This is a genomic window from Xanthobacter variabilis, assembly GCF_043831965.2.
Taxonomy (GTDB): Bacteria; Pseudomonadota; Alphaproteobacteria; order Rhizobiales; family Xanthobacteraceae; genus Xanthobacter.
Map to the genome: position 1 here is coordinate 57672 of NZ_CM195533.1, position 56447 is coordinate 114118.

At 67.2% G+C, this 56447-nt stretch carries 53 protein-coding genes and 1 pseudogene (2 of these 54 cut by a window edge); 33 read left to right on the plus strand and 21 right to left on the minus strand.

Going from position 1 to position 56447, the window contains the following annotated elements:
- From V5F26_RS00240 to V5F26_RS00260, 5 genes are all read right to left on the minus strand, one after another.
- Positions 1–101: the beginning of a J domain-containing protein gene (locus V5F26_RS00240; RefSeq protein WP_394946638.1), read on the minus strand. It extends 373 nt beyond the left edge of the window; 101 of the gene's 474 nt are visible here — the first part of the coding sequence; the start codon lies at positions 99–101; its stop codon lies off the left edge, out of view.
- Between the two features lie 257 nt (positions 102–358).
- Complete coding sequence (gene serA, locus V5F26_RS00245) at positions 359–1627, minus strand: phosphoglycerate dehydrogenase (RefSeq protein ID WP_234054506.1); 1269 nt, start codon at positions 1625–1627, stop codon at positions 359–361.
- A gap of 353 nt (positions 1628–1980) precedes the next feature.
- Entirely contained in the window at positions 1981–3369 is a 1389-nt protein-coding gene (locus V5F26_RS00250) for an ATP-binding protein (protein WP_370640663.1), read from the minus strand.
- On the minus strand, positions 3366–4100 hold the full coding sequence (locus V5F26_RS00255; RefSeq protein ID WP_234050875.1) for a response regulator: 735 nt from the start codon (positions 4098–4100) through the stop codon (positions 3366–3368). The genes V5F26_RS00250 and V5F26_RS00255 overlap by 4 nt, the downstream gene beginning before the upstream one ends.
- Before the next feature lie 134 nt (positions 4101–4234).
- Complete coding sequence (locus tag V5F26_RS00260; RefSeq protein ID WP_234050876.1) at positions 4235–4786, minus strand: MarR family winged helix-turn-helix transcriptional regulator; 552 nt, start codon at positions 4784–4786, stop codon at positions 4235–4237.
- 242 nt (positions 4787–5028) lie between these two features.
- Here V5F26_RS00260 and V5F26_RS00265 point away from each other — a divergent pair, with 242 nt between their 5' ends.
- On the plus strand, positions 5029–5922 hold the full coding sequence (locus V5F26_RS00265; protein WP_234050877.1) for a branched-chain amino acid aminotransferase: 894 nt from the start codon (positions 5029–5031) through the stop codon (positions 5920–5922).
- A gap of 353 nt (positions 5923–6275) precedes the next feature.
- Here the strand turns inward: V5F26_RS00265 and V5F26_RS00270 are convergent, their stop codons facing one another.
- From V5F26_RS00270 to V5F26_RS00280, 3 genes are all read right to left on the minus strand, one after another.
- A complete protein-coding gene (locus tag V5F26_RS00270) occupies positions 6276–6992 on the minus strand; it encodes an SDR family NAD(P)-dependent oxidoreductase (protein WP_234051287.1) in 717 nt (238 codons plus the stop codon).
- A gap of 406 nt (positions 6993–7398) precedes the next feature.
- Positions 7399–7863 (minus strand): hypothetical protein, encoded by a 465-nt coding sequence (locus V5F26_RS00275; RefSeq protein ID WP_234050878.1) that lies wholly within the window; start codon positions 7861–7863, stop codon positions 7399–7401.
- Positions 7860–8114 (minus strand): hypothetical protein, encoded by a 255-nt coding sequence (locus V5F26_RS00280; protein WP_394946639.1) that lies wholly within the window; start codon positions 8112–8114, stop codon positions 7860–7862. The genes V5F26_RS00275 and V5F26_RS00280 overlap by 4 nt, the downstream gene beginning before the upstream one ends.
- 163 nt (positions 8115–8277) lie before the next feature.
- Here V5F26_RS00280 and V5F26_RS00285 point away from each other — a divergent pair, with 163 nt between their 5' ends.
- Both V5F26_RS00285 and V5F26_RS00290 read left to right on the plus strand, forming a co-directional pair.
- On the plus strand, positions 8278–8904 hold the full coding sequence (locus V5F26_RS00285; protein WP_394946640.1) for a 2-hydroxychromene-2-carboxylate isomerase: 627 nt from the start codon (positions 8278–8280) through the stop codon (positions 8902–8904).
- Positions 8905–9115: 211 nt separating this feature from the next.
- The gene (locus V5F26_RS00290) at positions 9116–9568 is read left to right on the plus strand and encodes a hypothetical protein (RefSeq protein ID WP_394946641.1); all 453 of its coding nucleotides are present in this window, start codon (positions 9116–9118) and stop codon (positions 9566–9568) included.
- Between the two features lie 30 nt (positions 9569–9598).
- Here the strand turns inward: V5F26_RS00290 and V5F26_RS00295 are convergent, their stop codons facing one another.
- Entirely contained in the window at positions 9599–10555 is a 957-nt protein-coding gene (locus V5F26_RS00295) for an alpha/beta hydrolase (protein ID WP_234050882.1), read from the minus strand.
- A gap of 131 nt (positions 10556–10686) precedes the next feature.
- On the opposite strand from V5F26_RS00295, the gene V5F26_RS00300 reads away from it, so the two are divergent.
- From V5F26_RS00300 to V5F26_RS00345, 10 genes are all read left to right on the plus strand, one after another.
- Positions 10687–11160, plus strand: coding sequence for a secondary thiamine-phosphate synthase enzyme YjbQ (locus V5F26_RS00300; protein WP_394056289.1), 474 nt, complete (start codon positions 10687–10689; stop codon positions 11158–11160).
- Positions 11161–11284: 124 nt separating this feature from the next.
- Entirely contained in the window at positions 11285–11959 is a 675-nt protein-coding gene (locus tag V5F26_RS00305; RefSeq protein ID WP_394946642.1) for a response regulator, read from the plus strand.
- A gap of 358 nt (positions 11960–12317) precedes the next feature.
- Positions 12318–13664 carry an AmpG family muropeptide MFS transporter gene (locus V5F26_RS00310; protein WP_394056287.1) on the plus strand — a complete coding sequence of 449 codons (1347 nt, stop codon included), beginning with the start codon at positions 12318–12320 and terminating at the stop codon, positions 13662–13664.
- Between the two features lie 217 nt (positions 13665–13881).
- Complete coding sequence (locus tag V5F26_RS00315) at positions 13882–14880, plus strand: sulfate ABC transporter substrate-binding protein (RefSeq protein WP_234051288.1); 999 nt, start codon at positions 13882–13884, stop codon at positions 14878–14880.
- 251 nt (positions 14881–15131) lie between these two features.
- Positions 15132–15488, plus strand: coding sequence for a (2Fe-2S) ferredoxin domain-containing protein (locus V5F26_RS00320; protein ID WP_234050886.1), 357 nt, complete (start codon positions 15132–15134; stop codon positions 15486–15488).
- A 386-nt stretch (positions 15489–15874) separates the two neighbouring features.
- Entirely contained in the window at positions 15875–17116 is a 1242-nt protein-coding gene (argJ, locus tag V5F26_RS00325) for a bifunctional glutamate N-acetyltransferase/amino-acid acetyltransferase ArgJ (RefSeq protein WP_234050887.1), read from the plus strand.
- Positions 17113–17517 (plus strand): 8-oxo-dGTP diphosphatase MutT, encoded by a 405-nt coding sequence (gene mutT, locus V5F26_RS00330; RefSeq protein ID WP_234050888.1) that lies wholly within the window; start codon positions 17113–17115, stop codon positions 17515–17517. The genes argJ and mutT overlap by 4 nt, the downstream gene beginning before the upstream one ends.
- 453 nt (positions 17518–17970) lie before the next feature.
- Entirely contained in the window at positions 17971–18846 is an 876-nt protein-coding gene (gene yddG, locus V5F26_RS00335) for an aromatic amino acid exporter YddG (protein ID WP_394946643.1), read from the plus strand.
- A gap of 177 nt (positions 18847–19023) precedes the next feature.
- Positions 19024–20136 (plus strand): 3-isopropylmalate dehydrogenase, encoded by a 1113-nt coding sequence (leuB, locus tag V5F26_RS00340; protein ID WP_234050890.1) that lies wholly within the window; start codon positions 19024–19026, stop codon positions 20134–20136.
- Between the two features lie 132 nt (positions 20137–20268).
- Positions 20269–20688: a hypothetical protein gene (locus V5F26_RS00345; protein WP_394946644.1), complete on the plus strand. Its 420-nt coding sequence runs from the start codon at positions 20269–20271 to the stop codon at positions 20686–20688.
- A gap of 130 nt (positions 20689–20818) precedes the next feature.
- Here the strand turns inward: V5F26_RS00345 and V5F26_RS00350 are convergent, their stop codons facing one another.
- A complete protein-coding gene (locus V5F26_RS00350) occupies positions 20819–21739 on the minus strand; it encodes a peptidylprolyl isomerase (protein WP_234050892.1) in 921 nt (306 codons plus the stop codon).
- A gap of 264 nt (positions 21740–22003) precedes the next feature.
- Between V5F26_RS00350 and rpmF the strand changes: the two genes are divergently transcribed.
- Entirely contained in the window at positions 22004–22189 is a 186-nt protein-coding gene (rpmF, locus tag V5F26_RS00355) for a 50S ribosomal protein L32 (protein WP_234050893.1), read from the plus strand.
- Between the two features lie 673 nt (positions 22190–22862).
- Positions 22863–23267, plus strand: a complete 405-nt coding sequence (locus V5F26_RS00360) for a hypothetical protein (protein WP_394056277.1) — start codon at positions 22863–22865, stop codon at positions 23265–23267.
- Positions 23268–23651: 384 nt separating this feature from the next.
- Here V5F26_RS00360 and phaR read toward each other — a convergent pair.
- A pseudogene (gene phaR, locus V5F26_RS00365) lies at positions 23652–24263 on the minus strand (polyhydroxyalkanoate synthesis repressor PhaR); the annotation flags it as partial.
- Positions 24264–24576: 313 nt separating this feature from the next.
- On the opposite strand from phaR, the gene V5F26_RS00370 reads away from it, so the two are divergent.
- Positions 24577–25755 (plus strand): acetyl-CoA C-acetyltransferase, encoded by a 1179-nt coding sequence (locus V5F26_RS00370; protein ID WP_234050895.1) that lies wholly within the window; start codon positions 24577–24579, stop codon positions 25753–25755.
- Between the two features lie 160 nt (positions 25756–25915).
- A complete protein-coding gene (phbB, locus tag V5F26_RS00375; protein WP_394056275.1) occupies positions 25916–26638 on the plus strand; it encodes an acetoacetyl-CoA reductase in 723 nt (240 codons plus the stop codon).
- Positions 26639–26718: 80 nt separating this feature from the next.
- Here phbB and V5F26_RS00380 read toward each other — a convergent pair whose 3' ends face one another.
- The 3 genes from V5F26_RS00380 to V5F26_RS00390 all read right to left on the minus strand — a co-directional run bounded on the left by V5F26_RS00380 (position 26719) and on the right by V5F26_RS00390 (position 29482).
- Positions 26719–27180, minus strand: coding sequence for an acyl-CoA thioesterase (locus tag V5F26_RS00380; RefSeq protein ID WP_394056273.1), 462 nt, complete (start codon positions 27178–27180; stop codon positions 26719–26721).
- 125 nt (positions 27181–27305) lie between these two features.
- A complete protein-coding gene (locus tag V5F26_RS00385) occupies positions 27306–28466 on the minus strand; it encodes an iron-containing alcohol dehydrogenase (RefSeq protein WP_394946645.1) in 1161 nt (386 codons plus the stop codon).
- Between the two features lie 107 nt (positions 28467–28573).
- The gene (locus tag V5F26_RS00390) at positions 28574–29482 is read right to left on the minus strand and encodes a methyltransferase domain-containing protein (protein WP_394946646.1); all 909 of its coding nucleotides are present in this window, start codon (positions 29480–29482) and stop codon (positions 28574–28576) included.
- A 96-nt stretch (positions 29483–29578) separates the two neighbouring features.
- Here V5F26_RS00390 and V5F26_RS00395 point away from each other — a divergent pair, with 96 nt between their 5' ends.
- Positions 29579–30058, plus strand: coding sequence for a MarR family winged helix-turn-helix transcriptional regulator (locus tag V5F26_RS00395; protein WP_394056268.1), 480 nt, complete (start codon positions 29579–29581; stop codon positions 30056–30058).
- On the plus strand, positions 30055–30498 hold the full coding sequence (locus V5F26_RS00400) for a hypothetical protein (protein ID WP_394056267.1): 444 nt from the start codon (positions 30055–30057) through the stop codon (positions 30496–30498). Before V5F26_RS00395 ends, V5F26_RS00400 begins: the two co-directional genes overlap by 4 nt.
- Positions 30499–30982: 484 nt before the next feature.
- Here V5F26_RS00400 and V5F26_RS00405 read toward each other — a convergent pair whose 3' ends face one another.
- From V5F26_RS00405 to V5F26_RS00415, 3 genes are all read right to left on the minus strand, one after another.
- Entirely contained in the window at positions 30983–32737 is a 1755-nt protein-coding gene (locus V5F26_RS00405; protein ID WP_394056265.1) for an ABC transporter ATP-binding protein/permease, read from the minus strand.
- 273 nt (positions 32738–33010) lie between these two features.
- On the minus strand, positions 33011–33223 hold the full coding sequence (locus V5F26_RS00410) for an alkylphosphonate utilization protein (protein ID WP_394056409.1): 213 nt from the start codon (positions 33221–33223) through the stop codon (positions 33011–33013).
- A 14-nt stretch (positions 33224–33237) separates the two neighbouring features.
- A complete protein-coding gene (locus V5F26_RS00415; protein ID WP_394056263.1) occupies positions 33238–34866 on the minus strand; it encodes an acyl-CoA synthetase in 1629 nt (542 codons plus the stop codon).
- A 257-nt stretch (positions 34867–35123) separates the two neighbouring features.
- Between V5F26_RS00415 and V5F26_RS00420 the strand changes: the two genes are divergently transcribed.
- Positions 35124–37040, plus strand: a complete 1917-nt coding sequence (locus V5F26_RS00420) for a propionyl-CoA synthetase (RefSeq protein WP_394946647.1) — start codon at positions 35124–35126, stop codon at positions 37038–37040.
- 48 nt (positions 37041–37088) lie between these two features.
- On the opposite strand, the gene V5F26_RS00425 is transcribed toward V5F26_RS00420, so the two are convergent.
- Together V5F26_RS00425 and V5F26_RS00430 are read right to left on the minus strand one after the other, a co-directional pair.
- Positions 37089–37307: a hypothetical protein gene (locus V5F26_RS00425; RefSeq protein ID WP_394056259.1), complete on the minus strand. Its 219-nt coding sequence runs from the start codon at positions 37305–37307 to the stop codon at positions 37089–37091.
- 281 nt (positions 37308–37588) lie between these two features.
- On the minus strand, positions 37589–37885 hold the full coding sequence (locus V5F26_RS00430; RefSeq protein WP_394056257.1) for a hypothetical protein: 297 nt from the start codon (positions 37883–37885) through the stop codon (positions 37589–37591).
- Between the two features lie 892 nt (positions 37886–38777).
- Here V5F26_RS00430 and V5F26_RS00435 point away from each other — a divergent pair.
- The 4 genes from V5F26_RS00435 (at position 38778) to V5F26_RS00450 (ending at position 43187) form a co-directional block, all read left to right on the plus strand.
- The gene (locus V5F26_RS00435; protein WP_394056255.1) at positions 38778–39488 is read left to right on the plus strand and encodes an outer membrane protein; all 711 of its coding nucleotides are present in this window, start codon (positions 38778–38780) and stop codon (positions 39486–39488) included.
- 1102 nt (positions 39489–40590) lie between these two features.
- Positions 40591–41277, plus strand: a complete 687-nt coding sequence (locus V5F26_RS00440; protein WP_234050909.1) for an outer membrane protein — start codon at positions 40591–40593, stop codon at positions 41275–41277.
- Between the two features lie 292 nt (positions 41278–41569).
- Complete coding sequence (locus V5F26_RS00445; RefSeq protein WP_394056253.1) at positions 41570–42484, plus strand: MBL fold metallo-hydrolase; 915 nt, start codon at positions 41570–41572, stop codon at positions 42482–42484.
- 19 nt (positions 42485–42503) lie between these two features.
- A complete protein-coding gene (locus V5F26_RS00450; protein ID WP_394946648.1) occupies positions 42504–43187 on the plus strand; it encodes an SOS response-associated peptidase in 684 nt (227 codons plus the stop codon).
- Between the two features lie 39 nt (positions 43188–43226).
- Here V5F26_RS00450 and V5F26_RS00455 read toward each other — a convergent pair whose 3' ends face one another.
- Positions 43227–44435, minus strand: coding sequence for a ubiquinone biosynthesis hydroxylase (locus V5F26_RS00455; RefSeq protein ID WP_394056407.1), 1209 nt, complete (start codon positions 44433–44435; stop codon positions 43227–43229).
- Between the two features lie 318 nt (positions 44436–44753).
- Between V5F26_RS00455 and tesB the strand changes: the two genes are divergently transcribed.
- Positions 44754–45629, plus strand: coding sequence for an acyl-CoA thioesterase II (gene tesB / locus V5F26_RS00460; protein ID WP_394056249.1), 876 nt, complete (start codon positions 44754–44756; stop codon positions 45627–45629).
- A gap of 65 nt (positions 45630–45694) precedes the next feature.
- On the opposite strand, the gene V5F26_RS00465 is transcribed toward tesB, so the two are convergent.
- Entirely contained in the window at positions 45695–45889 is a 195-nt protein-coding gene (locus tag V5F26_RS00465) for a hypothetical protein (RefSeq protein WP_394056247.1), read from the minus strand.
- Positions 45890–45960: 71 nt separating this feature from the next.
- On the opposite strand from V5F26_RS00465, the gene V5F26_RS00470 reads away from it, so the two are divergent.
- The 8 genes from V5F26_RS00470 to V5F26_RS00505 all read left to right on the plus strand — a co-directional run.
- Positions 45961–46299: a P-II family nitrogen regulator gene (locus V5F26_RS00470; RefSeq protein WP_234050913.1), complete on the plus strand. Its 339-nt coding sequence runs from the start codon at positions 45961–45963 to the stop codon at positions 46297–46299.
- A gap of 29 nt (positions 46300–46328) precedes the next feature.
- Positions 46329–47690: an ammonium transporter gene (locus tag V5F26_RS00475; RefSeq protein ID WP_394946649.1), complete on the plus strand. Its 1362-nt coding sequence runs from the start codon at positions 46329–46331 to the stop codon at positions 47688–47690.
- A 466-nt stretch (positions 47691–48156) separates the two neighbouring features.
- Entirely contained in the window at positions 48157–51162 is a 3006-nt protein-coding gene (ileS, locus tag V5F26_RS00480) for an isoleucine--tRNA ligase (RefSeq protein WP_394946650.1), read from the plus strand.
- 16 nt (positions 51163–51178) lie between these two features.
- Positions 51179–51703 (plus strand): signal peptidase II, encoded by a 525-nt coding sequence (gene lspA / locus V5F26_RS00485; RefSeq protein ID WP_234050916.1) that lies wholly within the window; start codon positions 51179–51181, stop codon positions 51701–51703.
- A 61-nt stretch (positions 51704–51764) separates the two neighbouring features.
- A complete protein-coding gene (locus tag V5F26_RS00490) occupies positions 51765–52433 on the plus strand; it encodes a hypothetical protein (protein ID WP_234050917.1) in 669 nt (222 codons plus the stop codon).
- Between the two features lie 341 nt (positions 52434–52774).
- A complete protein-coding gene (locus tag V5F26_RS00495) occupies positions 52775–54136 on the plus strand; it encodes a M16 family metallopeptidase (RefSeq protein WP_234051290.1) in 1362 nt (453 codons plus the stop codon).
- 71 nt (positions 54137–54207) lie between these two features.
- Positions 54208–55506: a M16 family metallopeptidase gene (locus V5F26_RS00500; RefSeq protein WP_394056240.1), complete on the plus strand. Its 1299-nt coding sequence runs from the start codon at positions 54208–54210 to the stop codon at positions 55504–55506.
- A gap of 169 nt (positions 55507–55675) precedes the next feature.
- Positions 55676–56447: the 5' portion of a hypothetical protein gene (locus V5F26_RS00505; protein WP_394946651.1), read on the plus strand. The gene runs 110 nt beyond the window's last position; the window shows 772 of its 882 coding nt (coding positions 1–772); the start codon lies at positions 55676–55678; its stop codon lies off the right edge, out of view.

The window sequence follows — 56447 nt, forward strand, 5'->3', positions numbered from 1 at the left end:
GCCGAGCGGCCGGTTTCCCCCGCTTCGACGCGGCCGATGGCCACCATGTCGAGGATGCCCAGCGAGCCGTTCCAGATGACCCATTGCTCGTTGTCCGCCATGGCCGCACGCTTCCGTACATGAATCGGAGCCGCGCGCCCTCGCTTTGTCGCAAAGGGGCCGCGGCGGCAGGATCGCCGGTGCCCCCATGCAGGTTCGGCGCCAAGCCAGCGCCTCGCGCGCACAAAGCCGGCGCTTCGCCGCCCCCTCCCCCGCTTCACGGGATGCCGCGCGGCGAGGGCGCAAACGAAAACGGCCGGGCACCGCTTTCGCTGCCCGGCCGTCCAAAACCACTTCAGCGCCGCGCGGCGCCTTGGCATCAGACCTTGTATTCGTAGAGCAGGCGGGCGCGGATGGTGCCTTCCAGGGCGCGGATGTCTTCCAGCACGCGCTGGCTATCGGCCGCCGAGGCATCGGCGTCGAGCACCACATAGCCAACGTCGGCATAGGTCTCGTAATACTGGGCGGCGATATTCACCGCGTGCTTGGCCAGCACCTCGTTCAGCCGGCCGAGCATGCCCGGCAGGTTGCGCTGCACCTGGATGAAGCGGGTGCCCAGAGGGCGCGCCGGTAACTGCACCTGCGGGAAGTTCACCGCGCCGACGGTGGAGCCGGTGTCGCTGTAGTCCAGCAGCTTGCGCGCCACCTCGGAGCCGATGCGCTCCTGTGCCTCCAGGGTGGAGCCGCCGATATGCGGGGTGAGGATGACGTTGTCGAGCCCCTGGAGCGGCGAGTTGAAGCGCTCTCCATTGGCCCGCGGCTCCACCGGGAACACGTCCACGGCGGCACCCAGCAGGCGGCCTTCGCGCAGCGCCTCGGCGAGGGCGTCGAGGTCCACCACGGTGCCACGGCTGTTGTTGATGAAGTAGGAGCCCTGCTTCATCATCGCGAACTCGGCGCGGCCGATCATGTTGTGAGTGGCCGGCGTCTCGGGCACGTGCAGGCTCACCACATCGCTCTGGCCCAAAAGCTCGGCCAGCGTGGCGGTGGGCTCGGTGTTGCCCAGGCGCAGCTTGTCCATGATGTCGTAGAAGATGACCCGCATGCCCATGGCCTCGGCCAGGTTGGACAGCTGCGAGCCGATATTACCATAGCCGATGATGCCGAGGGTCTTGCCGCGCACCTCGTAGCTGTTGGTGGCCGACTTGTCCCAATCGCCCTGGTGGGCGGCCGCCGAGCGCGAGGGAATGCGGCGCAGCAGCATGACGATTTCGCCGATCACCAGCTCCGCCACCGAACGGGTGTTGGAGAAGGGCGCGTTGAACACCGGGACACCCTGCATGCGACAGGCGTCGAGATCCACCTGGTTGGTACCGACGCTGAAGCAGCCCACCGCGATCAGGCGATCCGCGGCATCCAGCACCTTCTGGGTGATGTGGGTGCGCGAGCGGATGCCCAGCAGGTGCACGCCCTTCACCGCCTCCAGCAGCGCGTCGCCCTCCAGCGCCTTGGTGAGGCGGGTCAGGTTGGTGTAGCCGGCGGCGGTCATCATCTCCACAGCGCTGTCGTTCACGCCTTCGAGCAGCAGCACCTTGATCTTGTCCTTGGACAGCGACAGGTGCGGCGAATGGGTATGGCTGTCGTTCACGATCTCAGCGTCCTTCAGCGATGAATGAGCGAATGGCGGAAAACCGGGTGGGAAGCTCGGCTGGGCTCGACACGGCGGATTCGTCGCCCGCGGCGCGCTGATCCGCGGGCGGGCGAGAACTTAGCGTTTTTGCCGCCCGCGTCTAGGCTCCGGGTGGCCTTCACCCCCTCCGAAAGTCGCGCAAGCGTGCTTTTGTGGCGTCCCGCGGCGCCCGCGACAAAATGCGCGCGCCGCGCGAGCCCCAACCTGCCGCTACGCAACATCCCGAATGGGCGGCGCAAAGCGGCGCGGCGACGCATTAGCCCCTTTTGGCGGACCCTGGCCACCTTTGGCCGCCCCTCGGCCGCCGCGCCTCAAACCGGGATCCGCACCGTGGCGCGCAGGCCCCCAAGCGGGCTGTCGGCCAGGGTGATGTCGCCGCCATGGACGCGCGCCACGTCACGGGCGATGGCAAGACCGAGGCCGGAGCCGCCCTCGTCCTGGTTGCGCGCATCATCGAGCCGCAGGAAGGGACGGAACACGTCCTCGCGCTTTTCCTCCGGAATGCCGGGGCCGTCATCGTCCACGTTCACGATGAGCCAACGGGCGTCGCGGGCGCCGGAAATCTCCACCGTATCGGCGTGGCGCACGGCATTGTTCACGAGATTGCCGATGCAGCGCTTGAGCTGCTCGCCCTTCACCTCCACCAGAGGCGGGCCCATGAAGCTGGCGCGGGCGGTGGCGCCGTCGCGCTCGGCATTCTGCCGCAGCTCCTCGATGACGGCGCCCATGTCGGTGAGGCTGGAAGCCTCGCCCGTGTCCCCGCGCGCGAAGGCCAGGTAAGCCTCCAGCATGCCCTGCAGCTCGTCCACATCCTTCTTCAGCGCGGCCGTATCGGCATTGTCCGGCAGGAAGGCCAATTCCAGCTTGAAGCGGGTGAGGATGGTGCGCATGTCGTGGGAGACGCCGGCCAGCATGGCCGTGCGCTGCTCGATCTGCCGCTCGATACGCCGCTTCATCTCCAGGAACGCCACCGAGGCGCGCCGCACCTCCCGCGCGCCGCGGGGGCGGAAATTCTCCACATCGCGCCCCTTGCCGAAGGCCTCGGCCGCGTCCGCCAGGTTTTCGATGGGCCGGATCTGGTTGCGCAGGAACAGGATGGCGACGGCGAGCAGAACCAGCGAGGTGCCCACCATCCACAAGAGGAAGATGTGGGAATTGGAGGCATAGGCCGTATTGCGCGAAGCAAAGATGCGCAGCACCGCATCCTTCATCTTCACCCGCACCTCGATGAGGTTGGAGCGCCCCACGGTGTCGATCCAGAACGGCAGTGTCAGCCGCCGGCCGATCTCCCGCGAGAGCGCGCTGTCGAGCACCGAGAAGAAGGGCTTCGGCCCCGGCGGCGGCAGCGGGTCCGGCGGCAGCACGGAAACGTTGAGCTGAAGATCCCGCCATGCGATGCGCCGCAGGGCCGCGTGGTCGTCCATGGGCGGCAACTCCCCATAGAGATCCACCACCGCCGCGATGTCCTGGCTGACGGCGGCGGAGAGCCGCCGCGTCACCGTATTGTAGTGCCGCTCCATGAACACGAACGCCACCACGGACTGCAGCAGCACCATGGGCGTGACGATGATGAGCAGCGAGCGCGGATAAAGCCCCTTCGGCGTCACCCGGTTGAACCAGTGACCGAAACGGTGGTTCGCTTCCCGCAGCAGGCCGATGACGCGGCCGAGGCCCGACAGGCCGCTTTCCACGAGGCTCAAGGCGTAACCACCAGCCGATAGCCGATGCCGCGCACCGTCTGAAGATAGACCGGATTGGCCGGGTCCCGCTCCAGCTTGCGGCGCAGGCGGTTCACCTGCACGTCCACGGCCCGTTCGCTGGTCGCACCGCCGCCGGCCAGCGCCAGGCGCGGCACCGTCTCGCCGGGCTCTTCCGCGAGGGTGCGGAGCATGTCGCGCTCACGCTCGGTGAGGCGCACGATCTCGCCGTCACGCGTCAGCTCGCCGCGCTCCAGATGGAAGGTGAAATCCCCGAAGCGCACGCTCTCGATAGCCTTTTGCGCCGGCGGCAGGGCCCGCTTGAGGATGGAGCCGATGCGCAGCAGCAGCTCGCGCGGCTCGAACGGCTTGGCCAGATAGTCGTCCACCCCTGCCTCGAGGCCGGTGATGCGGTCCTCGGTCTCAGCGCGGGCGGTGAGCATGAGGATGGGCACGGCGGACGTCTTCCGCAGCGAGCGGGCGAGATCCACCCCGCTCTCGCCCGGCATCATCACGTCCAGCACCAGCAGGTCGAAGGTGAGGCCCTCCAGCCGGCTGCGGGCCTCGGCGGCGGACGCGGCGGTGGTGACGCGGTAGCCGTTCTCCACCAGCAGGCGCGACAAAAGGGTGCGGATGCGGTTGTCGTCGTCCACCACCAGGAGATGGGGCACGTCATCCGGCAATTGCGGGACCGAACGGGTCTCGGGGCTCGCCTCGGCGGTCGGGTCGGACATCACGGAGCTCCCTCGTGCACCGGCCCCTGCGAGCCGGCGGTTCGGCGCGGCACGGCGCCGGCCACGCGCTGCCTCGGCTGTGCACGGCGCGCGCGCCCCGCGTCAAGCCCGCAGCACCGCCCGTGGCCTGGCCCTCACCCCCCGCGCGCGCGGCGCATGCGGTCGGCGCGCTGAATCAGCCGCTCCACGGAGGCCCGATCCTCCGGATCAATCATGGCGAGAAGGAAGCGGTGCACGACCTCTTCCGAGCCAGGGCCGGCGGCATCGAGCGCGCGGGCGATGCGGCGACTCTGGATGCCGACGAAATCCCGCGCCAGCTGCTGCGCCTTCTCGGTTGGATAAAGAAGGCGCTGGCGCCGGTCGGCGGCTCCCGCCCGGCTCTCCACGAAGCCCTCGTCCACCAGCTCCCGCAGCACGCGGCCCAGGCTCTGCTTGGTGATCTGGAGAATGTCCAACAGGTCCGTGACGCGCATACCGGGGTTGCGATTCACGAAATGGATCACGCGATGGTGAGCGCGGCCAAACCCGATGGGCGCCAGGATCTCGTCCGGATCACCAACGAAGTCCCTGTAGGCGAAGAATAAAAGCTCGATCAGATCAACCAGCGGCACGCCATCCCGGATCTCCTCGGGACCGGTGCGCGCGCGGGGATCGGCCGGCGCGAGTGCGATGTTTATGTCAGCCATATTGACTTTTTCGATGCGATCGTTACGTAGGAAACCAGTTTCGCGAAACGATCGGTCGCCAGTGAGCATTGGAGTGATCGAACATTACGCGATCGATCCGCCGGTTGCCACCCTCGGAAGCCGGCGTAATGATATTTCCACGGATGACCGCCGCCAAGCCTCCGCAAGGAGCGGCAGGCTCTTCGGCGATCAATGTGGGAGGAAGCCGCGCGGACGACGCGGCCTGAACAGGAGCAAGGACAATGAGCGCACCCGGTATCCCCATGGATCAGCACGAAGGCTGGATCTGGTTCGACGGCGCGATGGTGCCCTGGGCGGATGCCAAGATTCACGTGCTCACCCATGGCCTGCACTATGCCAGCACGGTGTTTGAGGGCGAACGCGCCTATGGCGGCGAGATCTTCAAATCCATCGAGCATGCCGAGCGCCTGCGCCATTCCGCCGAGCTCCTGGACTTCACCATTCCCTATTCCATGACCGAGATCGTCGCCGCCAAGAAGGAGACGCTCGACAAGAACGGCCTGGTCAACGCCTATGTGCGCCCGGTGGCTTGGCGCGGTAGCGAGACGCTGGGCGTCGCCGCGCAGCACAACAAGGTGCACATGGCCATCGCCGTGTGGGAGTGGCCGAGCTATTTCGACCCCGAGCAGCGCATCAAGGGCCTGCATATCGACCTTGCGGAGTTCCGCCGCCCCGATCCGGCGACCATTCCGTGCAAGGCCAAGGCGGCCGGCCTGTACATGATCTGCACCATCTCCAAGCACCGCGCCGAGCGCCGCGGCTTCGCCGACGCCATGATGCTGGACTATCGCGGCTATGTGGCCGAATGCACCGGCGCCAACATCTTCTTCGTGAAGGATGGCGTGCTGCACACCCCCATCGCCGACTGCTTCCTGGACGGCATCACCCGCAAGACGGTGATCGAGCTGGCCCGTCGCCACGGCATCGAGGTGGTCGAGCGCCACATCAAGCCGGAAGAGCTTGCCACCTTCACCGAGTGCTTCGTCACCGGCACGGCGGCCGAGGTGACCCCGGTGGGCGGCATCGCCGACTGGCGCTTCACCCCGTCGGGCATCACCCACCAGCTCATGGACGCCTACACGGCCGAAGTGCAGCCCAAGAAGCAGGCCGCCTGAGCAGGCGACCTCCGGAAGGGGCCCTGGCGGGCCTCTCCTGCCTCGTTCCTGTCGTTCCGGACGGCGCCTTCGGGCGCCGGACGGTGCGTATTTGCCCCCGCCCGCCCGGGCCGGGGGCTTTTCGCGATCCGGATAGCGCTTCCGAGCGAAGTGGGAATCGGTTCGCGTAAAGGAAGCGCGTAAGACCACGAAGACAGGCCACGAAGACAGGCCAGCCGGCGGAGGCTCATGCCGGCAGCCCGGCGCTCGGATCCGCCAATATGCTCGTGCCCCTGGGCCAAGGGCTCACGGCCGGGGCCCGGAGGCAGCCGTACCCCTCGCGTGGCGCGGAGGGGCGATCACACCGGCCGGCGTCAGACGTGCTGGCCGCCATTGATGTGGATCTCGGCCCCGTTCAGGTAGGACGAGATGTCCGTGCACAGCACATAGATGATCTTCGCCACTTCCTCCGGCGTACCGAGCCGCTGCATGGGGATCTGCGCCACGATCTTTTCGGTGCCCGGAGAGAGGATGGAGGTGTCGATTTCGCCAGGGGCGATGGCGTTCACCCGGATGCCCCGCCGGCCGAAGTCGGAGGCCATCTCGCGCGTCAGCGCCGCCAGGGCCGCCTTGGAAGTGGCATAGGCCGCCCCCGCGAAGGGGTGCACCCGCGAGCCGGCGATGGAGGTGACGTTCACCACCGAGCCCTTCGCCTTCTCCAGCTGCGCCGCCAGCCCCCGCGCCAGGATGATGGGCGCGAAGAAGTTCACCTGGAACACGTCCACCCAGGTTTCCAGGTCCGTGTCGAGGGTGCCGAGGCGCGATCCGCCCTCCCCTTTGGGCGAGATGGCGGCATTGTTCACCAGCGCGTGGAGCATGCCGTCGGGCAGGCGGCGCTTCACCTCATCTATGGCGGCGAGGGTGCTGGCCGGGCTCGACAGGTCCACCTGGAGATGGTCCTCCGGCCCCGCGCCCCAGGGACATTTCTCCGGAAACGCCTGGCGCGAGCAGGTGATGACGCGCCAGCCGGCGGCCGAGAACAGCTTCACCGTCGCATGGCCGATCCCGCGTGAGGCGCCCGTCAACAGCATCACCGGCTGCTTGCCGTCGGCGGCCGTGAGCGGCGGCATCGCGGCGCCCGGAGTCATGCTCGAGCCCGGAGTCATGGCCGCGCCCGGATGGATGGCCGCGCCCGGATTCATCGCCGCGCCATGGTCCACGGGGCAGCGCAGCGCCGGCCCATCAGCGGACGCGGGCGCCGATGCGTGCTCAACCGGGCGAGCCGGCTCGGCGCCGGGCCCGGCTTCCGACGGCCGCTGCGCATGGGGGCATTGGGGCGCATCACTCATGTCCGCATCCTCGCGAATTGGTCGGGCCTCGCGCAGGCGCCGCCTTCGACGCCCGCAGCCATGCCTGGAAAGCCGCGCTCTCAGGCCGAAAAGAAGGAGCCGGCGCGCTGAACGCCCGGCACCGCGCGGCGCTGGGAGCTTGCCGCCCTCAGTCTTTCTTGCGCAGACCCTTGAGCACGGTGTTGAGCACGGTCAGGGCCACCGCCGGCAAGGCTGTGTCGAGCGGGTTGCGCACGAAGGCCGCGAGCCGCGACACCCCCGCCCCGGCCACCTGAAGATCGTTGTTCACCGCCGCCAGCGCCGCGGCATGCACCTCATTGGCAAGCTGGAGCTCGCGGCCCGGCTTCACCTGCGCCGCCAACAACGCCAGCAGAGCCGCCAGCACCAGCGCTCCACCGCCCATGATGGCGGCTGCGATGATGGCGCCGTAGAGCGTTTCGAGGGCGAGAAAGCCGGCAATCCCCAGCATCACGAGCCCGAACCCCGCGACCACGCCCGCCACCGCGTAAAAGCCGGACTTCGCCGCCACGCGACGCAGATGAATTTCCGCGATGATGAGATCCGCGCGCAGCAGCACGCGCACATTCCGCACCAGGCTGTCCAGATCGCTCATCGTCCCCTGCCCCTTTTCAAAAGCCCGCCGACAACGGCGCCCGCCACAAGGCACAGCGCCACCGCCGTGATCGGATGCGCCCTCACCCAGCCGTCGGCGGCGGCAAGGTCCAGCCCGGCGGCGACCGCCTCCGGTGGCGGCTCGCACGCGGGCCGCTCGGCGGCCTGCGCCGGCTCGGCCACCGCCGGCCGGCCCTTCGCAAGGTCGGCCCGCAGCGCCGAAAGGCGTGCGGCCATGCTGCTGTCGGTCATGCCATTCCCCATCGAGACGCGGCACGCGCCTGCACGCAGCATGGAGGACGACGACGACGCCCTGTCAAGCGTGCGGGCGCTGCCGCCGCCTTCCGCCCGATCGAACGGGCGGGCGATCCAAGACGCTCGAGCGCTGCTATAAGGGGCGCCAAGGGAGGGCCCCATGTCACGGCGCATCGACTATTATTTCTCCATCATCAGTCCCTGGAGCTTCATCGGCCACGCCCCCTTCATGGCGGTGGCGGCGCGCCACGGCGCCGAGGTTGATGTGCGGCCGGTCTCGCTGGGGCCGGTCTTTGCCGAAACCGGGGGCCTGCCGCTGGCCCAGCGCCCGCCGCAGCGCCAGCGCTACCGCATCCTTGAGCTTCAGCGCTGGCGCGTGAAGCGGGGAATCGATTTTCACGTGCACCCGGCCTTCTGGCCGTTCGACCCCACCCTGGCGGACCGCACCGTCATCGCCGCCGGCCAGGCGGGCCACGCGGTAAACGATCTGCTGGCCGGCCTGTTCTCCGCCGTGTGGCAGCAGCAGCGCGACCTCAGCGACCCGCAAGTCATCGCCAGCGTCGCCGACGCCGCCGGGCTGCCCGGGGCCGAGCTGGTGAGCGCGGCAGGCGGCGAGGCCGCCGGCACCGCCTATCTCGCCAATCGCGATCGGGCCCTTGCCGCCGATGTGTTCGGCGCGCCGGCCTATGTGCTCGACGGAGAGGTGTTCTGGGGCCAGGATCGAATCGAGCTGCTGGACGACGCCCTCGCCAGCGGCCGCGCCCCCTTCCGCTCCGACCTGAGCTGAGAGACAGGGCAGCAGCGGGAATGCGCGCCCATGGGGCACGCCCCGCTTCGGCCCTGATCCGGGGGAAGGATCAACAGTAGAACCGCGGCCCGCAAGCCGGGGCTCTCATCGCAGAACGCGCCGAGGCTTCACCTTGCGGCAGGCGCTGGCGTCTGCATGATTTCACGCAAACCGGCATCCAGCGCCGGCAAGATGGGCCCGAGGAGACCTGATGACGATGCTCGCCCGTTCCGTCGCGCTCACCGTCCTTGCGCTCACCGCGTCCGGCCTTTCGGCGGCGGCCCAGACGACCGCCCAGGAGCCGGCGCCCGCCGCGCCCCAGGCGCGGTTCGCCCTCGTGCCGGTGGACGGCGGCGCCCTCAAGATCGACACCCAGACCGGCAAGGTTTCCCGCTGCGCCAAGGACGCCACCGGCTTCACCTGCACCGCCGTGCCGGACACCCGCGACGCCTATGAAGCGGAGATCGCCCGTCTCCAGGCGGAAATCGCCGCCCTGAAGCAGGGTGCCCCGGCGCAAGGCGGCGCCCCGAAGGCCAATCCCCCGCAGGCGGGAGGCGAGCCCTCTGATCTCGACAAGGCGTTCGACTACGCCACCCATTTCTACCGCCGCCTGCGGCAGATGATCGACGAGCTGACCGGCCCCGACAAAGGCGAGACGCTCTGACGCGCCCCCCGGCGGCCGGCTTGCGGCGTGTCAGAAATCGCTGAGGAAGGCATCTGCCTTCTTCAGTGCCTGGTCGGTGAGCGTGCCGGGAAAGCCGATGAAGACATGGCAGCCGCCGGGATAGACATCGAGCGCGGCGCCATTGCCCGCGGCGAGCCAGGCATTGGCCATGAACAGCGTGTCATCCAGCAGCGGGTCTCGCGTGCCCACGGTGAACAGCGCCTTGGGCAAACCCTTCAGGTTGGCGAGCAGCGGCGAGACATCAGGATCCCCGGCCCGCCCCTCCAGGCGCAGGTAATTCTCAACGAAGCGCTCCACATCGCTGCGGTTGATGACCAGCGGCAGGTCACCCCAATTGCGCACGGAGGGCGTGAGCCGCAGGTCATAGCAGCCGGCGGTGAGGTTAGCCGCCGAGAAGGGCGTGAGGCCGTGGCGATCACGCAGGCGCACCAAAGTGGTGACGGCCAGCGTCGCCCCGCCCGATTCGCCGCCGATGGCGAGCCGCGTGGTGCCGAACCGATTCTGCGCCTCGTTCACCAGCCACAGGGCCGCGGCCTCGCAGTCGTCAGGACCGGCGGGATAGGGCTCCTCTGGCGCCAGACGATAATCCACGGAGATCACCGCAAGGCCACAGCGGGCGGCGATGCGGTCGGTCAGGTTCTCGTTCTCGCGCGCCGAACCCAGGGTCCAGCCGCCGCCATGAATGTGGAGGTAAACACCGCGCGGCGCCCCATCCGGCATCAGCACGCGCACGGGAATGGGGCCGCGCGGCCCGGGCAGGACTTCCACATGGGCGCGCTTGCTCTCCGGCGGCAGGGGAAACGCCCCCTTGCCCGCCAGCCGGGCCGCCCGCACCTGGGGCAGAGGCACATTCCAGCGCTCCGGCATCGCCAACATCGTCTTGACGATGGCGTCATTCACCATGCGCGTGTCGGGGGCAACGGCGGTATTGGAGAACACCGCTGAATCGAGAACAAGCTTCGACATCGGGGGAGGTCCTGGCTCGGGCGTCACGTTCGTTTGATTCCGCCGTCGGGCGGCGGTGCGCGGCCAAGGTTGCAGGCTGGACGCCGGGAGGCAATACAGACCCGCATCCGCCGCAGTACAGGCATGTGCCAATGTCCCGTCTCAACCGTTCTCCGGCTCGCATCAGCCCCCTCGATACCCACGCCGAATGCCGCCTCGCCATCACCACCAGCGGCGAGGGCTTCACCGACATCACCCGCGAGGCGGCCGCGTTCCTGACCGAGATCGGCGCCCGCGACGGGGTGCTCACGGCCTTCTGCCGGCATACCTCTGCATCCCTGACAATCCAGGAAAATGCTGACTCCGACGTGCAGCGCGACCTGCTCACCGCCCTCGACCGGCTGGCCCCGCAGAATGGGGGCTGGGTGCATGACATGGAGGGGCCGGACGACATGCCCGCCCACATCCGCACCCTGCTCAGCGGGGTCAGCCTCGCCATCCCGGTGAGCCGCGGCAGCCTGGCGCTGGGCACCTGGCAGGGCCTCTACCTGATCGAGCACCGCCATACCCAACACCGACGTGAAGTGGTATTGGCGTTCTCTGGATGTACAATGACGCCAGGCTGACGCTTGCCACAGCATCGCCATGGATTGATGATCGTAAACGACGATTCGTTGCGTGGGCGGCGGGCGAGCGGGAATAATGTGTCCAGGACCGGGCGAGAACGCACCAGCTTCCAGGGAGGATGAATTGGGAGAAGCCGCCGGAAGTGAATTGCGTCTCGTCATCGCCGACGACCACCCGCTGTTCCGCGGCGCCCTGAAGGAAGCGGTGCTGAGCCATCATCCCCGCGCCACCATCCTGGAGGTGGGCACCTTCGACGAGCTCACGGCCCTGCTGGAACGCGACGCCGACTTCGACCTCGTGCTGCTGGACCTGACCATGCCGGGTGCGCGCGGCTTTTCCGGCCTCATCTATCTGCGCGCGCAATATGCGGCGCTGCCGGTGGTGGTGGTCTCCGGCAATGAGGAGCCGGCGGTCATCCGTCGCTGCCTCGATCTCGGCGCCTCCGGCTTCATTCCGAAAACCATGGACACCCGGCAGATGCGCGAAGCCATCTCCGAGGTGCTGAAGGGCGAGGCCTTCGTGCCGCCGGACATCACCCTGGGCGCAGGCAGCGACGGGGAAACGGATGTCATCATCGCCCGCCTCGCCACCCTCACCCCGCAGCAGGTGCGGGTGCTGATGATGCTGGCCGAGGGACGGCTGAACAAGCAGATCGCCTACGAGCTCTCCGTGTCCGAGGCCACCGTGAAGGCCCATGTCTCCGCCATCCTGCAGAAGCTGGGCGTGGAAAGCCGCACCCAGGCCGTGATCGCCGTCTCCAAGGTCGAGACCGGCCTGTGGACGCAGCCCCAAACCTGAGACACTTTCTCTGCGGCGCATGTTGCTGCCTGCCGGATCAGGCCTCCGGCGCCTTGCGCCCGTGAGAAGGGGGGCGCGGCCCCAGAGCTTCGCGCGCACGCCGCCGCCGGACACGAACCGGCAATGAGTGCAGGAAGGCGCCGTCGGCGCGCGCCTCTGCCCGGCTTAATGCCACTTGCCTCGTTGATCCGCTCGCCTTGCTGCTCCACTTGCCTCGCCGAGCTCCTGCCGGCACAGACACCGCGCGAAAAGCGGGGACATTTTCTTAACGGGCCGCGGTGTTCACTCCCCTCCCGACAGCGTGGATGGCGACGCCATCGCGGCGTGAGCAACCGAACCGAACTTCGCGTGGACCCCCATGAGCGACGACACCGCCTCCTCGACGCCCGGCGCGCGGCGCTCCATCCTCGACGCCATCACCGTCTATGCGCGCCCGAGCGTGCTGGTGGTGATCCTGCTCGGCTTCTCCTCCGGCCTGCCGCTGGCCCTCACCGGCACCACCCTCTCGGTGTGGATGACGGAATCGGGTGTCAGCCTGGGCAGCATCGGCCTGTTCTCCCTGGTGGGCCTGCCCTACACGCTGAAATTCCTCTGGGCGCCCCTGGTGGATGCGCTCGACGTGCCGGTGCTCTCGCGCCTTCTGGGCCGGCGGCGCGGCTGGCTGTTCGCCACCCAGCTCGCCCTCATGGCCGGCATCCTCTTCCTCGGCGCGCAGGATCCCTTGGCCTCGCCGTTCATGGTGGCCCTGGGCGCCCTGCTGGTGGCCACCATCTCCGCCACCCAGGACATCGTGGTGGATGCCTTCCGCGTGGAGCGGCTCGACACCTCGGAGCAGGCCGCCGGCATGGCCGGCTATGTGGCCGCCTATCGCATCGGCATGCTGGTGTCGGGGGCCGGCGTCATCGCCCTGGTGGCTTTCCTCGAGTCGCGCGGCGCGGTGCGGGCCGATGTATGGTTCTGGGGCTATGTGGCGGCCGCGGCCTTCGTGGTGGTGGGCATGATCGCCACCTTCATGGCCCGCGAGCCCGCCGCCCCCCTGCGCGAGGAGGGCGTGGGGGCGATGGCCCGCGTGGCCAGCACCGCGGTCGGGGCGTTCAGCGAGTTCATGGCCCGCGATCAGGCGCTGGTGATCCTGCTATTCGTGCTGCTCTATAAATTCTGCGATGCCTTTGCCGGCGTGCTGACCGCCCCGTTCGTCATCTCCATCGGCTTCGACAAGGCGACCTATGCGGGCATCGTGAAGGGCGTGGGCCTCATCGCCGCGCTGCTGGGCGGGTTCGCCGGCGGCTTCATCGCGCGCGCTTTGCCGCTCGCCACCTGCCTGTGGGTGGGCGGCATTCTCCAGATGGTGTCCAACCTCGCCTTCACCGCCCAGGCGCTGATCGGCGTGAACGTGGCGGCGCTCACGGGCACCATCGTGGTGGAAAATTTCACCGGCGCCATCGGCACGGTGATCTTCGTGGCCTACCTCTCCGCCCTGTGCGGGGCGCGCAGCCACACCGCCACCCAATATGCGCTGCTCACCGCCCTGACCGCCGTCGGCCGCACCTTCCTCGCCTCGGGCGGGGGCTTCATCGCCGAGGCGACGGGCTGGCCCCTCTTCTTCATCATCACCACCCTTGCCGGCCTGCCGGGCCTGGCATTGCTCGCCTTCCTTCAGGTCAAGGGGCACTTCCGCAACCTGGCCCACGAAGACCGGGACTGAAACGACGCGCATCGCCCCTTCCCCGCTCTCGGTGGGGAAGGCAGCACCCACACACCTATTTCACGTATATTATTGGTATATATTTTCAGTTCACATGCATTTTCTGACATGATATCGATTGAAAAAGTGGAATGTGATTTCGCACGTATTTTTGAGTGAAAAGGAGCCCCAGATGATCCACCGCCGCACCTTCCTCGCCTCGGTGCTGTCCGGCGCCATGGGAGCGGCCATCGCGGGCAGCGTGGGTCCGGGTTTTGCCCAGTCGGCACAGCCGGCCAGTGGCCCGGACTCCATCCTCAACGTCTCGTACGACATCGCGCGGGAGCTCTTCGCCGCCGAGAACGCCTTGTTCGTGCCCCTGTGGAAGGACAAGACCGGCCAGCAGCTGACCGTGAACCAGAGCCACGCCGGCTCCTCCCGCCAGGCTCGCGCGATTCTCGAAGGCCTTGAAGCGGATGTGGTGACCTTCAACCAGGTGACCGACGTGGAGGTGCTGGCCAAGGCCGGCTTCGTCGCCAAGGACTGGCAGAAGAAGTTCCCCAACAACGCCTCGCCCTATTATTCTTTCCCCTCTTTCCTGGTGCGCGACGGCAACCCCAAGGGCATCAAGGACTGGTCTGATCTGGTCCGTGAGGATGTGAAGGTCATTTTCCCGAATCCGAAGACCTCCGGCAACGCGCGCTATACCTATCTTGCGGCCTATGCCTATGCGCTGGAGAAGAATAACGGCGATACGGCCAAGGCCGATGCCTTCGTGAAGGCCCTGCTGGCCAATGTTCCGGTGTTCGACACCGGCGGCCGTGGCGCAACCACCACCTTCGTGGAGCGGGAAACCGGCGATGTTCTGGTGACCTTCGAGGCGGAGACCCGCGCCATCCAGAACCTCTACCCGGACCGCAAGCTGGTGACCGTCACCCCCTCGGTGAGCCTGCTCGCGGAATTCCCGGTGGCCGTGGTCGACAAGGTGGTGGACAAGCGCGGCTCGCGCCCCGCCGCCACCGCCTATCTGGAGTTCCTCTACTCCCCCGCCGGCCAGGAGGTGGCCGCCAAGGCTTTCCACCGCGTGGTGAATCCCGAGGTCGCCGCCAAGTACAAGGACCAGTTCCCGCCGGTGCGGCTGGTGAAGGTGGAGGACGTGTTCGGCGGCTGGAGCAAGGCCCAGGCCGATCACTTCGCCTCAGGCGGCAAGCTGGATGAGGTGTTCGTTGGGCGCTGACCCCCGCGGCAGCTCGCGACACGTGACGGCCGGGCCAACGCCCGGCCGTTCGCGTCTTGGGGGGGTGGGATCTGGCACAACGCGACAACCAGCCTGTCGCACTTCCTCCAGCCCCTGTTCCGCAAGGCCAGAAAGAGCAAGCGGAAGCATTGAGCAAAGCGTTGGAAAATTTGATGTATCTCAATTTTTAGATCCAGCGGCACGGATTTTGAATGGCTCCAGGCTCCGCGTCCTCAATCCAAAGAGCCGCCATGTCCGATGTTGCCGAAAGCGTTGAAGCCCTGGAGATTCCCCAGGTCTACACGCACCATGTCTTCTGCTGCTTCACCCAGCGCCCGCCGCAGCATCCGCGCGGCTCCTGCGGCGCCAATGGCGCCCAGCCGCTGTGGGACCGCCTGGGCAAGAAGCTGGAGGCCTCCGGCCGGCGCGACATCGCCATGACCGCCTCGGGCTGCCTGAGCTTCTGCTCGGCGGGGCCCATCATGGTCGTCTATCCCCAGGGGATCTGGTACACGCCCAAGACCCCCGAGGACATCGACGAGATCGTCGAATCCCACCTGCTGGGCGGCAAGCCCGTGGAGCGGCTCATCATCGTCCCGCGCATCTAGAACGCTTCCGAGCGAAGGGGGCGCCGGTACGCGTGAATGAAACGCGTACAAACAAAAACAGACGGCTTCAGTGCCACCCGGAAAAGCTGAAGCCGTCCGGCCGCCAACCCCGCCACGACCGCTTAGCAGCCCCCCGGCCCGGCGCTGCAGAGCCGACGAAAAACCGCGCCGCGACAACCCGCGCGCGTGTCGACGCATATCATACCCCCGCCCATCCCCCTTGCCAGCACCCGCCGCCTGCGGCACACGAAGAGCGCCGCGGGTGCCGGCCGGCCGAAAGGCGCAAAGCCGCATCCCGGTTCCAGGGCTCAGGCCCAAACTGATCTGAGGAGACCGCCCCGATCCGCCGGCTCGGCGGGGGACGGGCCTCTTGCGGGGATCGCTCCATGTCGTCGTCCATCTCGCCTCTCGCGCCCCAGTTCGTGCCCCAGCTTCTGCCCGTGCCCGGCGTGGTCTTCACCACGGCGGCGGCCGGCATCCGCTATCAGGGGCGCACCGACGTGCTGCTCATGTCGTTCGTGCCGGGCACCACGGTGGCCGGCGTCACCACCCGTTCCCTGTGCCCCTCGGCGCCGGTGGAGTGGTGCCGCGACCTGCTGAAGAAGGGCAAGGCGCGCGCGCTGGTGGTGAATTCGGGCAATGCCAACGCCTTCACCGGCAAGCTGGGCCGCGAGGCCACCAAGCTCACCGCGGAAATCGCGGCGGTGAAGCTGGGCTGCAAGACCAATGAGGTGTTCCTGGCGTCCACCGGCGTCATCGGCGAGCCGCTGGACGCCACCAAGTTCGAGCCCGCCTTGACCGAGGCCGCCGGCCGGCTGGTGGACTTCCCCTGGATGGACGCCGCCCGCGCCATCATGACCACCGACACCTTCCCCAAGCTGGCCACCGCCGAGGTGCTGCTGGATGACGTGCCGGTGCGCATCAACGGCATTGCCAAGGGCGCCGGCATGATCGCGCCGGACATGGCCACCATGCTCTCTTTCGTCTTCACCGACGCGCCCATCGCCGCCGACGTGCTGCAGAAGCTGCTGTCCAAGGGCGTGAAGGACAGCTTCAACGCGGTCACGGTGGATGGCGACACCTCCACCTCCGACACCCTGCTACTGTTCGCCACCGGCATGGCGGAGGAGCGCGGTGCGCCGCGCATCAAGGATATCGACGATCCGCGCCTGAAGGCCTTCCGCCGCGCCTTGTTCGACCTCTTGGGCGACTTGGCCGAGCAGGTGGCCCGCGATGGCGAAGGCGCCCGCAAGCTGCTGCGGGTGCAGGTGAATGGCGCCGTCTCCAAGAAGTCGGCGCGGCGCATCGCCATGTCCATCGCCAATTCGCCTTTGGTGAAGACCGCGGTGGCCGGCGAGGACGCCAATTGGGGCCGCGTGGTGATGGCCGTGGGCAAGGCCGGCGAGCCCGCCGAGCGCGACCTGCTCACCATCTCCTTCGGCGACAATCGTGTTGCCCATGAGGGCGCGCGCGACCCCGATTATGACGAGGCCGTGGTGTCGCAATACATGAAGAATCCGGTGATCGACCTCACCGTGGACATCGGCCTCGGCCGTGGCTCCGACCGGGTTCTCACCTGCGACCTCACCAAGGAATATGTCGCCATCAACGGGGACTATCGCTCGTGAAGATCACCCTGGTGGTGGCCTGCGCCCTCATCGACGCCGACAACCGGGTGCTGGTGGCCCAGCGCCCGGAAGGCAAGTCGCTGGCGGGCCTGTGGGAGTTTCCCGGCGGCAAGATCGAACCCGGCGAGCGGCCCGAGCAGACGCTCATCCGCGAGCTGGACGAAGAGCTCGGCATCACGGTGAAGGAGGCCTGCCTTGCCCCTCTCACCTTCGCCAGCCACTCCTATCCGGATTTCCACCTGCTGATGCCCCTGTGGATCTGCCGGCGCTGGGAAGGCCCGGTGCTCCGCAAGGAGCACCAGGACCTCAAATGGGTACGCCCCGGCAAGCTGCGCGAGCTGGCCATGCCCCCGGCCGACGAGCCGCTGATTCCGCCGCTCATCGATCTGCTGGGGCCCTGAAGCGTCTCCTTCGCCGGAGGCAGATCCCGCAGAACGGAAACGGGGAAGCGCAGCCTCCGGGTATGGAGCGCGCGCTGCCGCCCCGACACCGCCGCCCCTCCGGCAGGCGGGATTGGCGACCGGCGAGGAAGAGGTATCATACGCAAGAGCGCGCTCCTCTCCGGCGCGCGCCCTTCCCCGCTTGCGGAGGAGGGTTGGGGGCAAGGATGCAAGAAGTCCGAAATGCTGCACCGGGGCGAAAGGCACAGCCTCAAACGGCCATCGCTCCTCTGAGGCACCCCTTCGACCCGGCTCGCACCGCCTCATCCCTTACCCACACGCGGGAGATGAAGGGCACCGGCCGCCGCGCCGTTGCCGCGTGAATATCGGTTGATCCGGGCATTCGAGCATCCCACACCATGAACACGCCCCCGCCGCGGGCGAGCCGCCCGCCACGAACCTGCCGAGCCTGACATGCCGCCCGCCACCGCCACCCGCATCGGTCTTGTCGCTATCGCACTGTGGGCGACGCTGGCGCTGTTCACGGCCGCCACCGGGCAGGTGCCCGCCTTCCTGCTCACCGCCCTCACCTTCGGCATTGGCGGGCTGGTGGGGCTGGGGGCGGCCATCGCCGGGCCAGGGCTGAAGGTGCTGGCGCAGCGACCCATGGCCTATGTGCACGGGGTGGGCGGGCTGTTCGGCTACCACTTCCTGTACTTCGCGGCGCTGAAGCTGGCGCCGCCGGCGGAAGCGGGCCTCATCAATTATCTCTGGCCGCTGCTCATCGTGCTGCTCTCGGCTACCCTGCCCGGGGGCGGCCTCACCCGAGCCCATGTGCTGGGAGCCGGCATGGGCTTTGCCGGAACGGTGGTGCTGCTGGTGGGCAAAGGCGGCTTCTCCGGCATCGAGGCGCGCTTTGTGCCGGGCTATCTGGCGGCGTTCGCCTGCGCCTTCATCTGGGCCATCTATTCGGTGGCCTCCCGCCGCTTCGCCGACGTGCCTACCCACGCGGTGGCGGGCTTCTGCCTGGTCACTGCGCTGCTGGCCGGCCTGTGCCACCTGGCGTGGGAGGAAACCATCTGGCCGGCCGACGCGCTGCAATGGGGCGCGGTGATCGCCCTCGGCGTGGGGCCGGTGGGCCTTGCCTTCTATGCCTGGGACATCGGCATGAAGAAGGGAGATGTGCAGCTTCTCGGGGTCGCCTCCTATGCGGCGCCGGTGCTCTCCACCCTGCTGCTGGTGGCGGGCGGCTTTGCCGCGCCCACCGCCTCGCTCGCGCTCGCCTGCGCGCTCATCGTGGGGGGCGCCGTGGTGGCGACGCGCCGGCGCCGGCGCCGGAAGGCAAGCTGATTGTCCGCGCGCCATCGCCCGCCCCATGGGGAGCCGCCCGGCCCGGCGACGCCTTGCGCTCCCACCGCTAAAGTCCTAGCACTCCGGCCGGTTCTCCCCGGGCGAAGAGCCGCCGCGGCGCCCTGGCGCGTCCGGTTTCCGGCGTCTCTCGCCTGCAACAGCTGAAGGAAACATCCCATGGCCACCCACAAGCTTCTCCTTCTCGCCGGCGACGGCATCGGCCCCGAGGTGATGGCCGAGGTGAAGCGCGTCATCGCCTGGCTGGAGCGCGAAGGCCTCGCCTCGTTCGCCATCGAGGAAGACTTGGTGGGCGGCAGCGCCTATGACGCCCACAAGGTGGCCATCACCGACGCCGCCATGGATCGCGCCAAGGCGGCGGACGCGGTGCTGCTCGCGGCCGTGGGCGGCCCCAAGTGGGCCAATGTTCCCTATGAGGCGCGCCCTGAAGCCGGCCTGCTGCGCCTGCGCAAGGATCTCGGCCTGTTCGCCAATCTGCGCCCGGCCATCTGCTATCCGGCGCTCGCCGACGCCTCCTCGCTGAAGCGCGACGTGGTCGAAGGCCTCGACATCCTGATTGTGCGCGAGCTGACCGGCGGCGTCTATTTCGGCGAGCCCAAGACCATCACCGATCTCGGTAATGGCCAGAAGCGCGCCATCGACACCCAGGTCTATGACACCTACGAAATCGACCGCATCGCCCGCGTCGCCTTCGACCTCGCCCGCACCCGCCGCAACAAGGTGACTTCCTCGGAGAAGCACAATGTGATGCGCACCGGCGTACTGTGGAAGGAAGTGGTCACAAAGGTGCACGACGCCGATTACAAGGACGTGGAGCTGGAGCACAACCTGGCCGATTCGCTCGCCATGCAGCTGGTGCGCTGGCCCAAGCAGTTCGACGTGATCGTCACCGACAACCTGTTCGGCGACGTGCTGTCGGACATCGCCGCCATGCTCACCGGTTCGCTGGGCATGCTGCCCTCCGCCTCCCTGGGCGCGGTGGACGCCGCCACCGGCAAGCGCTCGGCCATGTATGAGCCGGTGCATGGCTCGGCCCCCGACATCGCCGGCAAGGGCATCGCCAACCCCATCGCCATGATCGGCTCGCTGGCCATGGCGATGCGCTACTCCTTCAACCAGGGCGATGTGGCCGACCGGATCGAGGCCGCCATTTCCGGCGTGCTCGACGCCGGCAAGCGCACCGCCGATATCCGCACCCCGGGCGCCGACGTGATCTCCACCCAGGGCATGGGCGAAGCCATCATCGCCGAGCTGGACGCCGCCCGCGCCTGATCGCCGCTTTCGCGTGGCGGGCCGCCTGCGTGCCCGCCACGCCCTTTCCCGCCCATGGCGCGCGCCTTACACTGACCGGGTTTCAGATGCGGTTCGCCGCTTATGTTTCTGGTCTTTGTCGAAGGAGCCGTCATGGCCCGTTCCCTTACCGCGTTTCTGCGCCGCGCCGATGTGCCCGCGCGCGATGCCCTGCAGCCGGCGCTCGACGCGCTGAAGCTCAAGCTTACCCTTGATGACGGCTATGTGCCGCTGAAGTCCTCCGGCTACCTGCCCTGCACCCTGGACGGGGAGGATGCCGGCTTCACCATCCGCTTCCATGATGTGGATGCCGACCTTGAAGCCCTGCCGAACCTGAAAGCCGCCTTGGACGGCCGGGACGTGGCCGTGGACTTCAAATGGAGCGGCGACGTCCGGGAAAAGGTCAGTGCCCTGGGCGTATGCGCCGCCCTGGCGAAAAGCTTCGACGCGCTGGTGCATGATTCTGCGGAAGACAAGCTGCTCACCGCCACCGCCCTCGCCTCCCAGGCCCGCGAGGAACTGGAAGCCATGTGACGCATGCGGAAGGCGGGAGCAGTCCCGCTTTCCCAAACCCCGGCGCGTGAGCGAACCAAGCCCCAACTTCGCGGGGCGCGACCCCAAACAAAAAGAGGCGCCGAAGCGCCTCTTTCCGGTGAGCGGGAGCTCAGTTCTTCGCCGGAGCGGCGGGCGCCGGGGTAGCCGCCGGAGCGGGCGTGCCGGCGGCGGGGGCCGCCTTGTCCACCTTGGCCTCGCTGCGCAGCTTGGTGACGAGATCGGCCTGGGCCTTGCGGGTCAGATACTGCTCAAGCTGCGGCTCCACCTGCTCATAGGTGGGCACCGGCTTGGTGCGCTTGTCCTCGATCTTGATGACGTGCCAGCCAAACTGGCTCTTCACCGGATCGGAGACCTGCCCCTTGTCGAGCTTGAAGGCGGCGTCGGCGAACTCCGGCACCATCTGGTCCTTCGTGAAATAGCCGAGGTCGCCGCCATCGTCGGCGCCATCCTTGGAATATTCCTTGGCGAGCTTGGCGAAGTCCTCGCCGGCCTTGGCCTTCTTGGCGATTTCCTTGGCCTTGGCCTCGTCATCCACAAGAATATGGCGGGCGTGGACCTCCTCCTCGGCGGAAGAAGACTTCACGAACTCGTCATAGGTCTTGTGCTTCAGCTCGTCGGACAGCGCCTTCTTGGCCTCCTGGGTCATCAGCGCTTCCATGAGGGCCTTGGCGCGCAGATAATCCAGGCGCTCCTTGAAGGCCGGGGTCTGGTCCAGCTTCTGCGCCTCGGCGGCCTGGGCCAGCAGCGTCATGTCCGTCAGGAAGGAGAGCACATAGTCCTGGCGCGCCGGGCCCTGGATCTGGGGCGGCAGGCCGGGGCCAATATCCTCAGCGGCGATCGCCACTTCGCTGGCGCGGATAGGCGTGCCATTGACGGTCACCAGCACCGGGTCGGCATCCGCCTTCGCGGCCGGAGCCGGGGCAGCCGCCGGAGCCGCCGACTGGGCGAAAACCGGACCGGAAAGGGAAACGAAAGCGACGGACGAGGCAAGGGCAGCCGCAAGGGCCGCGGTGTGGACGGAACGCTTCATGGGTCCGGTTTCCTCGGGGATTGGGGTGCACCCCATAACGGCGCGCACCCTTGCTCAGCTCTCCTTGACTGGCAAGTAGGCATTGTTGAGGCGCCTCCTTGAAGGATGCGTGACCACAAAGCCTCTCGCCGGGGGCTTCCGCTCCGGCTCAAGAGCCTGTATAAGGCGCGCCTTCAGATAAGAAGAGGTTTCGCAGAGGCTCGCGCGAACCGCCGCAGTGGGCGAGACCTGTCTTAGGATGTCTCGTCTTCAGGAGTTTGGACAATGGCCGTCCCCAAGAGAAAAACCTCGCCGTCCCGCCGCGGCATGCGCCGCTCGGCCGACGCGCTGAAGCAGCCCACGTATGTGGAAGACAAGGATTCCGGCGAGCTGCGCCGTCCCCACCACATCGACCTCAAGACCGGCATGTACAAGGGCCGGCAGATCCTGAAGCCCAAGGCGGAAGCCTGAGCTTAAGAGGTCTGATACCGCAGGTCCGGCGGCCGCCTGAACAGAGCCGCCGCCGAACCTTCCTGCGGTCTTGAGCCAGGCATGCCCGCGGACCTCCCGTGGGCATGCGAAAAATTCCCTATGTGGCGCCCCGGCGCCGTCAGAAGGCGCCGACAGCGCAGCGCACCACGCCATCGCAGAGAATCGGCTTCCGAGCTCGCATGGTTGGACATGGTGCCCCTGTCGCCCATCGCCCCCCCTAAATTCCGCTCCGCACACCGGCCTGCCCCGTCGGGCGGCGCCATTGCTCATTCCGCGGCCACGCTGCAGCCAACGCGCACGGGATCGGCTGGGTTAAGGCGTGAGTGCGACCGCATCCGCCCCACTCGAGCGGTATCGACCGCGGGCCATGGCGTGCCGCCGGCCTCCCAAGACATCTTGCCCCCAGCGCAGGGGCTCTCCTGCCGCCCGCCCAACGCGGCTGGCCAAACGCCTCGCAAGCGGACCGGAGCATGCGCGGCCGGGCGGAACACGGCCTTCCCTTCCGCTGAAAACGTCACATGGACGAAAGAAGAATTCCCGAGCGTCCCGCGGCAACCGAACGGTGACATTCGGCGGGGCAATGTGCCTGTCGATTCAAGCCTCGCGCGATGCGTGCGCACACGCATCGCCGCTCCTGCCCAAAGGAAGTCCCATGCTGACGCCGGTGCCGCTGCTGATCATCCCTTTGGCGCTGTTCAACATCGTCGCGTTTCTCACGCCCAGCCTCGACTGGAGCTCGCCCCTTGCCCTCATCTCCATGCTCTCGGGCGCACAGTGGAAGATCACGCTGGCGGAAGCCTTCATCGCCGTGTGCCTGCTCTTCCTCTTTTTCGAAATCCTGAAGTCCACCCGCATCAGCTCCCGCTCGCTCGTGGACCACATGCTTTCAATCCTGCTGTTCGTGGTGAGTTTGGCGGAATTCCTGCTGGTGCCGCAGGCGGGCAATTCCGTCTTCGCCCTGCTGCTGTGCGTGATGCTGCTGGACGTGGTGGCCGGCTTCTCGGTGTCCATCCGCGTGGCACAGCGCGACTTCGCCGTGCGCCCCGACGCGAACTGACGCGAATCGCCGAAGCCTGCCCAGCGGCACAGCGCACGCCGGAGCTGCTCTGCAGCCTTTCAGCGGATGCGGGGGAACACCAAACAACGGCCGGAGCCCACGCCCAGCCGCAGCGTTCCTGCAGGCGTTCCCGGGCCAAAAACACAAACGGCCCATTCCGCGACAGACGGAATGGGCCGTGAGGAAAAGAATCAGGCGAAGGCCAGAAGCCCCCCTGCCGCGCGGCAGAATGCGCCCTCAGTTATTGCCGCCGAAGCCACCATTGGAGTTGCTGTCGTCCGGCCCAGGCTGCGACGGCGTGACATCCGGCGAAGGCTGCGGCGCCGAATACGGCTCGCTGGCAACCGGCGGGACCACCGGCGGCGCCGGAGGCTCGGCCGGGCGCTGGGAGAGCTGCGCCAGCTTCGCCTGCATTTCCGCCATCTGCTGCTTCAGCGCGTCAAGCTCGCCCGGCCCGCCGGGAGCGGCGGCCGGCATGCCCGGCGCCGGAGGCGCGCCCGCGGGCGATTCGACAGCCCCGCCCTCACCCTCTTCCCCCTCTTCGGTCTTGGGAAAGGGCAAGAACATGTGGAAAGCGCGCTCGAACATTTCCATGTTGCGCCGCACATGATCGTCGAGGCCGGAGAAGCCGCCGCCGGTCAACGTCTTGGTGACGTGATCGCGAAACTTCTCCTGGTCCTTGGTGAAGCTGTCGATGGAAGCTTCGAGATAGCGCGGCACCAGCATCTGCATGCTGTCGCCGTAGAAACGGATGATCTGGCGCAGGAAGGCGATGGGGAGAAGGTTCTGCCCCTTATTCTCCTGCTCGAAGATGATCTGCGTCAGGACCGAGTGAGTAATATCGTCGCCGTTCTTGGCGTCATAGACGATGAAATCCTCGCCGTCCTTCACCATGTTAGCGAGGTCTTCAAGCGTCACATAGGTGCTCGTGCCCGTGTTATACAGGCGACGGTTGGCGTATTTCTTGATGGTGACTGGCTCTTGTGATTTTGCCATTGTCCGGTCATCCAATCTCCTTGGGGGTGTTGCCACGTTAGGGCGTTTCGACCCACATAGCTACCAAATTATGTGCACCGCGCGCACCAACCGTGCAATGCAACCATCCAGTCGCCGGCCGGGCAAAATGGAGACGGCTCAAAGGTGGATCATCAGCCGGAGGTCGCACTTGTCAGCCTCCCGCCGGCCATGACATGGATTCGCAATATGACATGGGTCATTGACACAAAGTCGTGGCCGATCTCGATATAATGCCGGCATTCAAAAGCGGCGCAAAGCCGCCCCCGCCTGTTCCAAGTCCCAGGAGAAGATCATGAAGGACGAGGTCGTCATCGTCGCTGCGGCGCGTACCCCCGTAGGCTCGTTCAACGGCGGTCTGGCTCCGCTGCCCGCGCATGAGCTCGGCGCCATCGTCGTCAAGGCGGCGCTGGAGCGGGCGGGTGTTCCGGCCACTGCCGTCAGCGAAGTCATCCTCGGGCAGGTGCTCACCGCCGCCCAGGGCCAGAACCCGGCCCGCCAGGCCTCCATCAAGGCCGGCCTGCCGATCGAGAGCCCGGCCTGGACCGTGAATCAGGTGTGCGGTTCCGGCCTGCGCACTGTCGCGCTCGGCGCCCAGGCCATCGCCAATGGCGACAGCGACGTGGTGGTGGCCGGCGGCCACGAATCCATGAGCCAGTCGGTGCACGCCGCGCACCTGCGCAACGGCCAGCGCATGGGCAACCTGGAATTCGTCGACACCATGATCAAGGACGGCCTGTGGGATGCCTTCAACGGCTACCACATGGGCATGACCGCCGAGAACGTGGCCCGGCAGTTCCAGATCACCCGCGCCGAGCAGGACGAGTTTGCCGTTGCTTCCCAGAACAAGGCGGAAGCTGCCCAGAAGGCCGGCAAGTTCAAGGATGAAATCGTCCCCGTCACCATTTCCACCCGCAAGGGCGACGTGGTGGTCTCCGAGGACGAATACATTCGCCACGGCGCCACCATCGACGCCATGACGAAGCTGAAGCCCGCCTTCGCCAAGGATGGCACCGTCACCGCCGGCAACGCCTCCGGCATCAATGACGGCGCCGCCGCCGTGGTGCTCATGAGCGCCGCCAAGGCCAAGGCCGAGGGCAAGACCCCGCTGGCGCGCATCGTGTCCTGGGCCCAGGCCGGCGTTGACCCGTCGATCATGGGCACCGGCCCCATCCCGGCTTCCAAGCTGGCGCTGGAGAAGGCCGGCTGGACCCCCGCCGACCTCGACCTGATCGAGGCCAATGAGGCGTTCGCCGCCCAGGCCATCGCGGTCAACAAGGGCCTCGGCTGGGACACCTCCAAGGTGAACGTGAACGGCGGCGCCATCGCCATCGGCCACCCCATCGGCGCCTCGGGCACCCGCATTCTGGTGACCCTCCTGCATGAAATGCAGAAGCGCGATGCGAAAAAGGGCCTTGCCACCCTGTGCATCGGCGGCGGCATGGGCATTGCCATGTGCGTCGAGCGGGATTGATTCGTCACCGCCCTGTCAAAATACGGGCCGCGACTTTTGATCGCGGCCCGAGACACTCGCAACCTTTCCCACAAATACCTAGACACAAACGGAGCGTGGCTCGATCCGCTTCGGAATGTTTGATTTAGTCTTGGTCGAGCCAACATGTATGGAGGGAACTATGGCGCGCGTCGCATTGGTTACGGGTGGCACTCGCGGAATTGGCGAGGCTATTTCGGTCGCGCTCAAGGCTGCCGGCTTCACGGTTGCCGCCAACTATGCCGGCAATGACGAGGCCGCAAAGGCCTTCACCGAGAAGACCGGCATCCCCAACTTCAAGTGGGACGTCTCCAATTTCGACGCCTGCAAGGACGGCATCGCCAAGGTCGAGGCCGAGGTCGGTCCGGTCGACGTGCTGGTGAACAATGCCGGCATCACCCGGGACGCGCCCTTGCACAAGATGTCGCTGGAGCAGTGGAACGCGGTGATCAACACCAACCTGTCCAGCTCCTTCAACATGTCCCGCAACGTGATCGAGGGCATGCGCACGCGCGGCTTCGGCCGCATCGTCTGCATCTCGTCCATCAACGGGCAGAAGGGCCAGTTCGGCCAGACCAACTATTCCGCCGCCAAGGCCGGCGAGATCGGCTTCGTGAAAGCCCTGGCCCAGGAGAGCGCGAAGCACGGCATCACCGTCAACGCCATCGCGCCCGGCTATATCGGCACGGAGATGGTGCGCGCGGTGCCTGCTGAGATCCTCGCCAAGATCGTGGCCACCATCCCGGTGGGCCGCCTGGGCGAGCCGGAAGACATCGCCCGCGGCGTGGTGTTCCTGGCCTCCGATGACGCCTCGTTCATCACCGGCTCGACACTCACCATCAACGGCGCCCAGTACATCTGCTGATCTCGCGCCATCGCGCTCGAAGCCGGCCCGTTCGCGCGGGCCGGCTTTTTTGTGCCGAATCGCAGCCTGCGGCCGATCCCTCAAGCGAGCGGCTGGAGCACCCGCCGCACGGCGTCGGGAATCGCCACCGGCCGCTGGCTGGCCCGGTCCACATAGACGTGGACGAAATGGCCCTGGGCGGCAGCCTGCTCGTCCTCGCCCTGAAACAGCGCGATCTGGTAGCGCACCGAGGAGGAGCCGAGCTTGGCCACCCGCATGGCCGCCTGCACGGGCGCCGGGAAGGTCAGCGAGCGGAAATAGGTGCAGCGGGTCTCCACCACCAGGCCGATGATGGGGCTCGACTGCGGATCCAGCACCCCGTGGGCGATCAGGTGTTCGTTCACCACAGTATCGAAGTAGGAATAATAGACCACGTTGTTCACGTGGCCGTAGACATCCACATCCGCCCATCGGGTCGAGAGGGTGAGAACGTGGGGAAAATCCTTAAGCAAGACGGGCTCTTCCCGTCCTGAAGGTTTCGCCGTCGCGTCGGTGCCACTCATCTGTGTCCTTCCCCCGTTCCAGGGCCCCCGCCGGGCGCCCGTACAGAGCGCATCTTGCGAAAATCCATCGCCCGATGCGGCCTGACCTTTCATTTTGCGGGCTTCAGCGCCGCTGGCCGGCGCATCTATCCCCAGGCGGCCTTGTAGATCGCAATAATATCCTGCGCCAACAGGGGGCGCGGATTGTTGGCGAGAAGGCGCGTCTGGCGCTGCGCCGCCGCCGCGAGGCCCGCGAGATCCGTTTGCGGAATGCCCGCCTCCTTCAGGCTTTCCGGCAGCCCGATCAAAGAGAGAAAGCGCCCCAGCCGGGCGGCGAACGCATCCGCCCGCACCGCCGAATCGCCCACATCCGGCGCTTCGGGAAACAGCCGATCGAGCAGCCCGGCATAGGCATGGCCCGCCACCGGCGTGTTGAAGCGCACCACATGGGGCAGAAGCAACGCCGTGGCGAGGCCCGAGGGCAGGCCGTGGCGCACGCAGAGGGGATAGGCCAGCGCGTGGGCGGCGCCCACGGGGGCGTTGGCGAACGCCTGCCCCACCATCAGCGAGGCGGACAGCAGGGCCTGGCGCGCCCGCCGATCCGTTCCGTCCTGAACCGTCAGGGGCAGCGACCACGCCAGCAGGCCCAGCCCGCCTTCCGCCAGGGACTGGGAGAGGGGATTGGCATTGGCGTTGGCGGAGGTGAAGGCCTCCACCGCCAGCGCCACGGCGCCGGCACCCGCCGCCGCGGTCTCGGCCAGCGGCGCGGTAAGGGTGAGATCCACGTCCAGCAAGGCCGAATCGGCGATGAGGCAGGAGGCGATGACAGACTTTTTCTCCCCGCCGGCCACCACCACCGCCAGCGGCGTCACCTCCGCGCCGCTGCCGGCAAGGGTGGGGATGAGGATGAGCGGCAGCCGCGGGCCCGTGGCCAGGCCGGTGCCATAGATCTCCGGAAGAGCATCGTGGCCGGTGGCAAGCAACGCGGCAAGCTTGGCCACGTCCAGGGCCGAACCTCCGCCAAGCCCCAGCACGCCATGCGCCCCCATCTCCACGGCGGCGGCGGCGGCGGCCATGACGGTTTCTTCCGATGGGTCGCGCGGCACCTCCTGGAACACGCGATGCGCGACGCCCGCGGCCCGCAGCGCCTCAAGCACGATGGCAAGACCACCCGCCCGCGCCACACCGGCATCGGTCACCACCAGCACGCGCTCCACGCCCGCAGCGCGGAACTGCTCGCCCACCTGGCCCGAGGCACCGGCGGCGCAGACGATGCGCGCGGGCGTGTTGAAGACGAATCCGGCCATGCGCTTCCCCGCCATCGCTTCCAACACAGGCCGGTGATGCTGCCGGTTTACCGCCGGGCGTCAAGGCTGTAGCGCCGCCGTGCCGATCAGAACCTCGGCACCGGCGGTCAGGGCGCGCCGTCTTCCGGGGTGGGAATCGGCCCGTGGCTAGCCCCGAGGGCGGCAGCAAGGCTCATCTTGGCGGAGCCGGGGGCGAGCGGTTTCTGCTGGCTTTCGTGGGGCGCCCAGCCGGAAAGCCACACAATGTCGAACGTCACCCGCAGCCGCCCGTCCGGATCGGCGAAACGCTCGGCATAGACCTCCGCGGCCCGCAACAGCGTGTCGCGCCGCAGGGGCACGCGCCGACGCTCGGCGAGCGCATTGGCCGCGCCCATGCGGCGCAGCTCCGAGAACAGGGTGAAAGGCGAGCCATAGCGCACCACGATGCGGTCCGTGTCCGCCACCGGCAAGGCGAATCCCGCCCGCTGCAGCAGGCCGCCCAGGTCGCGCACATCCACGAACGGCGCGACGCGGGGCGAAATGCCCCCGGTGGTCTCGCTTTCGGCAATGGTGAAGGCCTGCCGCAGCTCCGTCAGGCTGGAGCCGCCCACAAAACCGGCAAGAAACAGCCCATCGGGCTTGAGAGCCCGCCGCACCTGGGTGAGCACGCCCGGCAGATCATTGACCCCCTGCAAGGCCAGCGCAGACACCACCAGGTCGAGCGAGCCGGGCGCGAAGGGCAACGCCTCCTCGTCCGCCACCACCGCATCGCGGCGCTGCCCCAGTCCCTCGGCCAGGGGCGCGGCGGTGAACAGCCGGACGATGGCCGGATGCCCCGCCAGCGCACGGGCCACGGCATCGGTGGGGGTGCCGAGATCAAGCGCGGTGGCGAAATGGCGTTTCACCGCGCCCAGCCTGTCGGCCAGATCCTCCGCCACGCGATCGAGCAGGAAGGTCTCCGCACCGAGCCGGCCGGCGCGGGCGAGCCGGCGGCGCTGAAGGGCGCGATCGAACACGAGGGGCGGGGTCTGGCTCATGGCCCGGATATAGGCCCTTCCCCGGCCGGATGCACGCTGGCGATGTTCCGCGGCACATTTGACAGTGCACTGTCGTTTTGACATTATGCTGTCATTATGAATGCCGATTTCGATCCCTTCCTGCACCCCACGAGCCGCCTGGCCCTGGAGGTGTTCCGCCTCAACGGGGCGCTGATCGCGGCGGGAGACATGCTGGTGGAGCCGCTGGGTCTCACCAGCGCCCGCTGGCAGGTACTGGGCGCGATCACCCAGGCCGAGGGCGGGCTGCCCACCGCCGGCATCGCCCGCGCGATGGGCCTCACCCGCCAATCCGTGCAGCGGGTGGTCGACGATCTCGCCCGGCTCGGCTTGGTGCGGTTCGCCCCCAATCCCCATCACAAGCGGGCCAAGCTGGTTCAGCTCACGCCCGAGGGCCGCATGGCCTTCGCCGCCGCCAGCACCCGCTGGGCGCCCCTGGCCGAGGCCCTTGCCACCGCCGTCACTGTCCCGGCGCTGGACGAGGCGGCGCAGCTGCTTCACCGGCTCTCCACCGCCCTCGCCGCGCTGACCGCGCCATCATCCGAGGACACGCCATGATCCGCCGCCTGCACCCCCTGGCCGGGGGCATCGCCTTTCTGACCATCCTGCTGTTCTGGAGCTCCACCATAGCGGCTGAGGCCTTCGGGGATGGGGCGCTGGTGGCGCGGGTGAAGACGGCCATCCTGTGGGGAATGGCGGTGCTGGTGCCGGCCATGGTGCTGGTGGGCGCCACCGGCTTTCGGCTGGGCGGACACTCGCGCGAGCCACGCATCGCCGCCAAGCGGCGGCGGATGCCCGTCATCGCCCTCAATGGGCTGTGCGTGCTGGTACCCTGCGCCGTGTTCCTCCAGGCCCGCGCGGCGGCCGGCGCATTCGACACCACCTTCATGGCCGTCCAGGCGCTGGAGCTCGCCGCCGGCGCGCTCAACATCACCCTGATGGCCCTCTCCATGCGCGACGGACTGGCCCTGGCCCGCCGCCATCCGACCAGGGCCTGAGTGGGCGCGGGGAGCACCCGGCCCGCGCATGACCGCCCGAGGTGGAACAGTTTCGCGTGACGCAACCGCGTAAGGGCCGTCGCGGATCGCTCGACACGCGGGAGACACGGGCTGGCCCGGCGCCCACTCCCGCAGTCGTTCAGGGGGCGCAAGCGGCGGGACCGCCTCTGAGGCGCCACAGCTGACGGTTCACCGCAGAGAAGCTTCCGACGCGCTGCCCCTTACCTCATTGCCGGCCGCGCATTCAGGATGTCTTGCCCCCTCCCCCGCCCTCCCCCGCCCTCCCCCGCCCTCCCCCGCAAGCGGGAGAGCGAAGAGCACCATAAGGAACACATTGCGGGTGGGGCTTGGCTCCTCCACGCGCGAAAACCCTTCCGAGTGAAGTGGGGGCCGGTTCGCGCGGACAGGAAACACGCGAAAACGAAAGAATGGACTGTTCCAGTGTTTCCGCGAAAAACTGAAACAGTCCAAAAGCCGATGGGTGCTAGACCGGCTGCAGGCGGGGCGCGGTCGCCGGCTTCAGGGTGCGCGGGGCCGTCTCGCCATCGAGGTGCAACACGCGGTCGTGCAGGTCCACCAGGGTCGAGCGATGGCCGATGGAAATGAAGGTGGCCTTGGGCAGAGCCGTCCGCAGCAGGCGATAGAGCATCGCCTCGGAGGCCTCGTCGAGGGCGGAGGTGGCCTCGTCCAGCAGCAGCACGTCCGGCTTTTCCACCAGCGCGCGGGCGATGGAAAGCCGCTGCTGCTCGCCCAGCGAGAGCATGTGCGGCCACAGCCCGTCCTCGTCCAGGCGCTCCACGAGGCCGGCGAGCCCCACCGCCTGCAGCACCTCCACCGCCTTTTCGCGCGGCAGGCTGTCGGCGGAAGCGGGATAGGCCAAGGCGGCATCGAGCCGGCCCACCGGCACATAGGGCTTCTGCGGCAGCACCATCACCTTCTGCCCGGCGGTGCGGGCGATGCGGCCGGCCCCGTGGGGCCAGATGCCGGCGATGGCACGCAGCAGCGTGCTCTTGCCCGAGCCGGACGGCCCGGTGATCAGCACGCATTCCCCATGATCGATGGTGAGCTCGTCGGTGGCCACCAGCGGCGCGCCGCCGGGCAGCCGCACCTCAACCCCCGACAGGCCGAGCGCGGGGCCCTCCCCATGGGTCGGCGCCTCGAAGGCGGGACGTTCCGCCTGGGCCCGCGCCCGCGCGATGGAGGCCTCGAAACCGGTGAGGCGCTGCACCACCGAAACCCACTCGGCCAGCGACACATAGCTCGACACGAAGAAGGAGAAGGAGCCCTGCACCGAGCCGAAGGCGGAGGCCGTCTGCATCAATTGGCCGAGCTGGATCTGGCCGGTGAAATAAGCCGGCGCCACCACCACATAGGGAAAGATGGTGGAGATCTGATTATAGCCGGCGGTGAACCAGGTGAGCCGCTTCTGCGCCTTCATCAGATCGAAGAAATTGCCCCACACGCGGGAGAAGCGGCCTTCCAGCTTCCGGTCCTCGGCCTTCTCGCCATGCAGGAGCGCGATCTGCTCGCCATTCTCGCGCACACGCACCAGGTCCACGCGGAAGTCGGCCTCGTAGCGCTGCTGGTCATAGTTCAGGCGCACCAGGGGCCGGCCGATGAGATGGGCGAGCCACGTGCCCGCCGCTGCATAGATGAGCGCCGCCCAGAACAGATAGCCCGGCACCGACAGAGCGTGGCCGAACAGGCTGAAGGCCAGCGGCCCCGAGAGATTCCAAAGGATCACCGAGAACGAGACCAGCGACACCACCGTTCCCAGGAGCCCGATGCCGACCCCGATGGTGCGCCCCACGAACAGCTGCACGTCCTCGGCGATGCGCTGGTCCGGATTGTCCGCCGCGTCGCCCGACAGGCGCAGGCGGTAATGCACATCGTCGGTCAGCCAAGCGTCGAGATAGCGCTTCGTGAGCCAGCGGCGCCAGCGGATCTCCAGCCACTGCTTGAGATAGAGCTGATACACCGCGACGACGATGGCGCCCACCGCGATGAGGCAGAAGATCAGAAGCTGCTTCTGGAATTCGGCGAAGTTCTTGTCCTGGATGGCGTTGTAGAAGGCGACGTTCCACTCGTTGAGGATCACGGTGGCGCCAACCCAGGCCAGCTCCAGCGCGACCACCGCCGCCAAAAGGCCGATGGCCACCCAGCGTTCCTCGCTTCGGAAATAGGGCACCGCAAGGCGGCGGATGTCGCCGAGAAGGGACAGAAGGGCGCGCACCGGCATCGTCTCCGCAAAAGATCCGTCCGCCCTTGTGGCGCCAGGAACCTGACCGCACCATGGCGGCCACATGAACGATTGGAAAGGTGGCGCAGGGGAAGCGGGAATGCGCCCGGGCGTCGCCACGCGGGCGGGCGACATGAAAATGCCCGGGACCAGCCCGGGCATGATCTTGGAACCATCGGATCAAGCATGCGCCCCGCAGGGCGCTCTCGCCAACGCCGGCGCGGCGCCTGGGCGAACCCTGTCGGCCCTGGTCACAGACCGGGGCCGAGGGTCTCACGCCTTCTTCACGAACTCCGTGCGCAGCACCAGGCCCTTCACCTTCTCGACCTTGCAGTCGATCTCGTCCGGGTCACCGGTAAGGCGGATGCCCTTCACAAGGGTGCCGCGCTTCAAGGTGACGGAGGTGCCCTTCACCTTGAGATCCTTGATGAGGGTCACGTTGTCGCCGTCCTTCAGGATGGCGCCGTTGGCGTCCTTGGTCTCCACGTCAGACATCCCCGTCACACCTCCTTGGCCAGTTCGCGCAGGCGGAACTTCTGGATCTTGCCGGTCGAGGTCTTCGGAATCGGCTCGAACACGATGTGGCGCGGGCACTTGTAGCCGGCGAGGTGGGTCTTGCAGTGGGCCATCAGCTCCTCGGCGGTGGCGCTCATGCCGTCGCGCAGCTCCACGAAAGCCACCGGGGTCTCACCCCACTTCTCGTCCGGCCGGGCCACCACCGCGGCGGCGCTCACCGCCGGGTGCTTGTAAAGGGCGTCCTCCACCTCGATGGACGAGATGTTCTCGCCGCCGGAAATGATGATGTCCTTCGAGCGGTCCTTGAGCTGGATATAGCCATCGGGATGCTTCACCCCGAGATCGCCCGAATGGAACCAGCCGCCGGCAAAGGCATTGTCGGTGGCGGTGGGGTTCTTGAGATAGCCCTTCATCACCGTGTTGCCGCGGAACATCACCTCGCCCATGGTCTCGCCATCGGCCGGCACGGACTCCATGGTCTCCGGATTCTTCACGTCCAAGGCTTCGAGCGCCGCATAGCGCACGCCCTGGCGGGCCTTCTTCACGGCGCGCTCGTCGGCCGGCAGGCTATCCCATTCGGAATGCCAGTCGTTCACCACCGAGGGGCCATAGACTTCGGTGAGGCCGTAGACGTGCACCACATTGAAGCCGGCGTCCTGCATGGCGGCCAGCACCGCTTCCGGCGGCGGGGCGGCGGCGGTGATGAACTCCACCTTGCCCGGCAGGGCCCGCTTGTCCGCCTCGGGGGCGCCGAGCAGGGTCGACATCACGATGGGCGCGCCGCACATGTGGGTGACGCCATAATCGGCGATGGCATCAAACATGGCCTTGGCGCGCACCTGGCGCAGGCACACATGGGTGCCCGACACCAGAGTGATGGACCAGGGGAAGCACCAGCCATTGCAGTGGAACATGGGCAGGGTCCACAGATAGACCGGATGCTTGCCCAGGGAGCAGGTCACCGCATTGCCCACCGCCAGCAGGTGCGCGCCGCGATGGTGATAGACGACGCCCTTGGGGTCGCCCGTGGTGCCGGAGGTATAATTGAGGGCAATGGCGTCCCACTCGTCGTCCGGGCCCTTCCAGGCGAATTCCGGATCGCCGGTCTCAAGGAACGCCTCATATTCCATGCTGCCGATGCGGTCGCCCTTGCCGGCATATTCCGGGTCGTCATAGTCGATGACGATAGGCTTGCGCACGGCCATGGCGAGGGCCGCCTTCATCACCGGCGAGAATTCGCGATCGGTGATGAGCACCTTGGCCTCGCCATGGTCGATGGTGAAGGCGAGGATGGCCGCGTCGAGGCGGGTGTTGAGGGAGTTCAGCACGGCGCCGGTCATGGGCACGCCGTAGTGGGCCTCCAGCATGGCGGGAGTGTTGGTGAGCATCACCGCCACGGTGTCGTTCTTGCCCACGCCCAGCTTCGTCAGGGCCGAGGCGAGGCGCCGGCTGCGGGCGTAGAAATCACGATAGTTCCGGCGCAGCGCGCCATGGATGATGGCGGTATGATCCGGAAACACCTTGGCGGCGCGTTCCAGGAAGCCGATCGGGGTCAGAGGCTGGTAATTGGCCTGATTGCGGTCAAGATGCAGGTCATAGATGCTACCCGCCATGGTATCCCCCTTGAAATCCTTGTCCGCCTCCGGCCGCCTTTCCACTTCCGGTCAAGCGGCAGGCGCGGAGGAGCATCGAATGGCGCGCGTCGCGCGGCGCGCAACCTAGCCAGCGCCTTGAATCAGCGCAATCGACGGCACAATAGAACAAGGCCTTTATCCATCCAACCAAGGTCGTACGCAGTTCTGCGTACTTGCTCCTTTGAAGGGGCATCGGCACTAACCAGAGCAAAGAAATGCCGAAAAGGGAGACGTCCATGGACAGCATGAAGAGCAGCCGGTACGCTGAAACCTATGCCCGCTGGCGCGACGATCCGTCCGCCTTCTGGGGCGAGGCCGCGAAAAAGATCGACTGGACCACCCCGGCCACCAAGGTTTTCGATCCCGACGCCGGTGTTTATGGCCGCTGGTTCGAGGGCGCCGTCGGCAATACCTGCTTCAATGCGGTGGACCGGCATGTGGCCAACGGCCGCGGCGAGCAGGCCGCCATCATCTATGACAGCCCTGTCACCGCCTCCAAGCGCACCATCACCTATGGCGAGCTGAAGCACGACATCGAGACCCTGGCGGCCGTGCTGCTGGACCTGGGCGTAACCAAGGGCGACCGCGTGCTGGTCTACATGCCCATGGTGCCCGAGGCTCTGGTGGGCATGCTGGCCTGCGCGCGCATCGGTGCCATTCACTCCGTCGTGTTCGGTGGCTTCGCCGCCAAGGAGCTCGCCACCCGCATCGAGGATGCCGAGCCCAAGGTGATCCTGGCCGCCTCCTGCGGCATCGAGCCGAACCGGGTGGTGCCCTACAAGCCGCTGCTCGACCTTGCCATTTCCATGTCGGCCGTGAAGCCCGAGCACTGTGTGGTGCTGCAGCGCACCCAGGGCCCCGCCACCCTCACCGAGGGACGCGACGTGGACTGGGCCGAGGCCTGCGCCGCGGCCTCCGCCGCCGGCAAGGCCGCGCCATGCGTGGATGTGGCCGCCACCGACCCGCTCTACATCCTCTATACCTCCGGCACCACCGGCAAGCCGAAGGGCGTGGTACGCGACACTGGCGGCCACATGGTCGCGCTCACCTGGACCATGGAAAACCTCTACGGCATCAAGCCGGGCGAGGTGTTCTGGGCCGCCTCCGACATCGGCTGGGTGGTGGGCCACTCCTACATCGTCTATGCGCCGCTGCTGGCCGGCTGCACCACCCTCGTCTATGAGGGCAAGCCCGTGGGCACGCCCGATCCCGGCGCCTTCTGGCGGGTGATCGAGGAGCACAAGGTGGCGGCGCTCTTCACCGCCCCCACCGCGCTGCGCGCCATCAAGAAGGAAGACCCGGACTGCACCTTCAAGACCGGGCGCGACATGGGCCACTTCCGCACCCTGTTCCTGGCCGGCGAGCGCGCCGATCCGGACACAGTGAAGTGGGCCGAGGACAAGCTCGGCGTGCCGGTGGTGGACCACTGGTGGCAGACCGAAACCGGCTGGGCCATCGCTGCCAACCCGGTGGGCCTCGGCCTTCTGCCCATCAAGCTCGGCTCGCCCACCGTGCCCATGCCCGGCTTCGACGTGCAGATCGTGGACGAGGCGGCCAAGCCCGTTCCCGCCGGCACCATGGGGTCCATCGTGGTGAAGCTGCCCTTGCCTCCCGGCTGCCTGCCCACCTTGTGGCAGCAGGATGAGCGCTTCAGGGAAAGCTACCTCGCCGACTATCCCGGCTTCTACAAAACCGCCGATGCCGGCTTCATGGATGATGACGGCTATGTCTTCGTCATGGGCCGCACCGACGACATCATCAATGTCGCCGGCCACCGCCTCTCCACCGGCGGCATGGAGGAGGTGATCGCCTCCCATCCGGACGTGGCCGAGTGCGCCGTGATCGGCGTCAAGGATTCGCTGAAAGGCGAGGTGCCGTGCGGCTTTGTGGTGCTGAAGGCGGGCGAGCGCCGCGCACCGGAAGTCATCGAGAAGGAACTGGTGGGCCTGGTGCGCGACCGCATTGGCCCGGTGGCAGCGTTCAAGCTTGCGGTCACCGTGAACCGCCTGCCCAAGACCCGCTCCGGCAAGATCCTGCGCGGCACCATGAAGAAGATCGCCGACCACGACGCCTGGTCCATCCCCGCCACCATCGACGACCCGGTGGTGCTGGAGGAAATCGAGGGCGTCCTTAAGGATCGCGGCATCGGCTGAATAAAAAAGGCGCCCGCGAGGGCGCCTTTTTGCTGTGCCGAAACACCCTCAGTCTCCGGAACGCCCGCCCCCGCGCGACGGCTCGTAACACGTGTAGCCGATGAAGCACTGGGCCTTGTCACGAGTCGGCACCCACTCCGGCTTCAGCTGCATGTCGTATTCGCAAAAGCTGAGATCGCGCACGTAGCGATCATAGAGGGTGGGCGAGGTGGCGATCACCACCGCCCCCTTCTGCTCCACCAGCCGCGCGACCTGTGCGCATGTCATGTCCGTGCTTCGCGGCATGCTCTGGGCCGCGGCGGCTGATGCCACCATAACCAGCGCGCCCGTTACAACCATCGCCTTGATCATTCTGGTCCTCCGGACCTCACGCTGACCCGGCTGAACCGCCAGCCAGCGCCTGCTGCCTCTCTGCCATCATAAGCGTACGGCAGCGGCTCTGGAATTGCGCCGCGACAATGCCAGGCAATGGCGACCGAGCGGGTGATTCCGCCTCCGCGCTTCGGGGGCGCGCCCCCGAAGCTTGGCCGGCACGGGCCCCGTTCCCGCTACTGTCCCGACAGCCCCCCATAGGAGGGTTCGAAGCAGGTGTAGCCAACGAAACACTGCCGCGTATCACGCGTCGGCACCCATTCGGGCTGCAGCTGCATGTCCGCCGGACAGAAGCCCAGATCGCGCACATAGCGGTCAAACTGGTTGGGATAGGTGGTCATCAGCACAGCCCCCTCCTCCCATACCAGCATGGAGGCCTCCGCACAGTCCATGTCCAGGGTACGTGGCCGCGCGTCCACCGGCACCGAGGCAAGCACCAGGAACACACCCGTAAGCAGAAGCGTTTTTCTCATTTTACCGTCCTCCGGGCTTGCGCCGGACGGCCCCACCCCAGCGTCCTGCGCCGGTGCCATCCGGCCTCCCGGGCGGCGCTGACGCACCCGCCCGCCGCACGGAGGCGCGATCGGCCGCTTCACCCAAACCAAGAGGTAAAGCACACTTGCCGACACCGATTCGGATAGCCGCTTGTAGGTGGGAAAGCCCGATCGCCGTACAATCCACCCGAAGTGGTATGGCTAAAACCTAAGTCTTAAGACGTATAGATGCCGCACAAGACACGCCAACACTTCTAGTCGGCTACATTATACCCCCGTGTGGCGTGGAATATTTATGGCCACGCGCATGCCGGGCCGAGCGACGCCCGCCCTAGCCACGCGCGCCTGGCTTCACGGAAGGCAATCGGTCGGCAAGGTCTGACCCTGACAATCCCTTATGGAGTAATGGCCCAGCGTCACCCGCACACCCCAAGCCTGCCTGCGGGGCCTTCCAGATGCTCCGCGCCCCTGCCCCCGGCGGGCCACACCCGCGCGAGCCGCATTATCAACTACAGATTGCTTCAGCGGACGAGATCCGCAGGCCTTTCCACGGCATCCGCAACGCCCCGCCGCACGCCCTGGCATCGCAGTGCGATCACGCACAAGTGCTTAGTTTACAGATATTTTACCATGCCGCCCCATAACTGCCCCAGGGTCGACGCTCGCATTACAGCATTCCGCACGCATTTAGGTATCTGGGTGCGAGTTCGATGGGTTGCAGAGCGTGGTTTTCGGTGTGGTGTGGCATGAAAGCTACGGAATCTTCCTGCGACCTCTGCTACACCAATCTCACTGGGCGGAGCGAGACGGCTGCGAATGCACTCGGCCTCTTCGGCTCACCGGTTGTAACCCAAAAATGGGGGATTAAGTGATGAAGCGGTTCCTTCTCGCCACTGTCGCGCTGGCGGCGCTCTCGGCTCCGGCCGCGGCTGCTGACCTGGCGACGAAGTACCCGGTCAAGGCCATTGCGGCTCCGGTGTTCTCCTGGACCGGTTTCTACATCGGCGCCAACTTCGGTTACGGCGGCGACAAGTACTCCTACGACTACTACACCGGTGGTCCGCTGGTGTACGGCTACGCCGGTTCGGCTGATGCCAACTCTTCCGGTTGGTTCGTCGGCGGTCAGCTCGGCTACAACTATCAGTTCGCCAATAACGTGGTCGTCGGTCTCGAGACCGATCTGCAGTGGGCGAACATCTCCGGCCAGGTGGCTGGCGTGAGCCTCGGCGGCTCCAACTGGATCGCCGGCTCTAACACCGACTACTTCGGCACGATCCGCGCTCGCCTCGGCTACGCCTTCGACCGGTTCCTGCCCTACATCACCGGTGGTGCGGCCTACGGCAACGTGCAGAACACCCTGACCCAGGGCGCCTACTTCCCGCAGGTCAGCAACTCCTCCACCAACTGGGGCTGGACCCTCGGCGCTGGCGTCGAGTATGCCATCACCAACAACTGGACCCTCAAGACCGAATACCTGTATGTCGACCTCGGCAGCAGCGACTTCGGCCCGCTCAACGGCGTGATGGTGAGCGGCGACACCAAGTTCAACACCATGAAGGCTGGTGTGAACTACAAGTTCTGATCCTTTTGGAAGCGGCGCGCTCGGATGGGCGCGCCGTTTTCCATGATCAGAGCGGGCATAGAGGTATATGGCGCACGCCATTTAGCCTTGCCTTTGAGCGCTGGACATTGTCCGGCGCTTTTTCTTTGGTACGTGTCTGGCACGTGACGGGTCCTGCGCGGGCCTGGATAGCTGCAGCCCCCGCTCGCTTCGGCTTGCCGCCTCTCGAGTCCCCGAATCGCCCCGAACTTCGGAGCTCCGCGCTAAGTGCGCGAACTCGGACGCTCCGATGCCAACCACCAGCTCAGCCTGACGCCCCGAATCTGAAAGCTGTAGACCGCCGGCAGCATTGGCTGAGCTGATCGCGTGCAGAGCCACGACGTCAGCGCGCGACCAGAATTCGGGAAGGCCGGGGAAGCACTACCTTCTTCTTTGACCCGACGGGGGCGGCCGCTCCCCGCAGCTCCATCAAGCGCTACGGCCATCGCCGCGACGCGCCTGCCCACACACGCTGCCGCACGATTCGCGCATTACCGGGCGACTACCGCCCAAAAGTGCACCCCACACGTGCGAACCCGGCAGCCCATTCTGCCGCGCCCGGCGCCAGCCGAAATTCGGGAATCTGGCAAAAAGAGCAATGCATTGCTGCATGACCGCCCCCTCCCCCCCCAACCCCAACCCCAATTATGCCGTCATCGGCACCTTTCCCCTCACCTGAATTACGGCCGCTCCCCACTCCGGAAGAGCCTCAGCTTCAATCAGACATCAGGCCGCATCACATCCGACCGACTTATGTATTCGTCGCGTTTTTATGAAGCGGATTTCATGTATATCCGCGCGCATCGCACTCACCCACATGCGTTGAACCGCAGGCGGCGCGACACGCTGCTACCGAGCAGCCAGAAATGACGGAACGGCATCTGGCAGCATGCCCCGAAAGAGGTATTATCGCCTGCGCCACCCAAATTTCGCCATGTTGTTTCAAGCGCACTGTGGCAGGAAAGATACGCCATTTCTCAGCAACCGCTGCTAAAACGAAGAAGATGAGTGAACGCGGTTCGACCTCTTCGCGCCGAACCTGTTCCACTCAATAAACGACGAAACCCGTCCCAAGGGGGCTCAAATGAAGCGGTTCCTTCTCGCCACTGTCGCTCTGGCCGCGCTCGCTGCTCCGGCCGCTGCTGCCGATCTCGCCACCAAGTATCCGGTGAAGGCCGTGGCCGTCCCGGTGTTCTCCTGGACCGGCTTCTACATCGGCGCCAACGCCGGTTACGGCGGAGACAAGTTCAATTACGACCTGAGCTATCTCGCGGTCCCGGTGACCAGCGCCTCGATCACGTCGTCCGGCTGGTTCGTCGGCGGTCAGCTCGGCTACAATTACCAGTTCGCGAACAATGTGGTCGTCGGCCTCGAGACCGATATCCAGTGGGCGGACATCTCCGGCACGGTCGCCATCGGCCCGTACTCGGCTGGCTCCAGCGTTGACTACTTCGGCACCATCCGGGCCCGCCTCGGTTATGCTTTCGATCGGTTCCTGCCCTACATCACGGGCGGCGCGGCCTATGGCCGGACCTCGACTGACGTCACCTGCATCACCTGCGTCGGTGTGACGGGCAATGCCACCACCAGCTGGGGCTGGACCCTCGGCGGCGGCGTGGAATACGCCATCACCAACAACTGGACCCTCAAGGCCGAATATCTGTATGTCGACCTCGGCAATGCGAACAACATCGCCTCGTTCGCCGGCTACAGCATCGACAACGACACCAAGTTCAACTCCATCAAGGTGGGTGTGAACTACAAGTTCTGATCCTCACCGGGAGATCAGGAAAAGCCCGCCGCTCGCCGGCGGGCTTTTTTATTTGTGCGGGACGTCACATCGGCGCGTGCCCCCGCGCAGGCGATCGCCCGGTTGGCGACAGGGCAGCGCGCGACGAATTTCGGGCATGCTGAGATCCGCACTGTCTGGAAACAGATGCCGAAGCCACCTTACGGCTCTGCCCTGGAAAAAATTCCATCCCCCATGCGGCGGTGCATCAGCGGCCCTGCGGAGCTCGCTTTTCCCATTTCAACAGATCGGGAAAATGCACTAGCCTCCGTCCATGAGCGCCGACATCCCTTTCGATCGTAACTTCGATTCTCCCGCAGGCGTGCTGATGCCGGTGACGCCACAGGTGCGCCGCATCGTGGCCCCCAACCCATCGGCCTTCACCTTCACGGGTACCTGCACCTACATCATCGGCCATGGCGACGTGGCCATCCTCGATCCCGGACCGGACAAGCCGGAGCACATCGACGCCTTGCTCAAAGCCGTGGCGGGTGAAAGCGTCTCGCACATCGTCGTCACCCATACGCACCGCGATCATTCCCCGGCGGCCGCCGCCATCAAGGCCGCGACGGGTGCCAAGATCGTGGGCTGCGGCCCGCACCACGCGGCCCGCCCCCTGCACATCGGGGAGGTCAACCCGCTCGACGCCAGCGCCGACACCGATTACGTGCCGGACCACGCGATGGCGGATGGGGAAACCGTGTCCGGGCGCGGCTGGACACTCACCGCTGTCGCCACACCGGGGCACACAGCAAATCACCTCGCCTTCGCTTTGCGTGAGGACGAGCTGCTGTTCTCCGGCGACCATGTGATGGCATGGGCCACCTCCATCGTCGCGCCGCCGGACGGCGCCATGGGCGACTATATCGAATCCCTGGAACGTCTCGGGCACCGGGACGAAAAGACCTATTTGCCAGGGCATGGCGGGCCGGTGCGCGATGCGCACTCCTTCGTGCGCGACTATCTCGACCATCGCATGGCGCGCGAGGCCGCCATCCTGCGGGGCCTCGACCGGTCCGCTGAGACCATTCCGGACTTGGTCCGCGGAATCTATATCGGCCTCGATTCGAAGCTGGTGGGCGCCGCCTCGCTCACGGTGCTGGCGCATCTTGAACATCTGGTTGCGAGCGGGCGCGTGGAGACCGAAGGGCCGCCCGCCATTGACGGCCGCTTCCGCCTCGCGTCCTGAGCCTCGGAGGCCAGCGGGCATGTGCGGCCGCTTCGTTCAGCATCGCGCGCCGCTGGCCTATGCGGAGCATTTCGGGCTCGACTTGGCGCTGGTTCAGTTGCCCAATTGCCCGCCACGCTACAATGCCGCCCCGACCCAGGACCTGATGGTGGTGCGGCTCAATCCGCACACGGGGACCCTCGACCTTTCGCTCTTGCGATGGGGTCTGGTGCCGGTCTGGGCGAAGGATCCCAGCGGTGGGGCGCGGCTTATCAACGCCCGCGCGGAAAGCGTGGCGGACAAGCCCACCTTTCGCGAGGCATGGCGCAAGAAGCGGCGCTGCATCATCCCCGCCGATGGATTTTTCGAGTGGCAGCAGCGCGATGGCGCGAAGCAGCCATTTTACATCACCCCTGCCGATGGCGCGCCCATGGCGTTCGCAGGCCTTTGGGAGGGCTGGAAGGACCCCTCCACCGGCCAATGGCTGCGCACCTTCACCATCATCACCTGCCCAGCGAATGAGAGGCTTCGCCCGCTGCACGAGCGCATGCCCCTCATGTTGGCCCTGGCGGACATTGCCCGCTTCCTGGCGGATGACGACCCGCGGCCCCTACTGCAAGGTCTCGCGGCCCCGCAGGTAACCTATTGGCCGGTCTCCACCGCCGTGAATGCCGTGCGCAACGATGAGCCGGACCTCATCACGCCCATCGGGCCCGCAGCGTGAGCGACGCGCCCGTCGCAGCTCCCCGAGCGCGCCGTCAACTCAGAGCGCCTCGCCGCGCAGCAGCTTCGGGATGGAGCCGGTGAGGCCGGCGGCATCGCGGATGAACAGGCCCTTGAGTCGCGGCAGGCGGTCCACCAGCCCCAACCCCACGTCGCGCACCGCCCGCAGGGCATCGGAGTGGTTGGAGAACAGGCGATTGAGCCCGTCCGTCGCCACCCCCATGGCCAGCGTATCGAAACGCCGCCAGCGCTGGTAGCGCTCCAGCACCTGGGCGGAGCCGAAATCCAGCCCCACCCGCGCGGCATCGGTCACCGCCTCGGCCAAGGCGGCCACGTCGCGCAGGCCCATGTTGAGGCCCTGGCCGGCGATGGGGTGGATAAGGTGGGCGGCATCGCCCACCAGCGCCAGCCGATCGCCGATGAAGCTGCGGGCCATGGCGAAGCCCAGCGGATAGGGGCGCGGGCGCGTCACCGGCTTCACCCACCCCAGGCGATGGCCGAAACGCTGCTCCAGCTCCTCCTGAAACAAAATGGAGGGAAGGCCGGCCAGGCGCTCCGCATCGGCCGTGCGCTCGGTCCAGACGATGGAGCTGCGGTTACCCGGCAGCGGCAGCAGGGCGAACGGGCCGGCGGGCAGGAAATGCTCCTCCGCCCGCCCCTCGTGGGGGCGCTCATGCTCCACCGTGAAGGTGAGCGCGCTCTGGCCATAGCTCCACGAGACGGTGTCGATCCCGGCCATGGAGCGCAGCCGCGAGCGCGCACCATCGCAGGCCACCAGCAGGCGGGTGGAAACCGAGCCGGCACCGGTGGTCAAGGCTACGCCCACCCCTTCGCGCGTGAAGGCCGAGACGCTGTCCGCCTTCAGCTCGATGCCGGCGGCCTCGGCGGCGGAGATCAGCGCGCGCTGCAGCACCGCATTGGGCACCATGTGGGCGAAGGCCTCGCCGGGGGCGACATCGCCGTCGAAGGTGAGGAAGGTGGGGCGCGCCACATCCTTGGTGCGGCTATCGGTGACCACCATGGAGAGAATCGGCTGGGCCTCGGCCTCGATGCGCGACCAGGCCCCCAGCACGGTCAGCATGCGCCGGCCGCAGGCGGCGATGGCCGAGCAGCGCTCGTCGTCGATCACCGGATTGGCGAGCATAGGGTCGAATAGGGTGATGCGGGCATCGGCCCCGAGCCCCTGGCGCAGCGCCAGAGCGAGGCTGAGCCCCGCGAGCCCGCCGCCGACAATCGCCACATCGCTCATCGCGGCCGGCGCGGAGAAAAGGCCCGGCCCGGTATAAGGCGACGGCGCGAGGGGGCTCTCGAACTGGCCATTCATGAATGGATCTCCTCACGCGATCTCGTCTATCCCGCATCGCCGCGGCTCATTCGCGGCGCCGTTGCGGGCATTGCACCAAAGGCCCTGCCACCGCCCGGCGGAGATGACCACCGCCGCAAACGGCATCTGCCTCACCTATACGCACTTGACGCGCCACGCGGGGGCGTGGCGTGTTCGTGACTCGTCATTCCCCGTCCCGCGCGTCAGTTTTTCCGCGTCGCGGGCTTCCGCAAGGCTGATCTCATGACCGACACGCCGTCTAGCGACGTTGAAGCGCTTCTGTCCATCCTCGACCTGGAGCAATTGGAGATCAATCTGTTCCGCGGTCGCAGCGGCAATCCGGGTGGCGGGCGCGTGTTCGGCGGCCAGGTGGTGGCCCAGGCCCTGGTGGCGGCGCGCCGCACGGTGGATGCCCCGCGCGTCACCCACTCGCTCCACGGCTATTTCCTGCTCGGCGGTGACCCCACCGTTCCCATCATCTACGAGGTGGACCGCATCCGCGACGGGCGCTCCTTCACCACCCGCCGCGTGGTGGCCATCCAGCATGGCAAGGCCATCTTTTCCATGGCGGTGTCGTTCGAGCTGGAAGAGGACGGACTGGAGCACCAGAGCACCATGCCGGACGTGCCGATGCCCGAGGACCTGCCGCCCGACGAAGTCTGGCGCGCGCGACTGGTGGAGCGCTTCCCCGAAGCCGCGCGGCGGGACTGGATGGCCATCAAGCCGCTGGAGATCCGCCCCATCTCCACCGACCCGGCATATATCGGCAGCCTTGGCGTGCGGCCCAGCCTCTGGGTGCGCGCCCGCACCGCGCTACCGGACGACCTGCCCACGCATCAGGCAGTTTTGGCCTTCGCTTCGGACTTCTCACTGCTGCAGGCGGCGTTATTGCCGCATGGCAAGTCGGTGTTTGATCGCGACCTGCAGGTGGCCAGCCTCGATCACGCGCTGTGGTTCCACCGCCCCTTCCGGGCAGACGAATGGCTGCTCTACAGCCAGGAAAGCCCAGCCGCGTTCGGCTCGCGCGGATTCTGCCGGGGCGAGTTCTTCACCCGCGATGGCATTCTCGTGGCTTCCGCAACGCAGGAAGGATTGATGCGGCGCGTCACGCCCAAGTGACACCATCGGCACCGTGATGGGGCGGGCGAACGGGGCAGCGCCCGCCCATTGATGATGTTTAAGGCTCATTGATTAAAAAGTAGGCCAAAAAAGCGGCAACCTTCGGGCGCCGCCACTCCCTTGCCTTCCATGGCGATAAAATAAGCAGCGGGAGTCGGGCCTTTGTCGCATTTGGCACGGTCCTTGATTCCGTTTTGCGCAGGCTTGCCAGCCGCGGCGCGGAAATCCCCGTCCCGCTCGGCGAAGCCATGAGAAAACATCGGCTGGGCGGTTCGCGAGGGTGGGCTTCGCGGCGCCGTATCCAAGCCCATCAGGGGACAGGGACCGATCCATGAAGATCGTCATGGCCATCATCAAGCCATTCAAGCTGGAGGAGGTGCGCGACGCCCTCACCGGTATCGGCGTCCACGGACTGACCGTGACCGAGGTGAAGGGCTACGGGCGGCAGAAGGGCCACACCGAGATCTATCGCGGCGCTGAATATGCCGTGAGCTTCCTGCCGAAGCTGAAGATCGAGGTGGCGGTGGCTGCCGACCAGGTTTCCAAGGTCGTGGAGGCCATCACCGCCTCGGCCAAGACCGGCCAGATCGGCGACGGCAAGATCTTCGTTCTCGCCATCGACCACGCCGTGCGCATCCGCACCGGCGAGACCGACGCCGACGCGCTTTGAGCCTTCCTCATTTCACGGAGCCATATTCCATGACGTTCAAGACGTGGACCCGCGTGGGTGTGCCCGCGCTCCTGGCTGGGGCGGCTTTCGCCCTGCCGGCCCTTGCACAGCCCGACATGGCGCCGGCGGCCGCTTCTCCCGCCGCGGCTGCCGCCGTATCCACCGTGAACAAGGGTGACGTGTCCTGGATGATGACCTCCACGGTCCTCGTCCTGCTGATGACGGTTCCCGGCCTCGCTCTGTTCTACGGCGGCCTGGTGCGCGCCAAGAACATGCTCTCCATCCTCATGCAGGTGCTCACCATCACCGCGGTGATGATGCTGGTGTGGGCGATCTACGGCTACTCGCTGGCCTTCACCTCGGGCAACGCCTTCATCGGCGGCTTTGAGAAGGCGTTCCTGGCCGGCGTCACCGCCGACAGCCTCGCGGATACGTTCACCAAGGGCGTGCAGATCCCCGAGTTGGTGTTCATCGCCTTCCAGATGACCTTCGCGGCCATCACCCCGGCCCTGGCCATCGGCGCCTTCGCCGAGCGCATGAAGTTCCCGGCGGTGGTTCTGTTCGCCGTGCTGTGGGGCACCTTCGTCTACTTCCCGATCGCCCACATGGTGTGGTTCTCGGAAGGCTACCTGTTCACCCTGGGCGCCCTCGACTTCGCCGGCGGCACCGTGGTGCACATCAATGCCGGTATCGCCGGCCTCGTCGGCTGCATCATCGTCGGCAAGCGCATCGGCTACGGCAAGGAACAGCTTCCGCCCCACTCGCTGGCCTTCACCATGGTCGGCGCCTCCCTGCTGTGGGTCGGCTGGTTCGGCTTCAACGTGGGCTCGAACCTGGAAGCCAACGGCCTCGCCACCCTCGTGATGGTGAACACCTTCCTCGCCACCGCCGGCGCCATCGTGGGCTGGCTCGTGATCGAGTGGCTGGTGCGCGGCAAGCCCTCCATGCTCGGCGGCGCGTCGGGCGCGGTGGCCGGCCTCGTGGCCATCACCCCGGCCTGCGGCGCCTCGGGCCCCATGGGCGCGATCGTGCTCGGCATCGTCGCGGCGCTGGTCTGCTTCTTCTTCTGCACCGCAGTGAAGAACGCCCTCGGCTATGACGACAGCCTGGACGTGTTCGGCGTGCACGGTGTCGGCGGCATCGTTGGCGCCATCGCCACCGGCATCCTGGTGTCGCCCGCTCTCGGCGGCGGCGGCGTGGCCGACTACTCCATGGGCCACCAGGTGTGGGTGCAGACCCAGGCCACCCTCGTGACCATCGTGTGGTCGGGCGTGGTTTCGGCCATCATCTTCTTCGTGCTCAACATCATCATCGGCCTGCGGCCGTCGGTGGACGTGGAGCGCGAGGGCCTGGACCTCAACGAGCACGGCGAGCGCGCCTACCACTCGTGAGCTCGGCGTCCTGAGTTCCCCGGGGGCGCAGCCCGCCCCCGGTTTCTTTCCCGGCCCTGTCCGGTCCCAAATAATAAGAGGGGAACCAACGGACCCCGGCACCATCTGGCGCCGGGGTCTTTTTGCGTGCGCGGGCCCGTCTCCCGGCCATGGCCCCGCCGCCGCGCCCATCTGCGGGCTTTCCCCCGCCCCGGCCGCCTGCTAGAAGCCCAGCTTCGGATTTGCTTCACACGGCCCGAGGATGACCCACGCCGACAAGGCTCCATTTTGGTGGGGCGGCACGCCATCGCCGAGCGCCACGCCGCAGCGCGCCATTCCGCCGAGCGCGCCCGCAGCGCGTGTTCGCGATGCGCGAATTATCGGCCCGGTCCCCCGCCGGCGCGGCTGACGCGCGCGGGGGCAGCCGGGACCTTTCGCCGTGTTCGCCCCATCGGCCGCCCCGCGGCCCTTTTTTCCGAGCTTTTCCATGACCGACAAGACGTCTTCCGAGCCCGCCGCGCCCGATTATTCCAAGACCCTGCTGCTACCGGAAACCCAGTTCCCCATGCGCGGCGGCCTGCCCAAGAAGGAGCCGGAGCTGCTGGAGCGCTGGAAGCGGCTCGACCTTTATTCCCGCCTGCGTGAGGTGGGCCGAGGCCGGCCGCGCTTCGTGCTCCATGACGGCCCGCCTTACGCCAACGGCAACATCCATATCGGCCATGCGCTCAACAAGATCCTCAAGGACGTGGTGACGCGCTCCCAGCAGATGCTGGGCCACGATTCCAACTATGTGCCCGGCTGGGACTGCCACGGCCTGCCCATCGAGTGGAAGATCGAGGAAGAGAACTACCGCAAGAAGGGCAAGGCCAAGCCCGACTTCTCCGACGCCGAGGCCATGGTGGCCTTCCGCCAGGAATGCCGCGCCTTCGCCCAGCACTGGCTGGACATCCAGCGCGAGGAATTCAAGCGCCTGGGCGTGGAAGGCGACTGGGACCACCCCTACACCACCATGGCGTTCGCCGCCGAGGCGCAGATCGCCCGCGAGATCATGAAATTCGCGGAAAACGGCCTGCTCTATCGCGGCTCCAAGCCGGTGATGTGGTCGGTGGTGGAAAAGACCGCCCTTGCGGAAGCCGAGGTGGAGTATCACGACTTCACCTCCGACACGGTGTGGGTGAAGTTCCCGGTGGTGTCGGGGGTGAAGGACGACCTGGGTGGCGCCTGTGTGGTCATCTGGACCACCACCCCCTGGACCATGCCCGGCAACCGGGCCATCTCCTTCTCTTCCAAGATCGCCTATGGCCTTTACGAGGTCACCGACGCCCCGGCCGACAACTGGGCCAAGGCCGGCGATCTCCTGATCCTGGCCGACAACCTCGCCGCCGACGTCTTCAAGCAGGCCCGCGTCACCGCCTTCGCGCGGGTGCGGGACGTGACGGCGGCAGAGCTGGGGTCCCTCATCTGCGCCCACCCTCTGGCGGGCCTCGGCTATGGATTCAAGGTGCCGCTCCTGGACGGCGACCACGTGACCGACGACGCCGGCACGGGCTTCGTCCACACCGCCCCCGGCCATGGCCGCGAGGACTTCGAGATCTGGACCCAGCACCGCCGCTGGCTGGAGGAGCGCGGCATCAGCCCCGCCATCCCCTACACGGTGGATGGCGACGGCTTCTATACCGCCCAGGCCCCTGGCTTCGAGGGCAAGCGCGTCATCACCGACAAGGGCGAGAAGGGCGACGCCAACCAGGCGGTCATCGACGCCCTCGTCGCAGCCGGCAACCTCTTGGCGCGCGGGCGGGTGAAGCACCAGTATCCCCACTCCTGGCGCTCCAAGAAGCCGGTCATCTTCCGCAACACGCCGCAATGGTTCATCGCCATGGACCAGGATATCCGCAATGGCGACGGCAGGGCGGCGAACCGCCCCGCCACCCTCAACGGCAACGTGCCCGACACCCTGCGCGAGCGCGCGCTGGCGGGCATCAAGACCGTGGAATGGGTGCCGGCGGCGGGCGAGAACCGCATCACCGGCATGATCGCCAACCGGCCGGACTGGGTGGTCTCGCGCCAGCGCGCCTGGGGTGTGCCCATCGCCGTGTTCGTAAAGGAAAACGCCTACGGCGAGGCGGAAATCCTGCGGGATCCCGAAGTGAACGCCCGCATCGCCACCGCCTTCGAGGAAGAAGGGGCCGACGCCTGGTTCAAGGAAGGCGCCCGCGAACGCTTCCTCGGAGAGCTCGCCGCTGAGCCCTGGGTCAAGGTGAACGACGTCCTCGACGTGTGGTTCGATTCCGGTTCCACCCACACCTTCACCTTGGAGGTGCGCCCCGATTTGAAGGCGGTCCGCGCGCCCGAGGGCAAGGACAAGGTGATGTATCTGGAAGGCTCGGACCAGCATCGCGGCTGGTTCCACTCCTCCCTGCTGGAGAGCTGCGGCACCCGTGGCCGCCCGCCTTATGATGCCGTGCTCACCCACGGCTTCGTGCTGGACGAGGACGGGCGCAAGATGTCCAAGTCGCTGGGCAACGTCACCTCGCCGCAGGACGTCATCAAGGCGTCCGGCGCCGACATCCTGCGCCTGTGGGTATGCGCCTCCGACTATTCCGACGATCTGCGCATCGGCCCGGAGATCCTGAAGACCACCGCCGACACCTATCGCAAGCTGCGCAACACCATCCGCTGGCTTTTGGGCTCGCTGCACCATTACCGGCCGGAAGAGCGCGTGGCGTTCGCCGACATGCCGTCGCTGGAACGCTTCATTCTCAACCGGTTGAGCGAGCTCGACGGGGAGATCCGCGCCGCCTATCGCGCCTTCGACTATAAGAAGGTGCACGCGCTGCTCACCTCCTTCATGAATATCGAGCTGTCGGCCTTCTATTTCGACGTGCGCAAGGACGCGCTCTATTGCGACCCCCTCTCCTCCGCCACCCGCAAGGCCTGCCTCACGGTGCTGGACGAGACCTTCAACCGGGTGGTCGCGTGGCTCGCGCCCATCATGCCCTTCACCACGGAAGAGGCCTATCTCGCCCGCACCGGTGACGAGGAAGGCTCCCTGCACCTCACCACCTTCCCCGAAACGCCCGAGAGCTGGCGTGATCCGGCCCTTGCGGAACAGTGGCGCAAGGTGCGGCAGGTGCGGCGCGTGGTGCTCGGCGCGCTGGAGGTGGAGCGGGCGCAGAAGCGGATGGGCTCCTCGCTGGAGGCCGCGCCTGTCGTCCATGTCACCGATGCCGCCCTGGCCGATGCCTTCGAGGGGCTCGACCTTGCCGAGATCTGCATCACCAGCGCCGCCAGCCTGGTGCGCGGCGATGGCCCGGCGGATGCCTTCCGCCTGCCCGACGTGCCCGGTGTCGCCGTGGTGCCCGCCCGGGCAGAGGGCCGCAAGTGCGCCCGGTCCTGGAAGATCTCGCCGCATGTGGGCACCGATTCCGAGTTCCCGGACGTGACGCCGCGCGACGCGGCCGCGCTGCGGGAATTCTACGCTGCGGCGAAATGAGCAGGGGAGAGGCGCGATGACCCGAGTCCGCCTGGGGCTTCTCACCGCCCTTCTGGTGCTGGTGGCCGATCAGGTCACCAAGACCTGGGCCATCGCCTTCATGGCGACTCAGGGGCCGGGCCTGGTCCCGGTCGCGCCTTTCCTCGATCTCGTCGCCCTGTGGAATGCCGGCATCAGCTATGGCCTGTTTCCCCAGGGGGAGACGGGCCGCTGGGTTCTGGTGGGTATCAAGGTGGTGGCGGCGCTGGCCTTCACCGTGTGGCTCACCCGCTCCCACCGGCTGGTTGAAAGCGTGGGGCTCGGCCTGCTCATCGGCGGCGCGCTGGGCAATGCGGTGGACCGGGTGGTGTATGGCGCGGTGTTCGATTTCATTTCGCTCCACGCCTTCGGTTACCGCTGGTACGTGTTCAACGTGGCCGATATTGCGGTGGTTGGCGGTGTCGGCCTGCTGCTTTATGATGCCTTTTTCGGGCGTGCCTCAAAAACGCCGCCCTCTCCGACACCTATGTCATCCAAACCTGAAGCAGAGCGCGAGCCTTAAGGGGAGCACCATGCGCGTGAGCCCAATGACCCGGCCCGATGCAGCGACGCAGGCGAGGCCTATGCACCGTTTGACGACCGCCCCCAAGGCCCTGAAGCCCATTCTTGGCGCCTGCGCGCTGAGCCTGATGCTGGCCGGCGCCTTCGCCCGGCCCGCCGCGGCGCAGGACCAGTTCAATTCCAATCCTCTCGACAGCATGATGGAGCTGTTCGGCCTGAAGGACGAGGCGCCCAAGCCCGAGATCGATTATCGCGAGCGCGCGCCTTTGGTGGTGCCGCCCGTCACCGCGACCGAGGCCCTGCCTTCGCCCGAAAGCGCCGCGCACCAGCAAAATCCCAACTGGCCCAAGGATCCGGACATTGCGCGCCGCCAGCGCGAGGCGGCCGCGGCCAATGCACCCGTGGTCCGCGACGATCCCGGCCGCCCGCTGCTGCCGTCGGAGCTGAACAAGGGCCGCAAAAAAATTCTCGGCGTCATCCCCACCGAGCCTGTCGCCACCGGCACCACGCGCGATGAGCTGATGCCGAGCGAGCTGGGCTCCAAGGGCTGGCTGCCCTCGCTGACCGGTGAGAAGGACAAGCCCATGGTCTTCACCGGCGAGCCGGAGCGCGAGACCCTGCTCCAGCCCCCGGCGGGCTACCAGACCCCTGCCCCCAACGCGCCCTATGGCGTGGTGGAAAAGAAGCAGGAGCCCTGGAAGGTGCCCAACCTTTTCGACCGGACGAACTGAGTGCGTTCCCCGCCCCCGCTGGCACCCCAGCGGGGGCGTTTCGTTTCTCCTAAAGGTCCTTGCCTTGGCCGGCGTCCGGCGCCGAACAGGCACTCAAGCCGATCATCGCCGCGCGCGGCGCCCGAGGCCGCCCATGGCCCCGTCACCGCGCGGATCACTCCGCCCGCAAGGTCCGGTGTCTGGCGCCCCGTCGCGTTTTGGCCGACATCGCTCTCCTACTCGCGGCGTGGAATCGCTCAATTCGCGGCGCCGCCTCTGGCCTTCGTCGGCAAAGATCCTATCTTTCAAGAAACGTGCGTGCCGTCCGGCGCGTGCATTGCCGGAAGATCCGCCACGTGAAGATGAGCCGTTTTGCCATGGTTGCCATCCTCGCCGCGAGCGCCGCTGCGCTCGCCCCGCGCGCCGCGTCGGCTGCGGGACCCGATATTTCCCAGTTCACCCTCGACAACGGCCTTCAGGTCATGGTCATCCCCGATCACCGCACCCCGGTGGTCACCCACATGGTGTGGTACAAGGTGGGATCGGCCGATGAGCAGCCCGGCAAGTCGGGCATCGCCCATTTCCTCGAACACCTGATGTTCAAGGGCACCGAGGCCCATCCCCAGGGCGAGTTCTCGGCCGAGGTCGCGCGCCTGGGCGGACAGGAGAACGCCTTCACCTCCCAGGACTACACCTCCTATTTCCAGCGCGTGGCCAAGGAGCACCTGGAAAAGGTGATGGGCTTCGAGGCTGACCGCATGACCGGCCTCAAGCTGTCCGATGAAGTGGTGCTGCCCGAGCGCGACGTGGTGCTGGAAGAGCGCCGCATGCGCACCGACAACGAGCCCGGCGCGCGGCTGGGCGAGATCATGCAGGCCACCACTTACGTCAACCACCCCTATCAGCATCCGATCATCGGCTGGGAGCACGAGATCAAGCAGCTGAACCGGGAAGACGCGCTTGCCTTCTACCGCCGCTATTACGCGCCCAACAACGCGCTGCTGGTGGTCGCCGGCGACGTGACCCCCGACGAGGTGCGCGCCCTGGCCGAGAAAACCTATGGCAAGGTGGCGCGCGCCGACACCCCGCCCCGCAACCGCCCGCAGGAGCCCGAGCCGCAGGCCCACCGCCGGGTTTCCCTTGCCGATGCCCGGGTGGCGCAGCCGAGCGTGCAGCGCTCCTATCTGGTGCCCTCCGACCGCACCGCCGCCCCGCGCGAGGCGGAGGCGCTGGAAGTGCTTTCCCAGATCCTCGGCGGCGGCCAGACCGGCCGGCTCTATCGCCAGCTGGTGGCCGAAAAGGGCCTCGCGGCGGGTGCCGGCTCCTGGTACCAGGGCACGGCTTACGACGCCACGCGCTTCGTGGTCTATGCGAGCCCGCGACCCGATGTGAGCCTGGACGACCTTGAGGCGGCCCTTGACGCCATCGTGGCCGAGGTGGCGGACAAGGGGGTGGACGAATTGGAGCTGCAGCGGGCCAAGACCCGGCTGACGGCCGACATGATCTACGCCCAGGACAACCAGGCGACGCTGGCCCGCATCTATGGGGCGGCCTGGGCCACCGGCACCAGCGCCGAGGACGTGCGCTCCTGGCCCGAGCGGGTGAAGGCGGTGAGCGCCGCCGACGTGCAGGCCGCCGCCAAGCGCTACCTCACCGCCGACCGCGCGGTGACCGGCTATCTGAAGACGGCGCCGGCCGCCGCCAAGAAGGACGATCGCTCGTGAGGGCGTGGTCCCCCGCTTCCGCCGGGCGATCCTTCGGGATCGCCGGCTGGTTCTTTTTCGTGATGGTGACGATGGCTCTCTCCCTCATTTCCAACACCGAGGCCCAGGCCCAGCAATCGAGCCGCATCACCGAGGTGACGAGCCCCGGCGGCATCAAGGCCTGGCTGGTGCATGACACCACCCTGCCCCTCATCGCCATGGAATTCGCCTTCCTCGGCGGTGCCGCCCAGGACGGGCCGACCAAAGCGGGGCTGGCGCATCTCACCGCCTCCGTGCTCGACGAAGGCGCCGGTGATCTCGACGCCCAGGCCTTCCAGCAGAAGCTGGCCGACCACGCCGTGGAGCTGCATTTCGACGCCGGGCGTGACGAGATGCGCGGTTCGCTGCGCACGCTGTCGGAAAATCGTGACGTGGCGTTCGACCTGCTGCGCCTGTCCGTCAACGCGCCGCGTTTCGACAACGAGGCGGTGGAGCGCATCCGCGCCGCCATCATGGCGGGCCTGCGTCGCCGTTCCACCGAGCCCAATTCCATCGCCGGCGAGCGCTGGTATGCCCTCGCCTTCCCCGATCATCCCTATGGCCGCCCGGTGGACGGCACGCTGAAGAGCGTGCCCGAGCTGACGCGGGAGGACATTGTCGGCTTCGCCAAGCGCACCCTGGCGCGCTCCAACCTGCGGGTGGCGGTGGTGGGCGATATCACCCCCGAGGAACTAGGCCAACGGCTCGACGCCGTGTTCGGCAGCCTGCCCGAAAAGGCGGAGCTGACGCCGGTTGAGAACGTGACGCCCCAGCATATCGGCACGGTGGACGTCATCCCCCTGGATGTGCCCCAGTCGGTGGTGGTGATGGGCACGGTGGGCCTGGAGCGGCGTGATCCCGACTTCATGGCCGCCTACGTGCTCAACCACATCCTGGGCGGCAGCGCCTTTTCCTCCCGCCTGTTCAAGGAGGTGCGAGAGGCGCGCGGGCTCGCTTACTCGGTCTATTCCTATCAGGTGGCCCTCGCCCATGTGGGGCTGTGGTTCGCCGGCACCGCCACCAAGAACGAGCGGGCGGCGGAATCCATCTCGCTCATCACCTCCGAGTTCCAGCGCATCCTCGATGACGGCCCCACGCCGGAGGAGCTGAAGGAGGCGAAGAGCTATCTCACCGGCAGCTATGCGCTGCGGTTCGACACCTCGTCCAAGGTGGCGGGGCAGCTGCTGCAGATCCAGCTCGACGAGCTCGGCATCGATTACATCGATCGCCGCAACACGCTGGTGGAAGCGGTGACGCTGGACGACATCAAGCGCGTGGCCGCGCGCCTCGCCACCGCGCGCAAGGCGCTGGTGGTGGTGGTGGGCAAGCCGGTGGGCCTGTCCGGCGGCTGATCTTGATGCACCGGCTTGATGCACCGGAAGGCAACGGGCGCGCGGCGCCCGTTCACCATGTTTCCGGCTTTTGGTCACCAAACCGTAAATGGGGGGCCTTCGCACGGTGCGTTCATCGTACCGTTTGGTATAACCACGCCATATGGATAAGCCTATGGAGATGAGCGACATGGGACGCCAACTGGCAAGCGACACGGCCCCTGCGCCGGCAGGAACCTCCGCACGCGGCCTCGTCGGCTTGGCCCTGGCGCTGGCCCTGGCCGGATGCGCCTCGGGCGAGAACCTCGACGGCAGCTTCGGCGCCCAGGATACGGGCGTCGCCACGGGTAATGCGGCGGGCGTGAACAGCGCCGCCACGCCGGCCCTCACCGTGGGCACCGGCGCCAATGCCGTCACCTATGCCTGCCCGAGCGTGACCGTGCGCACCGGGGCCGGCACCTGGCAGGTCACGGAAGGTGGCGCGCTGCGCTACCAGGGCAATGTGGGCCAGCTGGCCCGCGAATGCGCCATCGCCGGGCAGACCATGACCGTGAAGGTCGGCATCGAAGGCCGCGTGCTGCTGGGCGAGAAGGGCACGCCGGGCACCGTGCGCGTGCCGATCCGCGTCGCCGTGGTGGAGGAAGGCCCCAACCCCAAGACCGTCACCACCAAGTTCTTCACGGTGCCGGTTGAAATTCCCGCCGGCCAGCAGCAGTCCGCCTTCACCGTGATCGAGGACCAGCTCAGCTTCCCGCTGCCCAAGCCCGACGAGGTCGAGCGCTACGTGGTCTATGTGGGCTACGATCCGCAGGGCGAAAAGCCGAAGCCCGCGGCCTCCTCCAGGCCGCGCAAGCCCAAGCCGAAGCCCGCCGCCGAGACGGCCGCGCCGGCCGCTCCGGCCGCGGCCGCGCCCAAGCAGGATCCGGGCGCGCCCAGCAGCGACGTGTTCGGGCCGCCGCCCT

Bases quoted from the DNA above. Each gene is read 5' to 3' on its own strand.
- V5F26_RS00255 (WP_234050875.1), bottom strand. From the start codon at position 4,100: ATGTCCGACCCGACCGCCGAGGCGAGCCCCGAGACCCGTTCGGTCCCG.
- V5F26_RS00260 (WP_234050876.1), bottom strand. From the start codon at position 4,786: ATGGCTGACATAAACATCGCACTCGCGCCGGCCGATCCCCGCGCGCGC.
- V5F26_RS00265 (WP_234050877.1), top strand. From the start codon at position 5,029: ATGAGCGCACCCGGTATCCCCATGGATCAGCACGAAGGCTGGATCTGG.
- V5F26_RS00270 (WP_234051287.1), bottom strand. From the start codon at position 6,992: ATGCTGTTGACGGGCGCCTCACGCGGGATCGGCCATGCGACGGTGAAG.
- V5F26_RS00275 (WP_234050878.1), bottom strand. From the start codon at position 7,863: ATGAGCGATCTGGACAGCCTGGTGCGGAATGTGCGCGTGCTGCTGCGC.
- V5F26_RS00280 (WP_394946639.1), bottom strand. From the start codon at position 8,114: ATGACCGACAGCAGCATGGCCGCACGCCTTTCGGCGCTGCGGGCCGAC.
- V5F26_RS00285 (WP_394946640.1), top strand. From the start codon at position 8,278: ATGTCACGGCGCATCGACTATTATTTCTCCATCATCAGTCCCTGGAGC.
- V5F26_RS00290 (WP_394946641.1), top strand. From the start codon at position 9,116: ATGACGATGCTCGCCCGTTCCGTCGCGCTCACCGTCCTTGCGCTCACC.
- V5F26_RS00295 (WP_234050882.1), bottom strand. From the start codon at position 10,555: ATGTCGAAGCTTGTTCTCGATTCAGCGGTGTTCTCCAATACCGCCGTT.
- V5F26_RS00300 (WP_394056289.1), top strand. From the start codon at position 10,687: ATGTCCCGTCTCAACCGTTCTCCGGCTCGCATCAGCCCCCTCGATACC.
- V5F26_RS00310 (WP_394056287.1), top strand. From the start codon at position 12,318: ATGAGCGACGACACCGCCTCCTCGACGCCCGGCGCGCGGCGCTCCATC.
- V5F26_RS00315 (WP_234051288.1), top strand. From the start codon at position 13,882: ATGGGAGCGGCCATCGCGGGCAGCGTGGGTCCGGGTTTTGCCCAGTCG.
- V5F26_RS00320 (WP_234050886.1), top strand. From the start codon at position 15,132: ATGTCCGATGTTGCCGAAAGCGTTGAAGCCCTGGAGATTCCCCAGGTC.
- argJ (WP_234050887.1), top strand. From the start codon at position 15,875: ATGTCGTCGTCCATCTCGCCTCTCGCGCCCCAGTTCGTGCCCCAGCTT.
- yddG (WP_394946643.1), top strand. From the start codon at position 17,971: ATGCCGCCCGCCACCGCCACCCGCATCGGTCTTGTCGCTATCGCACTG.
- leuB (WP_234050890.1), top strand. From the start codon at position 19,024: ATGGCCACCCACAAGCTTCTCCTTCTCGCCGGCGACGGCATCGGCCCC.
- V5F26_RS00345 (WP_394946644.1), top strand. From the start codon at position 20,269: ATGGCCCGTTCCCTTACCGCGTTTCTGCGCCGCGCCGATGTGCCCGCG.
- V5F26_RS00350 (WP_234050892.1), bottom strand. From the start codon at position 21,739: ATGAAGCGTTCCGTCCACACCGCGGCCCTTGCGGCTGCCCTTGCCTCG.
- rpmF (WP_234050893.1), top strand. From the start codon at position 22,004: ATGGCCGTCCCCAAGAGAAAAACCTCGCCGTCCCGCCGCGGCATGCGC.
- V5F26_RS00360 (WP_394056277.1), top strand. From the start codon at position 22,863: ATGCTGACGCCGGTGCCGCTGCTGATCATCCCTTTGGCGCTGTTCAAC.
- V5F26_RS00370 (WP_234050895.1), top strand. From the start codon at position 24,577: ATGAAGGACGAGGTCGTCATCGTCGCTGCGGCGCGTACCCCCGTAGGC.
- phbB (WP_394056275.1), top strand. From the start codon at position 25,916: ATGGCGCGCGTCGCATTGGTTACGGGTGGCACTCGCGGAATTGGCGAG.
- V5F26_RS00380 (WP_394056273.1), bottom strand. From the start codon at position 27,180: ATGAGTGGCACCGACGCGACGGCGAAACCTTCAGGACGGGAAGAGCCC.
- V5F26_RS00385 (WP_394946645.1), bottom strand. From the start codon at position 28,466: ATGGCCGGATTCGTCTTCAACACGCCCGCGCGCATCGTCTGCGCCGCC.
- V5F26_RS00390 (WP_394946646.1), bottom strand. From the start codon at position 29,482: ATGAGCCAGACCCCGCCCCTCGTGTTCGATCGCGCCCTTCAGCGCCGC.
- V5F26_RS00395 (WP_394056268.1), top strand. From the start codon at position 29,579: ATGAATGCCGATTTCGATCCCTTCCTGCACCCCACGAGCCGCCTGGCC.
- V5F26_RS00400 (WP_394056267.1), top strand. From the start codon at position 30,055: ATGATCCGCCGCCTGCACCCCCTGGCCGGGGGCATCGCCTTTCTGACC.
- V5F26_RS00405 (WP_394056265.1), bottom strand. From the start codon at position 32,737: ATGCCGGTGCGCGCCCTTCTGTCCCTTCTCGGCGACATCCGCCGCCTT.
- V5F26_RS00415 (WP_394056263.1), bottom strand. From the start codon at position 34,866: ATGGCGGGTAGCATCTATGACCTGCATCTTGACCGCAATCAGGCCAAT.
- V5F26_RS00420 (WP_394946647.1), top strand. From the start codon at position 35,124: ATGGACAGCATGAAGAGCAGCCGGTACGCTGAAACCTATGCCCGCTGG.
- V5F26_RS00425 (WP_394056259.1), bottom strand. From the start codon at position 37,307: ATGACATGCGCACAGGTCGCGCGGCTGGTGGAGCAGAAGGGGGCGGTG.
- V5F26_RS00430 (WP_394056257.1), bottom strand. From the start codon at position 37,885: ATGAGAAAAACGCTTCTGCTTACGGGTGTGTTCCTGGTGCTTGCCTCG.
- V5F26_RS00435 (WP_394056255.1), top strand. From the start codon at position 38,778: ATGAAGCGGTTCCTTCTCGCCACTGTCGCGCTGGCGGCGCTCTCGGCT.
- V5F26_RS00440 (WP_234050909.1), top strand. From the start codon at position 40,591: ATGAAGCGGTTCCTTCTCGCCACTGTCGCTCTGGCCGCGCTCGCTGCT.
- V5F26_RS00445 (WP_394056253.1), top strand. From the start codon at position 41,570: ATGAGCGCCGACATCCCTTTCGATCGTAACTTCGATTCTCCCGCAGGC.
- V5F26_RS00450 (WP_394946648.1), top strand. From the start codon at position 42,504: ATGTGCGGCCGCTTCGTTCAGCATCGCGCGCCGCTGGCCTATGCGGAG.
- V5F26_RS00455 (WP_394056407.1), bottom strand. From the start codon at position 44,435: ATGAGCGATGTGGCGATTGTCGGCGGCGGGCTCGCGGGGCTCAGCCTC.
- tesB (WP_394056249.1), top strand. From the start codon at position 44,754: ATGACCGACACGCCGTCTAGCGACGTTGAAGCGCTTCTGTCCATCCTC.
- V5F26_RS00465 (WP_394056247.1), bottom strand. From the start codon at position 45,889: ATGTTTTCTCATGGCTTCGCCGAGCGGGACGGGGATTTCCGCGCCGCG.
- V5F26_RS00470 (WP_234050913.1), top strand. From the start codon at position 45,961: ATGAAGATCGTCATGGCCATCATCAAGCCATTCAAGCTGGAGGAGGTG.
- V5F26_RS00475 (WP_394946649.1), top strand. From the start codon at position 46,329: ATGACGTTCAAGACGTGGACCCGCGTGGGTGTGCCCGCGCTCCTGGCT.
- ileS (WP_394946650.1), top strand. From the start codon at position 48,157: ATGACCGACAAGACGTCTTCCGAGCCCGCCGCGCCCGATTATTCCAAG.
- lspA (WP_234050916.1), top strand. From the start codon at position 51,179: ATGACCCGAGTCCGCCTGGGGCTTCTCACCGCCCTTCTGGTGCTGGTG.
- V5F26_RS00490 (WP_234050917.1), top strand. From the start codon at position 51,765: ATGCACCGTTTGACGACCGCCCCCAAGGCCCTGAAGCCCATTCTTGGC.
- V5F26_RS00495 (WP_234051290.1), top strand. From the start codon at position 52,775: ATGAGCCGTTTTGCCATGGTTGCCATCCTCGCCGCGAGCGCCGCTGCG.
- V5F26_RS00500 (WP_394056240.1), top strand. From the start codon at position 54,208: ATGGCTCTCTCCCTCATTTCCAACACCGAGGCCCAGGCCCAGCAATCG.